This window comes from Agrobacterium sp. H141 (assembly GCF_057158725.1).
In genome coordinates this window covers 1589032-1646462 of the sequence record NZ_CM169893.1, presented here as the reverse complement: position 1 = coordinate 1646462, position 57431 = coordinate 1589032, and the positions used below count along the sequence as shown (strand labels likewise).

Here is a 57431-nt window from a genome sequence, read left to right as displayed (position 1 = left end):
CTCGCGACCGATTTCGTGCAGCATCTGGCGCGATGTGCGGACGATCTTGTTGATCGTCTCGATCATGTGCACCGGAATACGGATCGTGCGAGCCTGGTCGGCGATCGAACGGGTGATCGCCTGACGGATCCACCATGTGGCATAGGTCGAGAACTTGTAACCGCGGCGATACTCGAACTTGTCGACCGCCTTCATCAGGCCGATATTGCCTTCCTGGATGAGGTCGAGGAACTGCAGGCCGCGGTTGGTGTACTTCTTGGCGATCGAGATCACGAGACGAAGGTTGGCCTCAACCATCTCTTTCTTGGCGATACGCGCTTCGCGCTCGCCCTTTTGCACCATGGACACGATACGGCGGAATTCCGTGATGGAAATACCGGTTTCGGTCGCAAGGTTCTGGATCTCGCCACGAAGGTCGCGGATCATCTGGTTTTCTTCCTTGGCGAATTCCTTCCAGCCGCGACCGGCCAGATTGCCAATGGACTTCATCCAGTTGGGATCAAGTTCCGCACCCTGATACTGCTCGAGGAAGGCCTCGCGTTTCACGCCATAGGATTCGGCGAGACGCAGCAGGCGACCCTCGTTCTGCATCAGACGCTTGGAGATGTCGTAAAGCTGCTCGACGAGGGAATCGACTCGGTTCTGGTTCAGCGACAACGACTTCACGGCCGTGATCAACTGATCCTTCAGTTCCTTGTAGCGACGTTCCTGACCGGTCGACAGCGTACCGGCACAGGCAAGACGCGCCTCGACCTGCTGATCCTGCAGCTTGCGCAGCTTCTTGTAGGTGTCGGCAATCGTGTCGAGCGTCTCCATGACCTGCGGGCGAAGCTCTGCTTCCATCGCGGCCAGGGACAGGTTCGATTCGTCGTCGTCTTCGTCTTCCTCTTCCGAAGAGCCACCCTCACCGCCGACATTGGTAATGTCGTCGTCTGCTGAACGGGCCTTGCGGGTCTTTTCCTTTTCTTCGGCCAGCTTGCGGTCGGCCTCGATCTTCTCGGGGCTCTGGAACTGCGGAGCAGCCTTGGCCTCTGGACCGGAATAGGTGGTTTCGAGATCGATGATCTCGCGCAGAAGCGTCGTGCCTTCGTTGAGTTCGTCACGCCAGATGATCAGCGCCTGGAACGTCAGCGGGCTTTCGCACAGACCGGCGATCATGGTTTCGCGGCCAGCCTCGATACGCTTGGCAATCGCGATTTCGCCTTCGCGCGACAAAAGCTCTACCGAACCCATTTCGCGCAGATACATGCGCACCGGGTCGTCGGTACGGTCTGTCGGCTCTTTCTTCTTGGCAGTCGCGACTGCGGTACCGGCACTTGGTGCCAGTTCGCCGCCCTGGCTCTCTGTCTCTTCGGAATCGTCGCTGTCGTCGGAGTTCATCTCCTCGACATCTTCATCCTCTACGACATTGATGCCCATGTCGGACAGCATGGACATGGTGTCTTCGATCTGCTCGGAGGTGACTTCCTCCGATGGCAGAACCGAGTTCAACTCATCCATTGTGACGTAGCCGCGTTTTTTCGCGGCCTTGATCATTTTCTTGACCGCGTCATCCGAAAGATCGAGAAGCGGACCATCTGTAGCGCCTTCGCGCTCGGTTTCAGCTTCTTCGTTTTCCTTGACTTTGGTTACCATTCTATCCTGTCGCTTTCCCTGGCGCGTTTTCTCAAGATCACGATACGAGGCCTTTAGGCCCAAGCGAATTGCCCGCCGTCATGATTCGCTCATGCTCTAAAGGAACGGTATGAATTCCCGATTAACCACAATGGTGCCAGTCAGACGCCGAAACATCCGCTTGATTGAATGACCGGCGATACCCTTGTTGATCCGCGCGACCCGTTTAAACCGTAATGCCTTGATTGGTGATTCCCACAATTTCGTCTGGCGTCAAGGCTTTCCGCTACAAATGCCAACGAATTTCCGTAAAATCGTTGCATCCGGTCGGTTTCGCGAAGATCATACTTCCTCCGCCTATTTAGGACGAATGTACCAGCGGACAAGGGCAACACGGCTTTGACGGGCAGCATAATCCCATTTCCATCAAGTTTTTACGCCTTTCACTTGCGAACAAGGCAAATCTTGGACCGCCTCCACTTTTTCCACGATAAAATTGGGCCGATTCTCAGCCGTGACCGATGGCTGCCCCCTTCACACGACCCGACATGACACCGAACCCGTCGACGATCGCCTCTTGATTTTCAAGCCGTGCGATTTCCATCTGCACCTCCTGAAGTGCGCCGATCAACTGGCTCATCCGTTCGCCGTCTCCCTCTTCCGTGACCTGAACCATTTCGGTTTCCAGCTCGCGTCTTTGACGCGACAGCGCCTTGCCACGCTTGTGCAGCGACAGCGCCTGGCGATAGGCCTCGCGCGCATCTTCGATGGCAGCTTCCGACGTCGCAATCCACAGCCGGGCATTGCGCAATTGCTGATCGAGCATGGCAAGAAGCTCGCCATGGCCTTCTTCGTTCAAACGGGCGGCAAGCTCGTCGCGCGACAACCTTGCGCTGGAATTGACGGCAGCCGTCAGCACCGCTGACCAGAGCACCTGCAACGTCTTGTGTTCAAAATCGATGGCAGCCAGCTCGTCATAATCTTCCTGAAGCAGTTCAGGATGGTTGACGATAGCAAGCGCCAGAACGCTTTCCCGCAAGGCCGGCTGGGTCATATAGCCCTTCACCATGCCAGACCGGGTCAGCCGGTCGGAAATGGCACCGCCAAGACCGGCGCCCCTGGGTCCCTTGGCGGCTGGCGGCTGGCGGCCTCCCTGCCCCTGACGGCCCTTGTTCCCGTAACCCGACTGGCCCTCATTGCGAAAGCCGGAGGACGGACGGAAAAATGCATTCAACCGATCCCGCATATCCTGCTGGTAATGGCGGCGCACGCTTTCGTCACCGATCACCGCAATCACCTGCTTGACCCGTCCCTCAAGCTCTGCCCGTTTTTCCGGCGTATCGAAACCACCTTGGCTGATCTCGCGCTGCCAGATCATCTCGGCCAGGGGTTTGGCATCGGCAATCACCCGGTCAAACGGCGCGCGACCATCGTGGCGCACCAGATCATCCGGATCCTTGCCGTCGGGCAACAATGCAAAGCGGACCGATCGGCCAGGCTTCAAATGCGGAAGTGCCAGTTCAGCTGAACGGCTCGCCGCCCGAATACCCGCGCCATCACCGTCAAAGCACAAGACCGGAAGCGGGGTGATCTTCCACAGAAGATCAAGCTGGTTTTCGGTCAAGGCAGTTCCAAGCGGCGCCACGGCATTTTCGATGCCAGCCTGGTGAAGCGCAATAACGTCCATATAGCCTTCGACGGCAATCAGGGTATCGGCGCCGCCGGCGCCCTGCATCGAGCGTCGTGCGCGGGCAAAATTGTAGAGCACATTGCCCTTGTGAAAGAGCTCGGTCTCATTGGAGTTGAGATATTTGGCCATGGCATCCGGCGACATCGCCCGCCCGCCAAATGCAATGACCTTTTCGCGCGACGACAGGATCGGAAACATGATGCGGTCGCGGAAGCGATCGTAGGAAACCGGAATATCCGGCCCGTGAACCACAAGACCGCAGGCCTCGATCTGCTCCTTGGGAACGTCCTTGGACGACAGATACTCCTTCAGCGCGTTGCGGCTTTCAGGCGCATAGCCCAGACGAAAGGTCTCGATGGTGCGGCCGGTCAGTCCCCGCTCGCGTAGATAAGAACGCGCTTTGGCACCGCTGGCCATCTGCAATTGTTCCTGGAAGAACTGCGTTGCCAGCTCCATCACGTCCTGCAGTGTCGTGCGTTCACGCTCGCGCCGCTCGGCCTGCGCGTCAGGCTTCGGCATGGCGATGCCCGCCATATCGGCGATCCGCTCGACGGCTTCGGGAAAATTCAAGCCTTCCAGATCGGTCAAAAACCGGAAATGGTCGCCCGACACGCCGCAACCGAAGCAGTGATAACGTCCCTTCTGGTCCTCGCAGTGAAAGCTCGGACTTTTTTCGCCGTGGAACGGGCAGCACGCCCAATAGTCGCCACGCGGAACATTCGTCTTCTTCCTGTCCCAGGACACACGCGTACCGATGACGTGCGAAATCGGCACGCGGTCACGGATCTCGTCCAGGAAGGAATTGGAAAAACGCATCATCACCTCTGTCAGCGATCATTTCACACAAACAGCCGCCACCCCAGCGTCATTATCATCACAAACGACAGGAGCCAGATTTGGCCCCCTGTTGTTCCCGATATCCACAACGCGCCGGGGCAAAAACGAGAAAGCGCCGCCCGATCCCGAGCGGCGTCGCACATGTGAATGGCCAATGCGGCCAGATTACTTCAACAGGTCCTTCACCACGCCCGAGGCCTTGGAGAAGTCCATCTTGCCTGGATAGCGTTCTTTGAGCGCGTTCATGCAGCGCCCCATGTCACGCAGACCTTGCGCGCCGGTTTCATCGATGACGGAGGCACACAGTTCACGCACCTTTTCTTCCGGCAGCTGTTCCGGCATGAAGCTTTTGATAACAGCGATTTCCTCACGCTCCTGAGCTGCAAGCTCCGGTCGCGCATTGTCATCGTAAATCTTCGCGGACTCGTCCCGCTGCTTGATCATCTTCATCAGGATCTGCATAATCTCGTCATCGCTGACGGGATCCTTGCCGATGCCTCTATTGGCAATATCGCGATCCTTGACGGCAGTCAGGATCAGCCTGACCGTCGAGGTTCGTCGCACGTCTTTTGCCTTCAACGCTTCCTTGAGAACGTTGGCAAGCTTGTCACGCATCATGATTTTTTCTCCGGGAAAAAGCCGGTTTGGGAGCCTGTCGGAATGTGGCTTTTCCTTGACGTTTCTGTCGCTGTCATATCCATAGCCAGAGCAGCAGGCAAATCAAATTGGCAACCCATTGAATTCAATGAGATTAAAATCCACGCTTTCCACAGTGAATAATTGACCTTGAAAGCCGTTCCGACTATTTTCCGGCACCTGCACGGACATTATATAGTCAGACACACTCGGTGCGAGATTTTCGCGCCGCCCTGATCTGCGACAGATATGGCCCTTCCGCCGTCGGTCTTCAAGACCGGCTGCGCGCGGCCGGAAACGGACACCGAACATGACGTCTTCAGCCCCCTGGACAACCGCAAAACCGACCGCCCTGCTCGTTCTCGCCGATGGCACTGTGATCGAGGGCACCGGCATAGGCGCAACCGGCAAGGTGCAGGCGGAAGTGTGTTTCAACACCGCGCTCACCGGCTATCAGGAAATCCTCACCGATCCGTCCTATCTCGGACAGATCGTCACCTTCACCTTCCCCCATATCGGCAATGTCGGTACCAACGACGACGATATCGAGGATCTGACACCCGCCGCCCGCCACGGCGCTGTCGGTGTGATCTTCAAGGCCGATATCACCGAGCCTTCCAACTATCGCGCGGTCAAGGATCTCGATGCCTGGTTGAAGGCCCGCGGCGTAATCGGCCTTTGTGGCGTCGATACCCGCGCGCTCACCGCATGGATCCGCGAGAACGGCGCTCCCAACGCTGTCATCGCCCATGACCCGAACGGCGTCTTCGACATCGACACATTGAAGGCGGAAGCCAAGGCCTGGAGCGGACTGGAAGGTCTCGACCTCGCAAAGGTTGCCACGTCCGGCCAGTCTTCGCAGTGGACCGAAAAGCCATGGGTCTGGGATGAGGAAAGCGCGGACCTCGAGCCGCAAGATGCAAAATACCATGTTGTCTGCATCGACTACGGTGTGAAGCGCAACATTCTGCGCCTGTTCACCGGCCTCGATTGCAAGGTCACGATCGTTCCGGCATCCACCAGTGCCGAGGACATCATAGCGATGTCTCCGGATGGCGTGTTCCTGTCCAACGGCCCGGGCGATCCGGCCGCGACCGGCGAATATGCGGTCCCGGTCATCAACAAACTGATCGACAGCGGCTTGCCGATCTTCGGCATTTGCCTCGGCCACCAGATGCTGGGTCTCGCGCTTGGTGCAAAAACGGAAAAGATGCATCAGGGCCACCACGGCGCCAACCATCCGGTAAAAGATTTCACCACCGGAAAGGTCGAGATCGTATCCATGAATCATGGATTTGCGGTCGATGCCAAGTCCCTGCCGGACGGCGTCGAGCAGACCCATATCTCGCTGTTTGACGGCACCAATTGCGGACTGCGCCTCGTCGGCAAGCCGGTCTTCTCGGTCCAGCATCACCCGGAAGCCTCGCCCGGCCCGCAGGACAGCCACTATCTGTTCCGCCGCTTCGTCAACATGCTGCGCGAAAACAAGGGCGAGCCGGCTTTGACGGAACGCTGAAGCGGAAAACGATATCAGACTTGAAGTTCAGGCCGGTCGCATGCGTGACCGGCCTTTTTTTGAGGCCAGGCAAGCTGTCCTGCAGACTGGCCATTCGCCGACGGCTTAAACGCCCGCTGCTTTCATTTCCTTTTTGAGCAGAATGACAAAGCGCAGGCACATCATCAGTGCCGCGCTGGCAAGGCCGATCAGGAAGCCGAACCAGATGCCGACGCCTCCAAAGCCCAGGGGGAATGCCAGAGCCCAGCCCGATAACATGCCGATGGGCCAATAGGCGATCAGCGCCATGATCATCGGGATCCGCGCGTCCTTGAGCCCTCTCAGCAACCCGCTGAAAATCGCCTGCAGCCCATCCATCAACTGGAAGAAACCACCGACAATGATGAGCGGAACCGCGATGGTAAGAACATGTGCGGCATTGGGCGTTTCCGGATTGAGAAAGATACCGGCAAGCGGCCCGGGGATCACGGCGAACACAAGTCCGTAGATCAGCGAGAGAATGACGCCGATAGCGATGGCGACGATAGACGCCCGCACAAGTTCGGCATAGTCCCCTCGCCCATGGGCGACGCCGACCCTGACGGTTGCAGCTTGAGAAAGGCCAAGCGGGATCATGAAGGCGATGGACGCGAGCTGAAGCGCAATGCCATGGGCTGCCAGTTCCAGCGTGCCGATCTTGCCCATCAACAAGGAAGACGCACTGAAGAAACCGACCTCGGCAATGATTGTCACGCTGATCGGCAGACCGAGATAGAGCACTTCTCCAAGAGCACGCCAGTCCGGCCGCCAGAAGCGCACGAACAATTCGTATTGGCGGGTTTCCTCGCGCGTCTGCACATAAGCGACGAGCAGAAAGAAACTCGTCCACTGGGAAATGACGGCAACGATTGCCGCGCCCTTCATGCCAAGGGCCGGAAATCCGAAATGACCAAGCACCAGGCAATAGGCCAGAACGCCGTTCAGCGTGAGGGTCGCAAGCGTGACATACAAAACGATGCCGGCCCGCCCGATGGCGCTCACCATGGACCGCAACACATAAAACAGCAGCCCCGCCGGCAGGCCGAAAAATGCAATCCGCAGATATCCGGCCGCAAGCGAGGCCACATCAGGTTGTTGCCCCAGCGCGAGCAGAACCGGTGTGGCATTCATAAACAGCGGCATCACCAGAAGCGAAAATCCGAGCGCCACCCACATGCCCATGCGCAGCGAGCGGCGCACGGATACGCCATCGCCTCGGCCATAGGCCTGCGCCACCATCGGCACGACAGCGATCGAAAAGCCCGATCCGAAGACGAACAGCACGAAGAAGAACTGACCTGCAAGCACCATGGCCGCCAATGGAACGGCACCCAATTGCCCGACGATCACGGTATCGGTTGTGTGGATGCCAACCTGGGCAAGCTGTGCGCCGATCAGCGGAATCCCCAGCGACAGCGTCGCGCGAATATGCGCGCTCCAGCGATTGTCCGCCTTGCCGATATGATGCGCTGAAGCCTCGATAGCCATGACCGTTCACCTGTGACGAAAAAAGCCGCTTCCAGGCAGATCTGGCGAGCGGCGATGATCGAGGGATAGATGATTAAAAAATGAGCGGCAAGCCCGAAAACCGATCAAGCAGAAGAATTGGTCGACCGATCAAAGCAACTGATGTGTAGAGCACACATTGTCGCGCCCGCGCCCATTGAAAAGGGGCCATATGGACCCTTTTGGCGCATCATGACCGAAGTATCAGATGGCACCGGAAAACGTGTCACAGGCATTGTATTTGCCGCTATCGAAACCACGCTTGAACCACTTCATGCGCTGCGCGGCGGTACCATGGGTAAAGCTGTCGGGAACGACATAGCCCTGCCCGCTTTTCTGCAGCACATCGTCGCCAATCTGGTGCGCGGCGTTCAAGGCCTCTTCCAGATCGCCATCCGAAAGCAGCCCCTTCTGCTCGGTATATTTTCCCCAAATGCCAGCCAGACAATCTGCCTGGAGTTCAACCCGCACCGACATCGCATTGGCATCTGCCTCACTCATGGATTGGCGCGCCTGGTTGAACTTCGGCAATACGCCAGTGAGGTTCTGCACATGATGACCGACCTCATGGGCAATCACATAGGCCTGAGCGAAGTCACCGGATGCGCCGAACTGCTGCGCAAGCTGGCGAAAGAAAGCGGTGTCGAGATAGACCTTTTGATCTGATGGGCAATAGAACGGACCGCTCGCCGAGGAGGCCGTTCCGCAAGCCGAATTCGTGCGACCGGCAAAAAGAACGAGCGTCGGCTCTTGATAGCGCTCGCCCGATGCCTGGAAAATGCCGTTCCAGACGTCCTCGGTTTCCGCCAGCACTGTCCGCACAAATGCCGTGGTGTCGTCATTGGCCGGAGATGAGGGCTGAGCGCCGGTGGTCTGTTCGTAGCCGCTGCCTTGGGTCGAGCCGCCGTCCAGCATCTGCATCACGTCGATCCCCATCATCTTCAAAACGAAGATCGCAATCATGATGAAAATGATGGCACCGATACTCAGACCGCCTCCGCGCCGGCCTCCACTCGGAATGCGAACACCCCTGCCTCCGAACGGATTACGACCGAAGCCACCGCCCCGCGATGCGCCGCGACGATCCTCGATATTGTCCGACTGCCGCCGACCCTTCCATTCCATTCCAATTCCCCCGAAAAGTGATCAAGATCACACTGAAATGCTTTATAGGTCAAAGCGTTCCCACGCACCATTGGAAAGACGTGGGGTCGGCTGCGACGATGGGCGCTTTCAGGTCTGGGAATAGCGGTACTCGCCCCGCTCCAGCGCCTTTTGATAGGCTGGTCGGGCGCGGATGGAATCGAGATAGGCCCGCATGGCGCTCATATCCCCATCGAAGCGCACGCGGCTGGCGGCTGCCTCCACCGGAAAACTCATGATGATGTCAGCGGCTGAAAAGCTGCCGCCGGCAAACCAGCCTCCCCGCTTCAACTCGCTGTTCCAGAAGCCCAGGTGGTCGTGCAGTTGCGGATCGACGAATTTGGCAAGCGCACCCTTGGCGATGAGGGCGGCAACTGGACGAATGAAGAAGGGCACCTGCTCCGGCAGTCGACCGAACAGGAGCTTCAACAATAAAAGCGGCATGGCCGATCCCTCGGCATAATGCATCCAATAGGTATACCGCAGACGCTCCTCAGTGCCGGCCTCGGGCCGTAACGCCTCTCCTCCATAAGTGTCGATGAGATATTCGACGATCGCCCCGCTTTCAGCGATGATCCGGCCATTATCATCGATCACCGGGGACTTGCCGAGCGGATGGACCGCTTTCAGCGCAACGGGTGCGCGCATATCGGAACCGCGACGATAGAGTTTGATCGCATAGGGAAGCCCTAGCTCCTCCAGCAGCCACAAAATGCGATGGGCGCGGGAATCGTCGAGATAATGGACAGTGATCATGATGGGGCTCCAATGCGCGGCAAACGATAGAATACGGCTCATCGAGACATATTCACTGATCACTACGCATCAGAACGCCGTCCGGTTTCCCGCGGCTATCGCTTTTCGACGCCAGGCGTCACTTGCCGCATGCCAACACCACCAATTCCTCAAAATGGTTCATGTCTTCAAATGAGCAGAAGGCGGGCGGCCGCAGCTCGACATGATCGAGGCGCTCACGGATATCGGCGACGACCCGCTCCAGCATCGTCTGCCAGGACGTCAAGGCGTCGTCATCGAAGCGCTGGATCACATAGGCAAAGGTGATGTGAAAACGATAACTGTCGTGATCCGGGTGACGGTAGCCAAAAATATCGGCCAGCGCGTCGCGCCAGTCGCGCAACGCCTTGCGGTCCGCAGCGGTTATTCCGTCCAGAGTGAGCCCGGTTGGCAGCGCCTCGACGACGTGCACCTTGAACGGCGGTCCACCGGTAAATTCTTTCAAGCGCTCTCTCAGTCTTACGGTGGTCTCGTCAATCGGCATGTCCAGCGCCAGATCTGGCGGCCAGAAACCGGATTTGCGGCGATACTCGATTACCCCTTGAAAAATCGTCATATGCAGGCTGGAGACCGGCGTGAAAGCAAGCTGGGCAGCCTCAGTCATATCCAGATAACGCTGACGCGCTTCGACCAAAACCTTCTGGGTCTCGGAGCCATCCACCACATGCGAGACAACCGTGTTGCCAGGCTCGCGCAGGAAACTTCCGCTGCGGTCATAGCGCGTTCCCAAATGCGGCGGCGGCTCCGGATGGCGACGTTTTGAGAAGGGAGAAAGGTCAATCGCAGGAAGGTCGGTCATAGATGGCTCCTCGAAACACAAAACGTGCTCATAAGACAGGATTGAAACAGTCCGATGACATCTATGCGGTCCGAGGAGCCAAGGTCGATCGGAACCTCACGGTCGAACGAGAACTTTACCGGGTCGACCGCTCTCACGGCTGGCGGCTGCAGCCTTTGACATATCGTCCAGATCGAAGATTCCACCAACCTGAAGCTTCACGTCGCCAGACGCTACCAGCTTCATCATCGTGGAGACACCCTTGAACTTTTCCTCCTGAGGCATTGTCTCCATCATCTTGCCAAGCCAAAATCCCTTCACCAGAGCCTGCTTGAAGATCAGGTCGCTGGCAGACAGGGACAAAGGCTTGCCGGACATGGCACCAAAGGACACAAAGACCCCGTTCTCGCCGAGCAGCGACATCAATACGGCGGCATCCGGGCCGGCAACGCCGTCAACCGCAGCCTTGATACTGCTGTCGCCAGTCATTGTCTTTACCGCATCCTGCCAACCATCGTCATCCGTCGCCAGAACATTGGTGATGCCGAGCTCTTCCAGCTCGGCAATGGCCGAGGAGCGGCGCACAAGGTTGATGACATTGATACCGCGCGTCTTGGCGATCATCGCCAAAACCTTGGCAACGGCCCCATTGGCTGCGTTCTGGATGACCCAGTCACCGGACTGAACACCGACGAAATCAAGCAGGAAGTAAGCACTGAGCGGCATGCCGAGCAGCTGCGCGCCGGCCTCATCGGAGATCGCATCGGGAAGCGGGGCGACGGCCTTGGCTTTTGCGACAAAATACTCAGCCCATGTGCCATGCACACCGACAACTGCGACCCGCTGCCCAACGGAGACACCGGAAACGCCCTCTCCCAACTGCTCGATCACCCCGACAGCTTCGCTGCCACCGATTGCCGGAAGCGCTGGTTTGTAGCCGTAATTTCCCTCGACGGTGATCAGGTCGTGATTGTGAATGGCAGACAGGGTGGTCTTGATGAGGACCTCGCCGGGACCTGGCTTTGGCGCCTCCACCTCTTCCGCCTTCAGTTCTTCGGCGGGGTTACCAAACGCATGATGAACAGCTGCTCGCATGATCTAATTCCTTTCGTCCAATTGGCCTTCGGACAACGGCGCCACATCAACGACTTGCCGAGTAAGCAAGATTGGCTGCCCGGAATGGATAGATAAGAAGTGAATTGTGATCGGCAACCCGGGCGACGAAAAGGCCGGTGACACCGCTTTATCTGCACGACTTGCACTCTCGCGTTTCATTCGTCCCCAAAAATCCATCTGACAGGCCATTTTCGGGGTTCCGTTCCCCCCATCCTTTCCCTATAAGGCCCACCTAGCCTACAGACAGACACGCCCGCACCCGGCCCGGTTTCCAACCGTCGCCGGCTTTTCACGCAGGCTGCATTAGAGACGGATGAAAGCCCATGCCAAAGCGCCAAGATATCAAGTCCATCCTCATCATCGGCGCGGGGCCCATCGTCATCGGGCAAGCATGTGAATTCGACTATTCCGGCACCCAGGCCTGCAAGGCGCTGAAGGAAGAGGGCTACCGGGTGATCCTGGTGAACTCCAACCCCGCCACCATCATGACAGATCCGGGCCTCGCCGACGCCACTTATGTCGAGCCGATTACCCCGGAGGTCGTCGCCAAGATCATTGCCAAGGAACGCCCCGACGCGCTGCTGCCGACCATGGGCGGCCAGACGGCCCTGAATACTGCGCTGTCCTTGAAGCGCATGGGCGTCCTCGACCGCTACAATGTCGAGATGATCGGCGCCAAGCCGGAAGCCATCGACAAGGCGGAAGATCGCGCACTGTTCCGCGAGGCCATGGCCAAGATCGGCCTGGAAACGCCAAAGTCGATGCTGGCCAACGCCACCGACATCAAGGATGCCGATCGCAAGACCCATGAGATTGCCCGCGCCGAACTGCGCGCCAAGCTTGCCGGCGACGAACTCGACAAGGCTCTGGACGATCTGGAAAACCATTGGAACCTCGGCGAGACCGATCGCAAGCAGCGCTATATGAGCCACGCCATGGCGATTGCAGCCCAGGCGCTGGACGTGGTTGGACTGCCAGCCATCATTCGCCCGTCCTTCACCATGGGCGGCACAGGCGGCGGCATTGCCTATAACCGCTCGGAATTCTTCGAGATCATCGGGTCTGGCCTCGACGCGTCGCCAACCACCGAAGTGCTGATCGAGGAATCGGTTCTCGGCTGGAAGGAGTATGAAATGGAAGTGGTCCGCGACAAGGCGGACAACTGCATCATCATCTGCTCCATCGAAAACATCGATCCGATGGGCGTCCATACCGGCGACTCGATCACCGTTGCGCCAGCCCTGACGCTGACCGACAAGGAATACCAGATCATGCGCAACGCCTCGGTGGCGGTTCTGCGCGAGATCGGTGTGGAGACCGGCGGCTCGAATGTGCAGTTCGCCGTCAATCCGAAAGACGGCCGGCTTGTCGTCATCGAAATGAATCCGCGCGTGTCGCGCTCGTCGGCACTCGCCTCCAAGGCAACCGGCTTTCCGATTGCCAAGGTCGCCGCAAAGCTTGCCGTCGGCTACACGCTCGACGAACTCGACAACGACATCACCGGTGGCGCAACGCCGGCCTCGTTCGAACCGTCCATCGACTATGTCGTGACCAAGATCCCGCGTTTTGCCTTCGAGAAATTCCCGGGCGCCTCGCCAGTACTGACCACAGCCATGAAGTCGGTCGGCGAAGTCATGGCCATTGGCCGTACATTTGCCGAATCCCTGCAAAAGGCACTGCGCGGTCTTGAGACAGGCCTCACCGGCCTCGACGAAATCGAAATTCCGGGCTTTGGTGCCAATGGCGAAAGCAACGACGACACCAATGCCATCCGCGCCGCCATCGGCACCCCGACACCCGACCGCCTTCGCATGGTTGCTCAGGCGCTTCGCCTCGGCATGTCCGAGGCCGATGTCCATGACGGCTGCAAGATCGATCCTTGGTTCATAGCCCAGTTCAAGGCGATCATCGACATGGAAGCCCGCGTTCGCGAGCATGGTCTGCCGGAAGATGCGATCAACCTGCGCAAGCTGAAGTCGATGGGCTTCTCCGATGCGCGACTGGCAAGCCTGTCGGGCAAGCGTCCCAAGGAAGTGGCGGAAATCCGCAACGCCCTCAATGTACGCCCGGTTTTCAAGCGCATCGATACCTGCGCGGCCGAATTCGCGTCACCGACCGCCTATATGTACTCGACCTACGAGACCCCGTTCGTGGGCCAGCTCCGGTCCGAAGCAGAGGTTTCCGACCGCAAAAAGGTGGTGATCCTTGGCGGCGGCCCCAACCGCATCGGCCAGGGCATCGAGTTCGACTATTGCTGCTGCCATGCCGCCTTCGCATTGAAAGATGCAGGCTTTGAAGCGATCATGATCAACTGCAACCCGGAAACGGTGTCGACCGACTACGACACCTCCGACCGTCTCTATTTCGAGCCGCTGACGGCCGAAGACGTGATCGAGATCCTGCGCGCGGAACAGGAAAAGGGCGAACTCGTCGGCGTCATCGTCCAGTTTGGCGGCCAGACTCCGTTGAAACTTGCCGAAGCGCTTGAGAAGAACGGTATCCCGATCCTCGGCACAGCGCCCGACATGATCGACCTTGCCGAAGATCGCGACCGCTTCCAGAAGCTTCTGATGAAGCTCGATCTCAACCAGCCGAACAACGGCATTGCCTATTCGGTCGAGCAGGCCCGCCTCGTCGCGACCGAAATCGGCTTCCCGCTGGTCGTGCGCCCGTCCTACGTACTCGGCGGCCGCGCCATGCAGATCATCCATTCGGAATCGATGCTTCAGAGCTACCTGCTCGACACGGTGCCGGGCCTGGTGCCGGAGGATATCAAGCAGCGCTATCCGAACGACAAGACCGGCCAGATCAACACCCTGCTCGGCAAGAACCCGCTTCTGTTCGACAGCTACCTGACCAATGCCATCGAAGTCGACGTCGACGCGCTCTGCGACGGTGAAAACGTCTTCGTGTCCGGCATCATGGAGCATATCGAAGAGGCCGGTATCCATTCAGGTGACAGTGCCTGCTCGCTGCCGTCGCGGTCGCTCTCCAAGGACATGCTCGACGAACTGGAACGCCAGACCGCTGCCATGGCCAAGGCACTCAACGTTGGCGGCCTGATGAACGTGCAATACGCCATCAAGGACGGCACGATCTATGTGCTGGAAGTCAACCCGCGTGCCTCGCGTACCGTACCCTTTGTCGCCAAGACCATTGGCGCGCCGATCGCCAAGATCGCAGCTCGCATCATGACCGGGGAAAAACTCGACGACGCGATTGCCGCCTATGGCAAGAAGCCCGATCCGCGCAACCTCAAGCACATCGCCGTCAAGGAAGCCGTCTTCCCCTTCGCCCGCTTCCCCGGCGTCGACACGCTGCTCGGTCCGGAAATGCGCTCGACCGGCGAAGTCATCGGTCTCGACACCGACTTTGCGCTCGCCTTCGCCAAGAGCCAACTCGGCGCATCCGTCGAACTGCCACGCGACGGCACGGTCTTCGTCTCCGTCCGCGATGAGGACAAGGCCCGCGTGCTGCCAGCGATCCTGATCCTGACCGAAATCGGCTTCAAGGTCATGGCAACCGGCGGCACTCAGCGCTTCCTTGCCGAACAGGGCATCGACGCAATCAAGATCAACAAGGTTCAGGAAGGCCGTCCGCATATCGAGGATGCCATCCGCAACCGCCAGGTCCAGCTCGTCATCAACACGACCGACGGCACCAAGGCGATCTCCGATAGCAAGTCGCTGCGCCGCGCTGCGCTGATGCAAAAGGTACCTTACTACACCACGATGGCAGGCTCCCTTGCCGCAGCCGAAGCGATCCGTGGCCTGAAGCAGGGTCAGCTCGAAGTACGGCCACTGCAGAGCTACTTCTGAAATCCATAAAGGCAAACCGGCTTCATCAAAGGCCGGTTTGCCGTTTCAGGCCTGTCGCGAGGCCTGAAGCTTTACAACAGCTGCAAGATCATCGCGAAACCGTTGTTTCTCCCTAAGCTGCCGATCGACCTCCGGTATCCGCAAAATGAATGCGGGATGGACCGTCACGAACAGCATGCGCGCCTCGTCAATCGGTATGGGCATGCCCCGGATCTCGTCCATCACGCATGTCTTGCCTGTTAACGCCTGATAGGCCGTCGCCCCCAGAGCGACCACGATCTGCGGCTTCACCAGCTGAAACTCCTTCTCCAGCCACCAGCGGCAATGTTCGACCTCTCCGACATTCGGACGCTGATGGATACGCCGCTTGCCCCTCGGCTCATATTTGAAATGCTTGACGGCATTGGTGATATAAAGTCGTCCGCGATCCAGTCCCGCACTTTCAAGCGCGCCATCCAGTATGCTGCCAGCCGGACCGACGAACGGCCGCCCCGCCAGGTCTTCGCGATCCCCCGGTTGCTCGCCGATCATCATGATCTCGGCATCGAGTGGCCCTTCCCCACACACCGCCTGCGTTGCCGTTCTATGAAGCGGACAGCGGTCGCAGCCATTGATCTCGCGTGACAAGGCCTCCAGCGGATCGTCGGGGACAATCGCGCTTCGCGCTCGGCCGTCCTCCCATTCCGCCTGCAGCCTGTCGTGGAAAGCCGGCGCAGTCTTCGGTTGGGCCTCTGCCATTGTCCGTATTCGCGCTTCGGCACTGGCGATCAGCTCCGGAATCAACTGCGCCTCAGGCAGGTTTTTCCAGTATTTCTTCGGCATTTCCGACTGCATTGCCTTCACCTTCAAACGCGCCGGGTTGAAGATATTGGCGTAATAAATGCGCCACAGCGCATCGGCCTCATCCTCATCATGCAGCTTTCCCGCTGGCAACGGATCGATCGTAAGCCTTTCTCCGTCCCATGCCGCTGACCCTTTCGGCGTGGCGATCAGCCAGTCCATATCGGCAAAGCGACGTGCGAAAAAAGTTGAGGTTCGACCGACGATGAAGTGGTCAGGCTCGAACCATGCCGCAAACCGGCGCCGTCCACCCGTTCCGTCGCCGACATCCTTGAAGCGCACGAAAGCTTTCATCTTGTGGCTGTCGCGGCGTACCGACTTGACCAGCTTGCGCAACAGCGCGACATCGCCGTCCGCACGGTCATCCAGGAGCGCACGATTGTCCTGCAAACGCCAAAGCAGCCGATAGAGCAGCGAAAATCTGGAAGAATCGCAATGACAGACAGCGGCTTCAGCAGCCTCGATGAAAGCACGCGGAACATTGATCGGGGCAGTTCGGGCAATAGCCCCAGGGTCTACTCTCCCTCCGAACGCCTCCCCTTTGAACGAATGGTCAATGCCCCCAAACAGTCCTGAATCGTCAGAACCAAGCATTTGCCAGGCAACGTCTTCCGGCCGAACACCGGCAGAGAGCAACCGACGAGCGGCTGCGCGCCATTCCTCGAAATCGCCGCGCCCGTCCAGCGTGACGGTCTGCATCAAAACAGCGCCAGTTGCTGCGGCTGCGGAGCAAACAGGCTTCGAAGATCACTGCGATCCGCCAGCCGGATCGGAGACCATCCTTGTGCCACGACGAAGGGCCGGATCTTTTTAGGCGACGCACCGAGCCGCTTCAAATCGTCAAGCGTGAGGCTCCGCTGGCGTCGGGCCGAGAGAATGGATTTCACCACCTTCTGTCCAAGGCCGGGCACTCTCAAAAGGGCTTCCCGGTCTGCCCGGTTGACGTCAACCGGAAACCGGTCGCGATGGCCGAGCGCCCAGGCGAGTTTGGGATCGAGATCGAGATCCAGCATTCCGCCTTCTCGCCCCGAGGTAATCTCCTCGACCGAAAAGCCATAGAAGCGATAGAGCCAGTCGGCCTGATAGAGCCGGTGTTCACGGATCAAAGGTGGCTTGACCAAAGGAAGCGACTTGGACGCATCGGGGATCGGGCTGAAGGCTGAGTAGTAGACGCGCTTCAGGCCATAGCTGCTGTAAAGTCGCGCGCTCGAGCCCAGTATCGTCGCATCGTCCGCACCGTCGGCGCCGACAATCATCTGCGTGCTCTGCCCGGCGGGTACGAACTTGCGGCGTCTGCCTGTCTGAAGCGTTGGCTCGCTCGCCTCCTCGATCTTCAACCGCAAATCCCCCATGGCGCGGCGTATGCCCAGCGGTTTCTTTTCCGGTGCATAACGGGAGAGCCCCTGGTCTGTGGGCAGTTCGACATTGATCGACAGGCGATCGGCATAAAGCCCCGCCTCCTCGATGAGGTGCGCTGACGCTTCCGGGATGGTCTTCAGATGAATGTATCCGCGGAAATTATGCTTAAGTCGCAAATCCCGGGCGATTTTCACCATTTCGCCCATCGTATCGTCCGACGAGCGGATGATACCGGAGGACAGGAACAAGCCTTCAATATAGTTGCGGCGATAGAATTCGATTGTCAGCCAGACCACTTCGTCCGGCGTGAAGCGCGCCCGCTCAACATTGCTGGACGATCGATTGATGCAGTAGGCACAATCATAAATGCAGAAATTGGTGAGCAGGATTTTCAAAAGCGAGATGCAGCGCCCGTCCGGCGCATAGGCATGACAAATGCCAGCACCTTCTGTCGAGCCAAGTCCGCCGCCGGGACCCGAATGCCGTTTCTCGGTGCCCGACGAGGCGCAAGACGCATCATATTTCGCGGCATCGGACAGAACTGCCAATCGGTGAGAGAACGACTTCTTCATAGGCTTGTTCACTATATGTTCACTCAATCTCCGTCAACCTGCCGCAATCGCTTTACCGTTATCTTGACGGAAACAGGGGCATATTGTATTTAGCCAATCAGCTATTTAACCAAGCGGGCAAATATGGCGACCGATGCGCTTTCCGAAACCCTCTTCGCGCTGGCCGATCCAACGCGCAGGGCAATCCTCTCTCGCCTCTCCAGGGGCGAAGCGACGGTCAGTGAATTGGCCGAGCCCTTCGATATGAGCCTGCCGTCGATTTCCAAACACCTGAAAGTTCTTGAACGGGCACGCCTGATTTCGCGCAGCAGGACGGCACAATGGCGACCCTGCCGCCTGGAGACAGCACCCCTTCAAGACATTGATAGCTGGATGACCGACTACAGGAAATTGTGGGATCAGCGTCTCGACCGGCTGGAATCCTACCTCACCCACCTTCAGACAAATGACGCCACCAAAGACGAAGGCCAATCATGACCGACACGATCGAAATCCTCAACGAGCGCCACTATCCCTTCGACAGACAAACTGTGTTTGCCGCTTTTGCCGATCCCGCACGGCTTGCTCAATGGTGGGGGCCGCATGGTTTCACCAATAGGATCTCTGCCTTTGACCTCAAAGCGGGCGGCACCTGGCGTGTGACCATGACGGCTTCCAATGGAGCCGACTTTCACAACCGCTGGACCTTTGAAGACGTGATCGAGGGCGAACGCATTGTGGCCCGTCACCACGAACCGGTCCACGTGTTCACGCTTGAAATGACCTACAGCGACACGCCGGACGGCACATCGCTTGTCTGGCGCATGCTGTTTGACCGCACAGAGGAGAACGAGCAGTTGCAAAAATTCCTTCACGCCGCCAACGAGCAGAACCTGGACCGGCTGGAGGCCCTGCTGACCAGTGGAAAGTGCCAGTGAGATGAGCGCCGAACTCGATCCCGCCCGTGTCATCCGCGTCGAACGCACCATCGCCGCACCGCGCGAAAAAGTCTTCGAAGCCTTTTCCGACCCCAAACATCTGGATGCCTGGTGGGGACCTGATGGCTTCACCAACGAAACGCATGACATGACCTTCTCCGTCGGCGGATTGTGGCGTTACACCATGCATGGACCGGACGGAAAAGACTGGCCAAACTGGATCCGCTACACCGAAATATCCCCACCTTCCCGTATCGCTTATGAGCACGGCGGCGACATGGGCGAGCCGGCACACTTCAACGGCGTCATAACATTCGAGGATGTGAGCGGCAAAACGCACATATCGCTGGTTCTGGTTCTGCCGACAAAAGAAGACCGCGCTGCGAAGGTCGAGTTCGGCGCTGTCGAGGGCGGAAAACAGACGTTGGCGAAATTGGAACGTTACGTCCTTTCGCGGTAAACCACGCGCGTTCCACCATTGCTGTCGGAAAGTGTCAGCATCGATATCGTATAAGTCGTCGGTGGCCCAACACCCATCAATACTTTAGATTTGTCTATTCATCCGCACCAACCCATTTTGGCGCCTTTGCCTCTGGAAACCCGATAATGCAGCCGATCACGGACACCGCCCCCATACCCGCTGGCCGCAAGGAATGGATCGGCGCAATTGTGCTGTCGGTCGCGTGCCTCATCTACTCCATGGATTTGTCGGTGCTCTTTCTGGCCATTCCCGCCATTACCCGCGATCTGCATCCGAGCGCCTCCGAACTTCTCTGGATCAACGACATCTATGGCTTCATGGTTGCCGGTTTTCTCATCACCATGGGCACACTGGGCGATCGCATCGGGCGACGAAAAATCCTGATGATCGGCGCTGGCGCCTTTGGCCTGGCGTCGCTGATGGCGGCATTTTCGCCAACACCGTCCATGCTGATCGTCGCCCGCGCGCTGCTCGGCATCGCCGGTGCCACCATTGCCCCCTCCACCCTGTCACTGATCGTCAACATGTTCTCGGTGGAAGCCGAGCGTAACCGCGCCATCGGCATCTGGGGTACGGCCTTTGCGCTGGGCGGCCTGATCGGGCCACTAATCGGCGGCGTGCTCTTGCAGTTCTTCGACTGGGGTTCTGTTTTCCTGATCAACCTGCCCGTGATGGCAGCGCTGATCGTGTCTGCACCTTTTCTGTTGCCGGAATTTCGCAACGAGCAATCCGGCAGGCTCGATCTCCTCAGTGTGGGCCTCTCGCTGGCAACCGTGCTGCCGGTCATCTACGGCCTCAAGCATATGGCTGTGGACGGCTTTCGCATCCACCATCTGGTGCCGATCGCCATTGGACTTTGCCTCGGCACGACCTTCCTGCGCCGGCAGTTGCGCCTCGCCGATCCGCTGATCGACCTCAAGCTTTTTAAAGTGCCCGCCTTCACAGCCTCGCTGATGGTCAACCTGTTCGGCGTCTGCTTCGTCTTTGCCGTCTTTCTCTATCAGAATCAGTTTTTGCAATTGGTGCTGGGGCAAAGTCCGCTTGAGGCAGCCCTGTGGTCGATACTGCCCTCCACGGCCTTCACCGTCATGTCCCTTCAGGCGTGGCGGGTGACGCAGCGGCTGGGTGCCGTGCCCACGGTTCTGTCAGGCTTGCTGATCAACGCCGTCGGCGTGGCAGTCATGGCTGTCGCCGTCTATCACGAGAACCTCTACGGACTGCTATTTGCCAGCACGCTGATCGGCATCGGCTTTGTTCCGGTGGTCCTGACCACGACCGGACTGGTAGTCGGATCAGTGGCACCGGCCAAGGCCGGCGCCGCCTCCGCCATATCGGAAACCGCAGCAGAATTCGGCGGCGCCCTCGGTGTCGCAGTTCTCGGCAGTCTGGGCTCTCTGGTCTACCGGCTGCAAATGCAAGGCGCCGACACCAGCGACCTGACGCCGCAGCATGCCAATGCCGTACGCGAAACCCTGGCAGGGGCTGTTGAAAGCGCTGCCACATTGAACGCAATGGATGCAGCATGGCTGGCGCTTGCCCGTTTCAGCTTTTCTCTGGGCTTTGCCGTTATCTGCGCAGTGGCTGCAATTACCCTTCTGGCCCTTGCCGCTCTGGCAAGCCGGGTCTATGCCACAAGCCCTCCGGCCGTCCTGCCCGATCCGGCTCACCACAGCTGATGGAACGGCCTTCATAAAACTCTGGAAATTGCCTCCGACGATCTGCTATAGTGAATACAACGTTGACTTGAGACATGGTTCCGAAGCTTCGCTTCGGGGCCTGTTTTCTTTTGTGTCTGCGGCAAGCAGATGGAAGTGCAAAGGAAGTAAATATGGTTGAAAAGGTACCGATGACGCAGAGTGGCTTTACCAAGCTGCAAGAGGAACTGCGTTGGCGCCAGCAGGAAGAGCGGCCCCGTATCATCGAGGCGATCTCTGAAGCGCGCGCCCATGGCGACCTTTCCGAAAATGCCGAATATCACGCCGCCAAGGAAGCGCAGAGCCACAATGAGGGCCGCATCGGCGAAGTGGAAGATCTGGTCGCCCGCGCAGAGGTCATAGACCTGTCGAAAATGTCCGGCTCCAAGATCAAATTTGGCGCGACCGTCAAGCTGGTCGACGAGGACACGGACGAGGAAAAGACCTATCAGATCGTTGGCGACCAGGAAGCCGATGTAAAGCAGGGCCGCATTTCCATCTCGTCCCCGATCGCCCGCGCCATGATCGGCAAGGAAGTCGGCGATTCCATCGAAGTCGTCGCCCCCGGCGGTTCCAAGGCCTACGAGATCCTTGCGGTCAACTGGGGTTGATGGGAATGCTAGGCGGCGCATGTAAATGCGCCGTCTGAGCCTACAGGCCGTTTACATCGGATGAACCAACCTCCTCTTTCCATTGCAATAGTTCACGCTTCCGCCAATGTCAGAACAGGCGGCATCGTCAAAGCGGGTCTCTCCTATGTTGAGGGCTTGATCGCAGCGGGCCATAATGTCTGCGTGTGGACGGCTTCTCCCATATTTGCAGAGGCCGCGCAGGCCCTTGGCGCCACTGTGTATCAGGATCGAAACATACGATCCTTTCTGTCGGTTCTTCTGCACCCCGGCCTTCTTTGGCACATGATCCAAGTCTTTCTGCAATGCGACGGCGTCATCCACAACAATGGCCGCCTCTGGCCACTCGCTTGGCTTTCAGGACGCGGAAAGCACTTTGCAGTTTTTCACAATTATAGCGTAGGCAGCCGTGGCACATACGCCCACTGGCTGTCGATCTCCAATGCCCAGCATCGCTATCTTGAAGAAGAAGCACGTCAGCGTCGCTGGGTTCGAAGCGTGCATCGCATCCGCAACGGATTGTCACCTGCCTGTTTCGAACCATTACCGACAAACCGCTGCAAGAACCCGGTGCCGGTCATTGGCTTCCTCGCAGAAATCCGTCCGAAGAAGGGACTCGATTGCCTTATCGCTGCCGCGTCCAACCTGAAAGCGCAAGGCAGCGCCTTCAAGCTTGTGATCGGGGGCGATGGAAGCGACGCGGACAAACACAAGGCTGAGGCTGAAAGACTTGGAGTATCAGACCATATCGAATGGCGCGGTTGGATCAGCGAACCGCGTTCGTTTTTCGACGAGATCGATATCTTTTGCCTGCCCTCTCGCAGTGAGCCCTTTGGTCTCGTAATGATCGAGGCCATGGCCCGTCGCGTGCCGGTGGTCGCCTCTCGAACCGACGGACCGCTGGACCTGATCGAGCAGTCCGGCGGTGGCCTTTTGGTGGAGATCGACGACGCCGAGGGATTGGCAAATGCGTTGCAGGAATTGCTGGAAGACCCTCAGTTGCGCCAAAGCCTCTCCTTGAAAGGATGGTCCTACATCCAGGAAAATTTCAAACCGCTGCAGATCGGACACATGATCGAAACTGCGGTCTTGAACGTGAAAAGATAAAGACAAAACTGGCGAAAGAAGCATGTGGTCGCAACCGATGGTCAACTGCAAGGATTATAGTCGGCCAAGTGTACATGGTCAGATAGATCAAACCTGACGACAAGTTTTTTCTCGGTCAGCTTTACGTCAACCCAAAGTAGACCGTTAGAAGCTACCGATCTCGAAAATGCTATGAACCCCACAGGAGCCGGGAAATGGCGCAGAGCCCACCGGCTCGAATTCAATGTCCGGCACTCATCCCTATTCTGCCATCACTTAGATGTGCAACTAAAAGACAATAAGACGATCACAAGCGACTACAGCCCGAAAAAGCGCGAGAACGTTACCTTTTCAGAACGACAAAGTGAGGCAACCGACAATGAGCCCAATCACCATCAAGGTCATGAGCCGCGCAGCTGGTGATGACGGAGCACGCGTGCTCGGACGCCAGCTAATGGGTGGCTGGGCCGAAAAACGGGATTTGTCTTTCACCTTCGAAGCCGATGCAAAGGATTATGACTGGCTGGTTGTCTACGAAAACATGCCGGCAAGCGCCGGCGAACGCCGCCCGATGCGGATCGAGAAGCTCGCCTGCCCACCTCAAAACACCATTCTGCTGACAACCGAGCCGAGCGCTGTGAAAATCTACAGCCGCGCATACACCCGTCAGTTCGGCCACGTCGTCACCAGCCAGGAGCCCTTTGCGCTCCGTCATCCCGGTCGACTGTGGAGCCAGGCTGGTTTGCGCTGGTTTTACGGTGCCGGAGAACATCGCGTCATGACAGCAGATGAAATTGCTGCAAATGATCCGATCAAGACGAAAACCGTATCGACTGTATGCTCGACCAAGCGTCAGGGCCACACGCTGCACCGGCTGCGTTATGATTTTACTCTCTACGCCGCCGACAAGATTACTGAGATGGAAGTATTCGGGCGCGGTCACCGCCCGCTTGATGACAAGGCTGAGGCGATCGACGACTATCGCTATCACCTCGCAGTAGAGAACCACATCGCACCTCATCATTTTACTGAAAAACTGGCCGACACTTTTCTGGGGTTGGCGCTACCGTTCTATTTCGGTGCGCCGAATGCCGCAGACTACTTCCCCGAAGAGAGCTTCATCGCCATCGACATCCGCAAACCGGATGAGGCAATTGCAGTCATGAAGGAAGCAATCGCGACCAATCAATACGAAAAGCGATTGCCCGCCATCCGCGAGGCGCGCCGTCGCGTACTGGAGGAACATAGCTTGTTCCCGCTGGTCGCCCGGGTCATTGCCTCCACTACTGCAAGTGACTACAGACCAGACACTGACGTGTTGAGAAGCCAACGGGCCGCGCAAAAGTCAGCGCCGCTCACTGCCTTGGGCGACCTCACCTTTCGAGAGGCACTTCACTTCAGAAACCGGATTGCAAACGCCTTCACAAAATCGCCACTCTGAGGCAATTCTGGCTCAGCGCCAGTTCTCCGTGATCCAAGGCGTCGGCCGCACATGTTTGTAGAGCTTCTTATACCACGCCCGGACAGGCCAGACGCCGATCTCCGCCTCATCCGGATCCGGCTTGCCGGTGAAGGCGACGACGCGGGTTGCCTCCGGCAGCGGCGCAACCTTGAAGAAATTCATTGGCCATTTCGGCAAAAGCGTGTGCTTGAAGCTCACGCACCACTCAGCGGGCCAATAGGTCATGTTGTCAACTGAGCCCGATACATAGCGCTGCGAGATTCCATATCTCTTTAGAGGCACCTCAGGGTCCTTGATGAAGTCGCTAAAGATGTGCGTGTTTGTGCCGACGCGCCAGCGGTACACCGACGTATTGCCGATCCCCTCACCCGGCTGCGTCCAGTTCTCGGCAATACAAAATTTGCCCGGCTCATAGTCGAAGAAGTCGTCGAGCGGCCCGGTAATCACCACATCGAGATCCATGAACAGTACATCGCCCTCAAGGTCGGCCAACGGGGTCTGCCAGAGGGAGATCTTGCGCCAGGGCTTCCAGGCCACACGCTCAGGAATGGTGATCGGTGGCAGCGGAAATACGTTGACGGCCGGATCGATATCCGAGGCATCGTCGGTCAGGCAAACAAGCCGTGTTGGACGCTTGGTATTGCGCTGTATCATGGACCAGAGACGGTTCACGTAATCGCCCGGATACCGGGTGCCCCACTTCATACACACGATAGTTTGTACCACGTTCTTGCTCCTGCAATGCGTGCCCTAAAGGCAAAATCCCGAATGCAGGAGCCGCGCTCAAGAAGAAGTGGCAAAACTCGACTGCAACAATTTCGGCGTTCTCTTAGACCATTTGAACCGATCCGGATAGCTGTAGCATTCATTGCGTCCTCAGCGCTTCTGCTTGCAACGCGGGCGACCTCTTGCTACCGCAGACCCAGTCAATGCCAGCAACTTTGGACCAGCCCATGAACACACCCCGCATCCTCCAGCTTCTGCCAGCCCTCGGCGATGGTGGGGTCGAGCGCAGCGCTGTCGAAATGGCGGAGTTTCTGGGCAAGCGTGGCGCCACGAACTGGGTTGCAAGCAGCGGCGGACCGCTGGTCGCCGATCTGGAATCTGCCGGGGCTGACCATATTGTGATCCCCGTTGGGGCCAAGTCACCGATCACGATGATCGGATCCGCTTTCAAAGTAGCACAACTGATCGACCGCGAAAAAATCGACATCGTCCATGCGCGCAGCAGAGCGCCGGCATGGGTTGCCCTGCTGGCTATCCGACTATCCAAACGCAAGCCCCGCTATCTGACCACATTTCATGGCCTTTATGGCCACAAGAGCGGGCTCAAGCGCGTCTATAACGGCGCCATGTTGCGCTGCCCGGTGGTGATCGCCAATTCGAACTTCATCCGCGACCATATCGTCAGTGTTTACGGCTACCCCGCCGATCAGATCATCGTCGCGCCGCGCGGCATTGATCCGGTGGTCTTTGACCCCGCAGCCATCACATCAGAACAACGACTTTCTGTCAGACGGGAACTCGGTGCTGCCGACAACCAGCGACTGATAGTCATGGTCGGGCGCATCACCGGCTGGAAAGGCCATGCCATCCTGCTCGATGCCTTTGCCAAGCTTGCCGATCCCAAGACCCGCCTCGCTTTGATCGGCAGCGGCGATGAAACGACCATCACAAACGCGAAGGCGCAGGCAGAACGACTGGGGATCAAAGACCGCGTGAGATTTGCCGGCAGCCGCCGCGACATCGCGACGGTTCTGAGCGCCGCCGACCTTGCCGTCTCCGCGTCCACGCGCCCCGAAGCCTTTGGTCGCGCCGCAATCGAGGCGCAGGCCATGGAGACACCGGTGATCGCCACCAGTCACGGCGGCAGTTGCGAGACTGTATTGCATGGTGAAACCGGCTGGCTGGTGGCGCCAGGCGATTCCGACGCCATGGCCTCGGCTCTCAGGCAAGCCCTTTCAGATCCAGCGCGGCTTGCAAGCATGGGACACGCAGCGCGCGCCCATGTTCTTGCTCACTTCACCACGCAGTCGATGCTCGAAAAGGAATATTCAGCCTATGAGCGCGTCATGAGCGAGCCACTGAAGGGATGAGATGACCTCTAATCGCAAGCCGACAGTCTGGATCCTCACCGATGGCAAGGCCGGCGATGAACAGCCGCTGATTGGTATCGCCGAGGCGTTGGGCGTCGAGCCACAATTGCGTCGCGTCAGGCCCCGCAAGGCCTTCACCTGGCTGATGCCCTGGGGACCGATCGATCCCCGCGATGCACCAAAGCGGCCGGGATCACCCATTGAGCCGCCCTTCCCTGACATCTGCCTTGCAACCGGCCGTCGTGCGGTTGCCTATCTCAGAACGTTGAAATCCGCATCGCCGAAAACGCTGACAGTCTTCTTCAAGGACCCGCGAACGAAAAGTCACGGCGCAGACCTGATCATCGTCCAGCGCCACGATGAGATGCTGGGCGACGACGCTCTGCAGGTGACGACCGCCCCCAATCGCTTGCCCGCCTCCAGACTGGAAGCCATCCGACAATCGCCACCGCATGACCTTGCCGCGTTGCCGCATCCGCGCATTGCCGTGCTTGTAGGGGGCAATAGCCGCCATCACGAGTTCACGGCATCCGACATTGACAGGCTGATAGATGGTTTGTCTTTACGATTGAGCGCTGGCTTCTCGCTCATGATCACCGCATCGAGACGGACACCGGATACGTTGAAGACGCGTCTTGACATGCTCGCAGACAAAGACGCCGTACAGTACTGGACGGGTGAAGGTGAAAATCCGCTCGCCGCCTATCTGGCACTGGCCGACGAGGTCATTGTCACGGCCGATTCCACCAATATGGTCGGCGACGCAGCAACCACAGGAAAGCCGATCCAGGTGTTCCATCCAACGGGCGGCCATCCAAAGATCAACCGCTTCATCGAGGCCCTCAAAGGCGAAGTGACTATCGGAACCTTTCCAGACAGTCCCGCGTCCGGAGACTACCCGCCCGTCAATTCGACGGCACTGATCGCCAAGACCATACTAGAGCGGCGGAACAATCTGACCAACTGAACCAACGCACCCCTTATTGCGATGGTGCGAAGATATAGAATTCAGCAAACGACGTTTGCGGTTTCTTCTTCTTTTGGCGAGGATACCGGTTCGGAATCTTCTCGACGAGATGCCATTGTGAGCGGTTTTTCTCGATCCAATCGGTGAAAGTCCTGTGCCGCACATGAGCAGCACCCACAGAGTCATAGTTTGACGAATACACAATCACGTATCGGCGGGCGACATCGAAAAGACGAGACATATAGGCATGGAATACCTGATCCTCGACAAGGTGATATACCACGTCGAGAGACAGGGCGAGTTCGGCACCCTCATCATCATATTCTTCGAGCGTGACGAAACGTTTGGTATCATCCTCCGCAAATATAGACCGGCAGAGCTCAACGGCGGTCGGACTGACATCGACACCAAGATAAGCAGGGTAATCTGCAAGACTGAGCTGATTGCCGTCGCCGCTGCCAAATTCGATTACGGACTTAATCTCGTGCTTGGCAACGAAATCATTCAAGATGTCAGCTTTGAACTCAGCGAGACGGTCATAAGACCCCCCGCCTGAGCTGCCGCCGGCTCGATAGCGCTCTTCCCAATAATTTCCTGATCCTTCGAACATCACTCCATCCGTGCGCCCGAAAACCAATTTCCTCAATTCTCGCAACAACCCCATAGCATCTGCCCCCGCTCAGATATCGACCAACCCCAATCTCTTGACCGGTCGGATCGTCAACATTGTCTTGACTGTATCCACGGTTTCATTAGCTGTCAGCACTTCAATCACGAAATCTTGAAACTGCGTCAGGTTCTCCGCGACGCAATGCAGCAGAAAGTCGCTTTCACCGGAGACCATCCAGGCCTGACGCACAAGCGGCCATCCTTCGGTTGCTGCAGCAAAGGATTTCAGCTGGGCTTCAGACTGGTGCTTCAGCCCCACCGCACAGAATGCGACCAGGTCATAGCCAAGCCTTCGGGCATTCAATGCTGCGTGATAGCCCTCGATTATGCCCGCTTCTTCCAGCTTTCGCACGCGTCTGAGACATGGCGGCGCCGAGATGCCTACACGTTCAGACAACTCGACATTGGTCATGCGCCCGTCGTGTTGAAGTTCTTTGAGAATTTTCAGATCGATTGCATCCAGCTCGGCGCGCAACAATGGGGAGGCCTTTCTCACGAACTGCGTTTGGAACCCAATACCCTAAGGCGTGATTTCCGCAACAATATGACTCACTTGCGTACAATTATTACGACGCAGGCGGTTTGTCTTGTGGCTTATGCACGGCTGGCCTTGAATATTTGCAGAGATCAACCGTAAATGGCGCAACCGTTGCGCCAAGACCATGGCCGCCCCATCTCTGGACAATCCTCAGCCAGAGTTGCGCAGATTGAAAGGACAAACGTCATGACTGCCCGTCACACGAAGGTGCTGATCATCGGATCCGGCCCGGCAGGTTATACCGCGGCCATTTACGCAGCCCGTGCCATGCTAAAGCCCGTGCTCATTGCCGGCATGGAGCAGGGTGGGCAGCTCATGATTACTGCCGACGTCGAAAACTATCCAGGCTATGCCGACCCGATCCAGGGACCGTTCCTGATGGAGCAGATGCTCAACCAGGCAATCCACGTTGGTGCCGAGATCGTCAGTGATCTGGTCACCGAAGTCGATATGGCCCGCCGCCCCTTCACGGCAAAGACCGATAGCGGTGCGGTGTGGACGGCCGACACGCTTATCATTGCAACCGGTGCCAAGGCCAAATGGCTCGGCATCGAGAGCGAGCAACATTTTCAGGGCTTTGGGGTCTCGGCCTGCGCCACCTGCGATGGCTTTTTCTATCGCAACAAGGATGTGATCGTGGTCGGCGGCGGCAATTCCGCTGTCGAAGAAGCACTCTATCTGTCCAACATCTGCAAATCTGTCACGGTCGTACATCGCCGTGACAGCTTCCGTTCGGAGAAAATCCTGCAGGAGCGCCTGTTTGCCAAGGAAAACATCAAGGTGATGTGGAACACCGAAGTGGCCGAAATCACCGGCGAACCGGCCAAGGCGCCGATGCCGCCATCTGTCTCGGGCGTTCGGCTCAAGGACACGGTGAGCGGCACCATCACCGACATGCCGATCGACGGTGTGTTCGTGGCGATCGGCCATGCTCCTGCGGTTGAACTGTTCAAAGACAAGCTCAAACTGAAGCCGAATGGCTATTTGTGGACGGCCCCGGACTCCACCGCAACGGATGTCGAGGGCGTTTTTGCCGCCGGCGATGTCACCGATGACATCTACCGCCAGGCCGTAACAGCCGCCGGCATGGGCTGCATGGCAGCGCTTGAAGTCGAACGTTATCTGACGGCTGTGGAAACCGTTAAAGAAGCGGCAGAGTGACATCATGAGAGGTGTAGGCATGCCACTCGACTGGGACAAGCTGCGGATCTTCCACGCCGCCGCTGAAGCAGGTTCGTTCACGCATGCCGCTGACAAGCTGCATCTGTCGCAATCAGCCATCAGCCGCCAGGTCAGCGCGCTGGAGATGGATATCGGCGTCAAGCTGTTCCATCGCCACGCGCGCGGTCTCATTCTCACCGAACAGGGTGAGCTTCTCTACCGAACGGCGCATGACGTCCTGCTGAAGCTCGAAACCGTCAAGATGCAGTTGACGGAGACAACAGACAAGCCCAGTGGCAAGCTGAGAGTGACAACCACCGTTGGTCTCGGACAGGGCTGGCTCACGGACAAGGTACAGGAGTTCCTGCAGCTCTATCCGGACATGTCGATCCAACTGATCCTCGACAACGAAGAGCTGGACGTGAATATGCGACATGCCGACTGCGCGATCCGCCTCAGGCAGCCGCAGCAGTCGGATCTGATCCAGCGCAAGCTGTTTACCGTGCACATGCATGTGTATGCAGCGCCCTCCTACATCAATCGCTACGGCGAACCGCAGTCGATCGAGGATCTGGACAACCACCGCATCATTACCTTCGGTGAGCCGGCCCCCAACTACCTTCTCGACGTCAATTGGCTGGAAATTGCAGGCCGCACTTCGGATAATCCCCGAGCGCCCCACCTGCAGATCAACAGCCAGACATCGATCAAGCGCGCCTGCCTGCTCGGCATCGGCGTCGCAATGATGCCCGATTACATCGTCGGACGCGATCCCGGCCTCATCCAGCTGGCAATTCCCGCTGACATTCCCTCCTTTGACACCTATTTCTGCTATCCGGACGAGATGAAGAATGCGGCCAAACTCAAGGCTTTCCGCGATTTCATCGTGTCCAAGGCCCGAAACTGGAGCTTCTAGGAAGCATGCGTACAAACGAGCAAAACGTCGAAACGCATCCCTAGGGTTGTAATTCTGGAGCATTTCTACAGGTCTGCGTTGAGCGCATGACAGACATGCACAAAAAAGCATTGTTCACTGCACAAAAAACCACCATATCGCACTCAGCTGATGCACATGGTGGCTTACCTCCCAGTTCCACCGCAGCAGCTGTTCCCCTCTGGAGGTTTTTAACCTTCAAACTTATAAGGGCCCTGGATTTATCCGGTGGCCCTCTTTTTTTGCCTTGAGCCCGGCAGACGCTCGGTCGCCGACAGGTGCTTTCCAATCGCGACGCTCACATCATAGTGTATTGACCTATCCCTTGGTGGATAGTGTTGACTAGCGTGCCTGTCGCAACTGGTAAGAGGCGCATGCACGATATTCTGAAAGCACTGGCGCATCCCGTCCGCATGGACATCTTGCAGTGGCTGAAAACACCGGAGCAATTCTTTGGTGAACAGGCGCGACCATTTAGCGACGGCGTCTGCGCCAGACAGTTCGAACGTTGCGGATTGTCGCAATCAACCGTGTCTGCCCACCTCACAATCCTGTTGCGCGCCAATCTTCTGACATCGACAAAATTCGGTCAGTGGGTCTTCTACAAGCGCAACGAAGACACTATCTGCAGTTTCCTGCAGGACATGCAGAACAGTCTCTGACCCCAGCTGCCCCCTCCGCGGGCAAGCGTTACCCCAAAGCCCGACAGTCTGCGCCGGACGAGCAAAGGATTTACTATGCCCAGCCTCTACGACCCGATCACCCTTGGCGACATTTCACTGAAGAACCGCGTGGCAATGGCCCCCCTCACCCGCAATCGTTCTCCGGGCGCTGTCCCCAACGACCTCAACATGGCCTATTATGAGCAGCGCGCATCAGCAGGCCTCATCATCACGGAAGGCACGCCGATTTCCCAGCAGGGTCAGGGCTACTCGGATGTACCCGGCCTTTACACACCGGAAGCCATTGAAGGCTGGAAACGCGTCACGGACGCGGTCCACACGGCAGGCGGAAAGATCGTCACGCAGATGTGGCATGTCGGACGCGTCTCGCACACGGCACTTCAGCCGAACAATGCAGCACCGGTCGCCCCGTCGGCGCTGAATGCAAATTCGAAGACCTTTATCGTCAATCCGGACGGCACAGGCTCATTTGAAGCGACATCCGATCCCCGTGCACTGGAGCTGTCGGACATTACCGACATCATCGAGGACTATCGCAAGGCCACACGCGCCACCAAGGAAGCCGGCTTCGACGGCATCGAGATCCATGGGGCCAACGGCTATCTGATCGACGAGTTCCTGCGCTCCGGCAGCAATCACCGCACCGACCAATATGGCGGCTCGATCGAAAATCGAGTCCGCTTCGCGCTCGAAGTCGTCGATGCGGTCGCTGGCGAAATTGGCGCGGGCCGCACCGGTATCCGCATTTCTCCGGTAACCCCCGCCAATGGCGCTGCCGACCCCGACCCGCAGCCGCTGTTCAACCACCTCGTGTCCGAACTGGCCAAGCGCAACCTCGCTTTCATTCACGTGATTGAAGGGGCGACTGGCGGTCCCCGTGACTACCAGCAGGGCGAGACACCGTTCAATTGGGACGAACTGCGCGAAACCTACCGCAAGGCCGGTGGCACCGGTGCCTGGATGGTCAATAACGGCTACGACAAGGATTTGGCAGAAGAGGCTGTGTCATCCGGCAAGGCTGATATCGTTGCCTTTGGCAAACTCTTCATCGCCAACCCGGATCTCGTTGAACGCTTCAAGAAGAATGCGCCTTTGAACGAGCCTGTGAAGGAAACCTTCTACGGCGGTGGTGCACCGGGTTACACCGACTATCCTTCGCTATCTCGATAATCACGACCGAGTGGCTCCCGGCGTCAGTTTTACCGGGAGCCGCACGTCCTTTGTTCCGCCGATGAAAGAGCAGAGTTCGCCAGTGAAGCAGGCTACGGCCTCGTTTCCAGACAATTGAAATCCGCAAGCGTTCGACGCACGGCATCGTCTAGCGGCGTTCGCGGTTCCTCGCCCAGAACGGCAATGAGTTTGTCGTTGGGCATGCGCAATTTTCGCTGCCACAGATAGCGCATTTCCCATAGTTCGCGGAAAATCCCGACGAACGGTCGCGCCAGGCGCACCAGCCACCATGGAAAGCGCTTCACTTTCAAGGCAGGCTTTCCTGTGACCCGCCGGATCGCTTCGGCCAGTTGCAGTCCGTCGTGGTCCCAAAATCCCTCGAAATGATACCGCGCGAAATCGGGTAAAACGCTGTTGGCTTCCAATAAGCGCACCATGGTTTCGGCAAGATCCGGAAGATAGGCCCATTGGTGACCAATTCCCTTTGTGCCCGGCACGGTGATGGAGTCGACCGGCTCTCCCGATTTGACCATCTGGGCAAACCAGTTGTTTCCGGCAGAAGGCCCAAAGAAATCACCGGCCCGTACGATCAGGACTTTGACACCCTGCTTTGAAGCAGCTTCCAGCCGCGCCTCCATCTCGACCCGAATGCCGCCCTTTACGGTCGTCGGATGCTGCGGGCTGTCTTCTCTGATCATCGGCCACGCATCCGGACCGAAGTTATAGACCGTTCCCGGAAGAACAATCCGGGCCCCGACAGCCTTGGCAGCCGCGATTGTATTGTCGATCATCGGCAACACCAGTGCCCCCCAATTGCGGTATCCGGGCGGATTGACTGCATGAACGATGATTTGCGCGCCATTGGCGGCGGCAATCACATCGTCGCGGTTCATGGCATCGCCCTTCACCCATTCATATTCGGGCTTTCGGTCAGCCATGACGGGTCCGTTCCGGTGCATCGCCCGCACTTGATAGCCTCTGGACGCGAAGGCCTCAGCAACCGCGCCGCCAATACCGCCCGTCGCCCCGAGCACAAGCACCGTGTCCTGCGGTTCACTCCGGATCGGCTGTGTGGAGGAATTTTCAACTGTGTGGGACATGACGCCCTCCTCTCGTGGATATGGCGTGATTGTCCTCGATCCGGTCGCTAAACAAAATTGCGGAAATAATTATACCTGATATACAAAAATACATGAGCGATACGACCGGCGACTGGGACCTCTACAGAAGCTTTCTGGCCGTCCATAAGGAAGGCTCCTTATCGGCTGCCGCGCGCTCTCTTGGTCTCACCCAACCGACCGTCGGGCGCCATATCGACCAACTCGAACGGTCTGCAGGAACGCCCCTGTTCATCCGTTCGTCGCAAGGGCTTCTGGCAACGGAAACCGCGCGGTCCATGTTACCTTATGCCGAAAGCATGCGATCGGCCGCCGCCGCCCTGTTGCGCACGGCAAGTTCCAGCAACAGTTCACCGGAAGGTCGTGTCCGTATCAGTTGCAGTGAAGTCATGGCGGTCGAGGTCTTGCCCTCGATCCTCGCCAACTTGCAGGCACGCTATCCAAAGCTGGTCGTGGAACTGTCGTCCTCGGACGCGCTGGAAGATCTTGGCCGACAGGAAGCCGATATCGCCGTGCGCCTGGTGAAGCCAGTTCAGGCAGCACTTGTCAGTAAAAAGATCGGCGCAATCCCCTTGGGCTTTTTTGCCCATCGCCGTTATCTCGACGCCTGCCCTGCCCCGCGAAATCTGGCCGAACTGCAAGACCATCGCCTGATCGGCTTTGATCGTTTTCTAACTTACGTTCGAACTGCCTTGAAAGACGTCCCCTCACTCGACAGCATCGACTTCGCATTTCGATCGGACAGCAATCTTGCCCAACTGGCGATGATCCGGGCCGCAGGCGGCATAGGCATTTGTCAGGTTCCGATCGGCCTGCGCGCACCTGATCTTTTAGAGGTATTGCCGGACCAGTTTCCTCTGGCTCTGGAGACCTACGTGGTGATGCACGAGAACCTGAAGACAAGTCCGCGCTGCCGTGTCACTTTCGACGCACTGGTGGAAGGACTGAATGCTTACAGGGCCATCGCCTTGGACCGCTAGCTGTCCGGGCTATCCACAATCTCGACTTCGGGACGGTCACCGCCATCGGAATGTTCCTGGTGCCACCGGCCATTGGCATCCTGATAACTGATCTCGACAGCCTCGTCGCCAACCTGCTGTTCCAGACTGACAATCCGTGCGGCAGCCAAGGCATCGTCATGACTTGGAAATGTCTCCGAATAGACGCCGTCCAGCCGGTAGGCCCAGCCTCCATCGTGTTGCACGATCTGGTAAGTGACCTTGGTCATGATGCGCCTCCCGTGGCCGAACCTGTTGTTTTGAACACTCTAAAACTATCTCATCAATCGCCTTCGACTGCAATTAGGACGGAACAGCTTGAAGGGCTAAAGGCTTTACATACAATGCCCGCCAGACACGCCGTGAGTCCACGCCCAGCAAAAGGAACAGAAGAACCGTGCAGATCCTGAAGCAGGAACGTCTCATCGGATTGGCTATTCTCGCCGCCATCATCGGATTTTTCTTCGAACATCACGTTCTCGAAGCTGGCCAGTTAGCCTCACTTCTGGGGGCCGCCTTTCTGATCGGCGCCATCATGCTGGCCTCGATGCGCGTTGCACATCATGCCGAAGTCCTGGCGGCCAAGGTTGGCGATCCCTATGGCACCATGATCCTGACCACTTCGGCCGTCGCCGTGGAAGTCCTCATTCTGGCAATCATGATGCGCAATGACGGCTCGCCGACACTGGTGCGCGATACGATCTATTCAGCCGTCATGCTCGATATCAACGGCATCCTGGGCCTCGCGGCACTTCTGGGCGGTCTCAAACACGGAGAACAACCGTATAATGACGATTCCGGCAAGACCTATGGCGTGATGATTTTGACCGCGATGGGGATTTCCATGATCGTGCCGGAATTCGTGCCCGATGCGAAATGGCAATACTATTCCGTCTTCACCATCATCGCGATGATTGCCCTTTACGGACTGTTCCTGCGCATGCAGGTCGGAACCCACAGTTATTTTTTCAGCTACCGGTACCCTACCCGCTCGCGGGAAGAAAAAGAGGCAGAACACGGTACAGAAAGTGATGAATCGGCAACCGTAGCGATTGTCGTCATCATCGTCGGCGTTCTTGTGATCGGTGCACTGGCCGAGATGATGTCGGTCTTCCTCAACACCGGCCTTGAGGGCACGGGCGCGCCTCCGGCCTTGGCTGCCATCATGGTGGCCGCCATATCAGCAGGCCCGGAAATCCTGGCCGCTCTGCGCGCTGCCCTGCGTGACCGCATGCAGGCAACCGTCAATATTGCCATGGGTGCATCGCTTTCCACTGTCATCCTGACAGTGCCTGTCATGGAAGCGATAGCACTTTATACGGGCCAGCCTTTCATCATGGCGATGACCCCTGCTCAGACTGTCATGGTGGCGATTACACTTGTGGTTGCCGCAATCAACCTCAATGACGGGGAAACCAATGCGATTGAGGGCATGACCCACTTCGTGCTGTTTGCAACGTTCATAATGCTGTCGTTTTTGGGTTTATAGATCCTGGATCGGATGGCGAATCCATCCGGAACCTTTCCCGCTCCCAGCCGTTTTTTCATCGGCGGATCTGTAACGGTATCTGGGTTCGCTGTTCTCATGAAATTGAGTGGCACATCTGCAAAGGCAGGTTGCCCGATCCAAATCGGGAGCGGATATCTTGAAAAGGTTGGACGTCATCGACGGTATGCGAGGATATTTCCTCGTCTTCATGTTGATCAATCATCTGGTCTTTACCGGTGGCCTCTGGCTTGTCCAGATCAACCACCGAAATTTGGCATTTGTCGAAGACGCACAAGGGTTCGTTTTCCTGTCTGGTCTGCTGACCGGCATGGTCTATTCGCGCAAGATGATGAAGAGCGGATATGCGGAAGGTCGCGATCGGCTCTGGTCGCGCGTGCTGGAACTCTATCGCTATGCGATGGGCATCATTCTGTTTGTACTCGCGGTTCAACTGGTGCTGCCGGGCGCTGCTGAATACTGGCATAACTGGACGGGCGGCAGCCAGTTGAACGACCCATTGCGTCTGGCAACCATCGCCGCCTTCCTGTTCCAGCCCACCTTCATGGACATCCTGCCGCAATACATCATCTACATGGCGTTTGCGCCCTTCGTGATTGCGCTTTGCCTCGAAGGCAAATGGAAGTCGGTCGCTATCGGCTCGCTGCTATTGTGGGTCACCGCCCAGCTCGGCCTGCACAGGGTGCTCACATATCCGATCAACGACTGGCTGGCCGCCACACCGGAAGAAGAAGGCATCCGTGCCAGCTTCAACCTGTTCGGCTGGCAGGTGGTCTTCTTCTCCGGCATCGTGGCTGGAACGCTCGCCTCCATGAAGACCGTCGAATGGGGCAAGGTGTTTTCGCCCGACAACACCTTCCTTGCGAAGATGTCGCTTGCCGTCGTGCTATTTTTCATGCCGCTTCGCATCATGACCGCCCATGGCCTGATGCCCGGTTTTGTGCTGGAAAAATTCGGCCTGATGGAAGTGCGCGCTGACTTCGGCCCGGTCTATCTGTTGAACTTTGCCGCAGTCGCATACGGTTTCGCCTGGCTGCTGATCGCCGGACCACGCCATCAGAGCCCGGTCATTCAAAAGATTGCCGCCGGAATGACGACGGTCTTCTCCTTCAGCTATCTTCGCCTGCTTGGTCGCCACTCCCTGCAGATCTATGTCTGGCACGTGCTGCTGGTCTATGGCGTGCGCTACCTGGATGGCCGTGTCGGCGAAATGTCGGAACTGACCAAGACCGCGATCACGCTGTTCTGCCTGGCCCTTCTCAGCCTTCCCGCCATCTGGCGCGAGCGCGAAAAGTTCTTCGGCAACAAGGAAGACAAGGCCAACATGGTTCCCTTCGGGCCGCCCAGACGCCCGATGCAGGGACCGGTGCAAAGAATGCCCGGCTGATAACATTACGGGCGGGAGGCCAAGGGCCGATTGGCCTGATCATCTTCCACAATCGAAAAGGGCGGGATGACATCCAAGTCACCCCGCCCTATTCAGTTTAATGGCGATAACGCCCAGATCTTACTTCAGCGACGCGCAGAACCGCTGGATGCGATTGCAGGCCTCTTCCAGATTTTCCGTGGATGTCGCGTAAGAAACACGGAAGTTCGGGCCAAGGCCGAAGGAGGAACCGTGGACGGTCGCGACACCTTCGGCAGCCAGCAGTTCCATGACGAAGTCTTCGTCCGTTTCAATTGTCTTGCCCGATGGCGCGGTCTTGCCGATCAGGGCTGCGCAAGACGGATAGACATAGAACGCGCCTTCAGGCTTGGGGCACACAATGCCGGATGCCTGATTCAGCATCGACACCACCAGGTCGCGACGCTCTTCAAAGGCCTTGCGCGATTCCTTGATGAAATCCTGCGGTCCGTTGAGCGCTTCGACAGCCGCCCACTGGGCAATCGAGCACGCACCTGATGTCTGCTGCCCCTGGATCATGTCCATGGCCTTGATCAGCTGTTCAGGTCCCGCTGCATAGCCGATGCGCCAGCCGGTCATGGCATAGGCCTTGGATACACCGTTCATGGTCAGCGTGCGGTCGTAGAGACCGGGCTCGACCTGAGCCGGCGTGTAGTAGACGAAATCGCCAAACACCAGATGCTCATACATGTCATCGGTCAGAACCCAAACGTGAGGATGCTTCATCAGCACGTCGGTCAGGGCTTTCAACTCATCCTTGGAATAAGCCGCGCCAGACGGGTTCGATGGCGAGTTGAACATGAACCACTTGGTCTTTGGCGTAATCGCCTTGTCCAGCTCTTCTGCCGTCAGCTTGAAATTGTTCTCAAGCTTGGTCTCGATATAGACAGGTGTGCCACCGCAAAGCGCGATCATTTCCGGATAGGACACCCAGAACGGAGCCGGAATGACAACTTCATCGCCAGGATTGATTGTCGCCATGAAGGCGTTGAAAAGAATCTGCTTTCCGCCAGTTCCGACGATCACCTGGCTCGGCTTGTAGTCTAGTCCGTTTTCACGCTTGAACTTGGCCGCGATCGCCTCGCGCAAAGGCGCAATGCCGGCAACCGGCGTATATTTGGTCTCGCCGCGCTCGATGGCCGCAATGGCTGCGTCCTTGATGTTTTGAGGCGTGTCGAAGTCAGGCTCGCCAACGGAGAGCGAAATGACGTCTTTTCCCTTAGCTTTGAGGTCGCGGGCCATCTGCGTCACAGCGATGGTCGCGGAAGGCTTGATACGGGAAAGTGCGTCGGCAAGAAAAGCCATGATCAATCAGTCCTGAAGCTTGTTGAACGGTGTGGAACCATAAGAGGCTACAGGTTCAAGCTCTATGGCCAATTCGCCCCGCTCTTTCAAGCATAAATGCGTCATCGGGACATATCCCGGCCGATAGATTTTTTAAGGTTCCGTTAATATTCGGGTAAAACCTTGAGATTACCGTAAGCATGGCGGAATTCACTGCGGCATAGAGCGGAGTGCGAAAAATGACGGAAAGTCTTTACGCAAATCTCGTGCGCGATCCTGATGGTGCGTGGTCGACAGCTTATGGCCCTTTCATCTTGCGCAGCGCCCTGCAGCCGATCTTCCGTAGAACATCGGCTGGAATGCTGGCCATCGACGGTTTTCAAGGGCTGGTCCGCGCCGAAAAGAACGGTGAACCGCATTCACCCTCGCAATTTCTTCCGCTCGTCGAAGAGCAAGACCATCCCAGGGTCGACAGCTTGCTGCGCGCCATCCATATCCTGAATACTGGCCTGCTGGCACGTTCACCCAACCGTGTCTTTGTCAGCTTTACGCCGGACCATTATCCCGATGCAGACAGTTTACGCATCGAGACAGAACATCTGCGCCTGGCGGCCCACGAAGCTGGTCTTCCGACGGAAAGCATCATATGTGACATTTCCTTCACGCTCGGCAGATCCGCAGACATGCGCAAGACGACAATCGACGCCTTGCGCAATGCAGGTTTTTCCATATCGCTCTCCGATTACGGTTCCGGTGACGAAGACATTGAACGGGCCGTAGCGCTCAATCCGACTTGCGTGAAATTCGACGGCTACTGGGTCCGCAACTACATGCACAATCCGGCGGGCCTGGCACTTTTGAGGGTCGCAGTCCGCCAGTTCGTCAAACAGGGGATCGAGCCTCTGTTCGAGAGACTTGAGGAAATGTGGCAGGTTGAACTCTGCGAGGAAATCGGTGTGCCCTTGATGCAGGGCTATGCCCTTGCCCGCCCCCAACTTGTCCCCACAAATTTCAACGCCCAGTTCCCGGAACACCCGCAACCGTTTCCAAGAGCCATTGGCGACACAAACACCGGCAACTCCGCGCCAGATCAGCATCGCCCGCATCCGGTTTTCGGCAAACGTCAGGCCTGACCGTTTCAACGGCTGGCGCGCGGCCAGCGCTTGCACGCGCTGCGGTGTCGCGCCTGTGACGCGCGTCAACTTTAAGCCACAATAAAAATCCTATCCTGCCTCCGTTCTGTCCCTCTGCAGTCTCTTTGAGAGGGTTGAATTTCGCGACATGTTCGCGGACTGGAGGGGTAAGATATGTTTATCGACGACGAGGAAGACAAAGCGCGTAGCGCGAGGCGTCAGATGTTTCACTGGATGCGTCGTGCGACCTTGGCGGTTGCCGCGATCACGCTGATGTTCGCAGGTCTCTCCGCTGCCGCCCACGCCGAGACACAGCCCGCACAACAGGCCTCGACGGAAATTGCTGCACTTGTGCGACCCAATGACATGAGCTCGGGCGCGCTGCTGTTCCCTTCCAGAGAACCCGGATTCTTCGTCGAAGCACCGCGCCTGAAAACCGATGTATCAATCGATGTCACCGGCCCCGTTGCCAGGGTCAAGGTTACCCAGCGTTTCGAAAATCCGAGCAAGGGGTGGGTCGAGGGAACCTATGTCTTTCCCCTTCCCGACGATTCGGCCGTAGACCAGTTGAAGATGCAGATCGGCGACCGCTTCATCGAAGGCAAGATCAAGCCGCGTGAAGAGGCACGACAGATCTACGAAAAGGCAAAGCAGGAAGGCAAGAAGGCAGCGCTCCTCGAACAGCAGCGCCCCAACATCTTCACCAACCAGGTCGCCAATATCGGCCCGGGCGAGACCGTGGTCGTTCAAATCGAATACCAGCAGACGGTCCACCAGTCGGGCGGCCAGTTCTCACTGCGTTTCCCCATGGTCGTAGCACCCCGCTACAATCCACAGCCGATCGTCCAGCAGGTCGAGTTCAACAATGGCAGCGGATTTGCAGTCCCTCAGGATCCGGTCCCGAACCGCAAGAAAATCGAAGCACCCGTCCTGGATCCAAGCGAGAATGCCAAGATCAATCCTGTTTCCCTCACCGTCGACCTGAAGGCAGGATTTCCGCTTGGCGACGTGAAGTCCCCCTTTCATGAGATCACCGTCACTGAGGACGGAGCCGACAATCGCAAGATTACGCTGAAGAATGACAGCGTGCCTGCTGACCGCGACTTCGAACTGACATGGAAAGCCGCGCCCGGAAGCACACCCGGCGCGGGCCTCTTCAAGGAAATGAAGGACGGCAAGACCTATCTTCTGGCCTTCGTCACCCCACCGGCAACGCAGGATGCGTCAGCCCCGAAGCCCGCTCGCGAAGTCGTCTTCGTTATCGACAACTCAGGCTCCATGTCCGGTCCGTCGATCGAGCAGGCCCGCCAGTCACTGGCGCTTGCCATTTCGCCGCTCGGCAATGAAGACCGCTTCAATGTCATCCGCTTCGACGACACCATGACCGACTTCTTCGGCGGTCTGGTGCCCGCAACCGGCGACAATCGTGAAAAAGCCATCGCCTATGTGAACGGCCTTGAAGCCCAGGGCGGTACGGAAATGCTGCCCGCACTACAGGATGCTCTGCGCAATCAGGGCGCAAAGGACCCGGATGCATTGCGTCAGGTCGTGTTCCTGACAGACGGTGCCATCGGCAACGAAGCGCAGCTCTTCAGCGAAATTTCCGGCAACAGGGGTGATGCCCGGGTCTTTACCGTCGGCATCGGCTCCGCACCCAACAGCTATTTCATGACCAAAGCCGCAGAAATCGGCCGCGGCACCTTCACCCATGTCGGTTCCGAACAGCAGGTCGCCGAGCGCATGGGCGAATTGTTCAAGAAGCTCGAAAACCCGGTCATGACCGATATGCGCGCCGACTTCGAAAATGCCACGGCGAAGGACATCACCCCAGACCCGATTCCCGATCTCTATGCCGGTGAACCTGTCATACTGACGGCTGAGATCGATGGCACGGCGACCGGAAAGCTCCTGATCGTCGGCAAGACAGGCGCCCAGCCTTGGCGCGTGGAAATGGACATCGCCAATGCCGCCGATGGCCAAGGCATTTCCAAACTCTGGGCGCGCCGCAAGATCGACGATATCGAGGCCCGCGCCTATGAGGCCGAAGATCCTCAAGCGACCGACAAGGCCATCGAGACCGTCGCCATGGCCCATCATCTGGTCTCGCGCATGACAAGCCTCGTTGCAGTCGACGTCACTCCATCGCGGCCCACGGATCAGCCATTGGCCTCGACAGAGGTTCCTCTGAACCTTCCTGCAGGTTGGGACTTCGACAAGGTGTTCGGCGAAAGCATTCCGGCAGTCCTCCCCGCCCCCGGCGATGACAAGGCCATGCTTGCGCCGCCATCGGCGCAATACCGGATGATGGCACAGGCCGCAGCCAACAACATGGCAGCGGCCCCCACCCCCGCAGCCGCGAGCCTGATTGCCAGGGGCGCAGCAGGCATTGCCTTGCCTCAGACGGCGACTATGGCAGACCAACGCATCATGCTCGGCATCTTGATGATGGTCTTTGCCTTGATGGCAGCAGCCGGCATGGCTTTGTGGCGCCGCAGCTGGAAGGACTTCGTCGGGGCGGAGGCGCGTCGCCGTGGCGTCTGAAAGAACCAAAAGCAATTCACCGCACCTCTGGCAAAGGCTGAGCCCTACAGAGCGGCTAGTCGCGGCGCTGATTGCCGCTGTCGCTCTGGGGGGGCTCCTGCTCATCGCAGACGGCCTCTACATGAAGGCCAAGGCATCGCTGTCGCAGGTTTTGTTGAACCGCAGCTTCAACGCAGAACTGGCCGGCAATGCCGGTGCCAAGCCCTGGAGTTGGGCTGATTTTTCCACAGATGCGCGGATCGTCGCCCCCAGACTGGGAAAGTCAGCCATTGTCCTTTCCGGCGCAACTGGCGAAGCACTCGCCTTTGGTCCCGCGCACCTCAACGGAACGCCAGAGCCTGGGGACGAAGGAACCGCCGTGATTGCCGCCCACCGCGATACGCATTTCAGCTGGCTGAAAGACGTCGAGCCTGGAGACTTGCTTGAAGTCGAACGCGGCGATGGAACGATCCTGACCTTCCGCACCTCAGGAAGCCGGATCGCCCGCTGGGATGAAAGCGGCATAGATCCCCAAGCCTTCGGGCACAACCTGGCCCTCACCACGTGCTGGCCCTTTGGTGCCACCGAGCGCGGCCCCTTGCGCTACATCGTCGAAGCCAGCCTGATCGAAACCACGACACGGAAAACGAGCGAATTATCAGCGAATGCGACACGGTACCGGTGAGATTTTCCGCACAAGCAGCATACGTCGCAGCAGCCATTGATTGCACAAGCAGCGGATATAGGCGCACCGAAACGGACAAAACGGCATTGAAAATGCGCGAAAAGCGCAAAAAAATGAGCCTCCCACGAAAAAGCGATTCTGTCTCTCGGACTGCCCGATGCCCGTTTATGGTGCAAACTAGATCGCCAACGATATGGTTTTGGGCAATGATATGCCTCAGATACAGGCAAATCGGATAAATTCTTTTATTTCAACATTATCGAATATAATAAGGGGTCTTTTGGCAATAAAACTTTTGCTTGCCAAGTTGGAATAAACCTATCAATCTTTCCATGTTCGGGCAGATAACGAGCATGGGAAGACCTATAATTAATGCGCTCCGGATACGCGAAAAATGTTCCGGGCAGCCGGCTGAAGAAAGGACGAATAGTCCTTCAAGTAATGGCCACTGCGGTAACAAGGATCCTTTCCTCAAAATCCGAATATGCCTGTCACAACCCGAATAGGGTGAACGAAGTAATGCTGTCCATATATCGGACGGAGATAAAAGGACCTGACGCATGGCCGAAACTGGCACTGTAAAATTCTTTAATACCGACAAAGGCTTCGGCTTCATTAAGCCGGACAATGGCGGCGCTGACATCTTTGTACATATTTCCGCTGTACAGGCTTCCGGACTGACCGGTCTTTCTGAAAATCAGAAAGTAAGCTTCGACACGGAACCGGACCGGCGCGGCAAGGGCCCGAAGGCTGTCAATCTGCAGGTTGCAGACTGAACCTTCTCCCTTACATTGAATACTCGCGTTTCGGCCCGGCATCATTGCCGGGTTTTTTTATTCAGACTGCATTCAGGTTGGCGCCTCTATTTTGCTCTCATCGCCTTTCACAATGGAAGTCGAACGTGAAAGGTCAGAGGAAGGCTAAGCCATGATCAAATTCGCAAAATTCGCCCTCGTTTCGGCAGCCCTCGTCACCGCTGCTGTATCGACAGCAAGCCCGGTCCTCGCCGGCGGTCGTCACCATGACCGTTACGAGCGTCCCCGCCATCACCGCTCCAACAATGATGCAGCTGTCCTCGGTCTCTTCGGCCTCGCAGCCGGCGCAGTCGTCGGCGCGGCCATTGCCAGCCAGCCGCGCTATGTGGAACCGGGCCCGATCTATGTCGAGCCGGACTATCCGCCACCGCCACCCCGTGCCTATCGTCCGGCACCCGTTTATGCCAACGAATATCCATCCGCATCTTATGGCGGCGATCTCGAGCCGTGGAGCCCGGAATGGTATCGTTACTGCTCGGATCGTTACCGCAGCTTCAATCCACGCAGCGGCACCTTTATTGGCTATGACGGCCGCAGCCATTTTTGCTCAGCCGGCTGATACTGAAGAAAGGCGCTGGAATTTCCGGCGCCTTTTCGCTTTGAGAGACTTACAGGCCAACCAGAAACGGGTTGTTTCTCCGCTCATCCCCGATCCGCCCACCGGGGCCATGACCACAGATGAAGCCGACCTCGTCGCCAAGCGGAAGCACCTTGTCACGGATGGAATCCAGCAATTGCTGATGATTGCCGCCCGGTAGATCCGTTCGGCCGATCGAGCCACTGAACAGCACATCGCCAAGATGGGCAAAATTCTGCGCTTCGTTGAAGAAAATGACATGACCAGGCGCATGTCCCGGGCAATGGCGGACCTTGAATTCATGGGCTCCGAAAGACACGGTATCCCCGTCTTCCAGCCAGCGATCCGGCGTCACATTGCGCAATTTCATCGGCACGCCAAAGCGGTTGGCCTGATCTTCCAGCCCTTGCAGGAGGGGTAAATCATCCTTGTGCGGGCCAATGATATCGACACCGAGCGCATCTCTGAGATCCGCGGCACCGCCGGCGTGATCGAGATGGCCGTGGGTCAGCCATATCGCAGCGATCTTGATGCCGTTTTCGGCGATAGTCTGGGTGATCACATCCACATCACCGCCCGGATCGACAACGACGCCTTCCTTGGTGTCACTGTCAAAGAGAATTGTGCAATTCTGCTGGAAGGGAGTGACGGGAATGATACCCGCCTGCAATTGGCTCATAAACGCCTCTGTTCCGCTGGAGTATAGTGTCGGGCACTCAGTGGCCCATTCCCAACATAGGCGGTTTCGCCAGCGTTTAAAGCCTTGGCTCTATTGAGCGGCCATGACCGTGGTATCGGTCCAGGCATGCGGCAAGAGGTTCAGATTGGCGATCAGCAGACCGGCGATCAGCAACTTGGCTGTCACAACAGCAATGAAGAGAGGCTTCAATCGCGCCTCGACCATGTTTTCCGACGTATTTTCGACAGCGTCCAATCGCATCATTTTTCCCTCTGCGAACTTGATTAGCCTCTCAACGCAGGCTTGCACCAACCTGTTCCCTCTCCCCGCAAACAAAAACCGTATTTCCGCCTTGATCGTTAACGTTGAAATGCGGGATAAGCGCCTTTTTGGGTGGCGTTTTGCCCGTTGTGTGCTTAGGTCATATGATGCGGATTTGTGCTCGCAAACACCAAAGCGCGACAATTCTGCGGTGATGATCGAGAAGGAATATCAGTGGAACGGCAGGCAGCGCTACGAACGGCGAAGAAGGATATTCCGGAGCTCCCGGTCGTCGACGACAAGTCGATTGATTTCGACACGATCGAAAAACTGTTCTTTGCCTATCGCGACTTCGTATCGGATCCCGATGCCATCCTGGCGAAGATCGGTTACGGCCGCGCCCACCACCGTGTTGTCTATTTCGTCAGCCGTCGGCCGGGCATGACGGTGGCAGATCTTCTGGGCATCCTGCAAATCACCAAACAGAGCCTCGCGCGCGTGCTCAAGGAACTGATCGATTCCGGCTATATCCGACAGATGGCCGGCCCTGCCGATCGCCGCCAACGCAGGCTTTACGCAACACTTGCAGGCCGGGAACTGGCGCTGGCACTGTCACAGCCGCAATCCCGCCGGATAGAGGGTGCATTGCAAGAATTGACCCCCGAAATGCGCGAGGGCGTCAAACGCTTTCTCGACGGCATGAGCACGTCGACGGCGCTGCGGGACATAAGCAAGGACGTCTGAGATGACCAAATCCACCGCCATTGCAGATGATGCCGCCCATCTTCTCGTGGTGGACGACGATACCCGCATCCGTGACCTCCTCCACCGCTTCCTCACCGAAAAGGGCTTCCGCGTCACCACGGCGGCCGATGCAGCCGAAGCACGGCGCAAGCTCGAAGGGCTGAACTTCGATCTGCTGATACTGGACGTGATGATGCCGGGTGAATCCGGCATTTCGTTGACACAGAGCCTGTCGGGTGGAGAGACCCCGGTCATTCTGCTGACAGCCCGCGCCGAAGCCGAATCCCGCGTCGCCGGCCTCGAAGCCGGTGCCGATGACTACCTCGCCAAGCCCTTCGATCCCCGCGAACTGGTCTTGCGCATCAACAACATCCTCAAGCGCAATATCAATGCCGACGCGCCCAAAATCGAACAGGTCATGTTCGGCCCCTATACGTTCTCCATTCTACGCCGTGAGTTGAAGAAGGCATCCGACGTCATCCGTCTGACCGATCGCGAGCAGGAGATATTGTGGATATTCGCCACCAAGGCCGGCGAAACGATCCCGAGGCACGAATTGATCGGCAACGACGCAGATGTTGGCGAGCGCACCATCGATGTGCAGATCAACCGTCTGAGACGCAAGATCGAGGATGATCCGGCCAATCCGGTCTGGCTCCAGACGGTGCGCGGCATCGGCTATCGCCTGAGCATGGATTGATGCCACTCTTCGGCAAGCGCGAGCGACAACCAGGGAGCACTTTTGGGGGCTACCGCAATGCCCCTCCAGGCAGTAGCCAGCGAAAAGCCCGATAGTCTGCGCAACGAAAAGACGGTTCGGCAAAGTCGGAAACGAAGGAACGGATGGCCAGTTACGACCCGACACGACGCGACGAGCAAAGACCTCCAGCGAGAGGCCTGAAACGCGTCAACAAATGGATAAGGCGGCAATTGCCGACCGGCCTGTTTGCGCGCTCGCTTCTCATCATCATCCTGCCGATCCTGATCCTCCAGACCGTTCTGACCTTCGTCTTCATGGAACGTCACTGGCAGATGGTCACGCAACGGCTGTCTGCAGCTGTCACGCGCGACATCGCCGCCGTCATCGACATCATCGAGACCTACCCCGCTGACGACGGCTACAAGAACGTCATCCGCATCGCCCGCGACGATCTCGGCATGCAGATTTCAATTGAAGACGGGGGCACGCTGCCGCCGCCGCGGCCCAAACCCTTCTTTTCCATTCTGGACGAAATCCTGTCCGAACAGATCACCCAGCAGATCAAACGGCCCTACTGGATCAATACTGTCGGCGATTCCCGCCTGGTGGAGATCCGCATCCTTCTCGATGACAAGGTTCTTCGGGTCTTCGCTGTCCGCAATCAGGCTTATGCCTCCAACAGCCACATATTCCTGGTCTGGATGATGAGTACGTCGCTGGTGCTGATTGTCATCTCCACACTGTTCCTGCGCGGCCAGATCCGTCCGATCCTTGCCCTGGCAAGGGCTGCCGAAAACTTCGGCAAGGGACAGAAGGCGGAAAATTTCAGTCCGCGCGGAGCAGTCGAAATCCGTCGTGCCGGACTGGCCTTCATTCTCATGCGCGAACGCATCGAACGCCAGATGGAACAGCGGACCGCGATGCTGAGCGGTGTGAGCCACGACCTACGCACCATTCTGACCCGCTTCAAGCTGACATTGGCACTGGCCGGTGACAGCCCGGAGCTGGAAAATCTCAACCAGGATGTCGACGACATGCGCACCATGCTGGAGGGCTACTTGTCTTTCGCGCGCGGCGAGGCCGAGGAAGATGTTGGTGAAGTATCGCTGGCCGAGACACTTGAACGTCTGCGACCCGAATTCGATCTGCATGGCAAGACCTATTCCTACACCATGGAAGGGGACGACAAGCTGCAGGTCAGGCCACAGGCCTTTGCTCGCCTCGTCGGAAATCTCGCCTCCAACGCGCGGCGCTACGCCGACACGTTGCAGGTCGACGCGCGCCATGGCGCCAAATGGCTGACCATCACCTTCGATGACAATGGTCCCGGAATAGCCAGGGAAAGCCGCGAAGAAGTCTTCAAGCCGTTCTTCCGTCTGGATGAGGCGCGCAATCTCGATGCCTCCGGAACCGGCCTCGGCCTCGCCATCGCCCGGGATATTGCCCGAAGCCATGGCGGCAACGTCACACTGTCCGACAGTCCTCTCGGCGGGCTGAGGGCAATCATTAGAATTCCGGCCTAAACCATACATGGAAAGAGAACCGCATGAACTGGCAGGAAATGCAGTGGCTCAACTCCCCACCTCGCCATGACGTGAAAGAGGGCACGCTAGCGCTGGAGACGGGACACGAGACCGATTTCTGGCAGAAGACCTATTATGGCTTCCAGCGCGACAATGGTCATTTTCTCCACGTCAGCCAGCAAGGCGAGTTCACCGCCGAGACCGCATTCACCGGCTGCTATGAAGCGCTCTATGATCAGGCAGGACTCATGATCCGCAAAGACGCCATGAACTGGATGAAATGCGGAATCGAATATACCGACGGTGTTTGCCATTTCAGCACGGTCGTCACCACATCTGGCCAGTCGGACTGGTCTGCCTTTGAAATCGGCCACCAAAAGGGACCGCTCGGCGTCAAGGTCAGCCGGCTAGGTGACAGCCTGTTTGTGCAATATCGAATGGACCCGGATAGTCAGTGGAAGATGGCGCGTCTCGCCTTTTTCCCGGCAGATATGGATCCAGTTGATGTCGGCATATTCGCCTGTTCACCGCAACGCGCAGGCTTCAAAGCCGGTTTTCACCACTTCTCGCTCAGAGAGCCGGACAGTCGCGATATCCACTGACGCCTAGATCAGACGCTGCCCGTTCGGCACGGTCTTGTCAGTCGCCGCCAACACGATTGCGCCGTGTTCATCGGCAAAGCCGAGTGTCAGCACCTCTGAGCGAAACGGACCAATCTGGCGCGGCGGAAAATTGACCACTGCCAGCACCTGACGCCCCACAAGGGTGTCGAGCGAATAATGCACCGTAATCTGGGCGGAGGACTTCTTGATGCCGAGTTCCGGGCCAAAGTCGATCTTCAGCTTGAAAGCCGGCTTTCGTGCTTCCGGAAAGGGCAAGGCCTCGACAATGGTGCCGCTACGGATATCGACCTTCTCAAAATCATCGAAGGTGATCTGGGCGCCACTCTCGTTACCACCGCTCACTTGGCAAGCTCCTCGGCACGCTGCCTCGCCGCCTCGATCGCCTGATCGAACACCGGCTGCAGGCCCGATTGCGGATCCATCAAGACAGAAAGTGCCGCAGCGGTTGTGCCACCGGGCGAGGTCACGTTTTGACGCAGACGCGAAGCGTCATCGCGGGACTGGTGAAGAAGTTCACCAGCCCCAGCGACAGTTTCTCGTGCGAGGCGCATGGCGAGGTCCGCCTGCAGACCGGCTTTGCGGCCTGCTTCCGCCATGCACTCGACGAGATAAAAAACATAGGCCGGCCCACTGCCCGAAACGGCAGTGACGGCGTTAATATCAGCTTCGGAATTGACCCATTCGACTGGCCCGGACACCTTGAGCAGACGATCGACCAGATCACGCTGGTCGTCACTCACCCGGTCGTTGGCATAGGCGCCGGTGATCCCGCGGCCAACCATTGCTGGAGTATTCGGCATGGCACGCACCATACCCGCGTCGCCCAGATGCTCGCGCATCACAGCCAGTGTCGTACCCGCAGCAACCGACACCACAACGGTTGAAGGTCCGACAAGCGATTTCAGACCGGGAAGGACATCGGCCATCATCTGCGGTTTGATGGCAAGAAAGAGAACATCGGCAACAAGCCCGGCGGGCGGAACAGGCACGGAGACAGACCCCGCCTCGGCAATCATGGTCTGCATGGCGTCAGAAGGGCCAGGATCGATTACGGTGACAGATGCGCCTGGTACGCCATTTTTCAGCCATCCGGAGAGCATCGCGCCGCCCATATTGCCGGCACCGACGAGGACGACCTGGCCGATAGTGATCCCCCTCATGTCTCAGGCCTGTCCAACGGTCTCGAATAACACCGCATCCATGGCGCTTTTGGCGTCCATGCCGGACCAGACAACGAACTGATACGCCTGGTAATAGGCCTCGCACGCTTCGACCGCACTGGACAGAAGAACTTCAACCTGTCGGTTGGTCGGTTCGGCACCGCCTGCAAGCAGCAGCGACTGGCGGAAGATGACGACATCTTCCTGCCGCCACAGGTCGAAATGCCCCATCAACACCTGACCATTGATCAAAGACAGAAGCTGGATCACTTCGTTGACCCGATTTTCGGGAACGCGAAGATCGAAGGCCGAAGCCAGATGGATCGCCTCGAACTCTTCCATCCAGGAGAAGGAGACGTGATAGTCCGCCCAATGCCCCTCGACAGTCATGGCGATTTCGTCTTCGCCGGAACGTTCGAACGACCAGTCATTTGTCGCGGCGACAAATTCAATCATGTCGACCGGATTGGATTGGCGTTCGATATCTATGTCGATCAGGTTCATGCGGCACCTTTTTGACCGGAACGGAATGCGACGAAATGTGGTCCCACATATAACGCGCACAAACACAGCAACCGGAGAACTTCATTATAGACGATTGCCGATGGAGCTTCAGGATAAACTATAGACCCTGTCTGAAACTTACGACGCCCCGTTTCGAATCATCATTTAAAATCAGTCTATAATGGACACTCACCTGTGCCAGCCCTGTTTCGTTGAATAACCGAACAGCGCTGTGGAAAGCTTTTCTCGCGATGCACTACCAAGCGACGGTAACTGACTCTGTGCGCTTGTTTTTTCGACTCTGACCGGCATGTGGACAACCATCGAAATTAGTTGATGAAAACGATCGCAGTGCGGACGGGCGCGGAGATCTCATTTTCAGGTTTCCGGTGCCGCAAGTTCTACCTGATCCAGGTCCGATTTCAGCGGATCGGCAACGAAAAACCCCGCGCTTTGGGCAAGCGCGGGGCGATAGGATACGTCAGCAGATCAAGGCGGCCATCACTTTGTCGACCGCTTTGCCTCAAGCGCCTCGATTCGAGCTTTCAACGCTTCGTTTTCGTCCCGCGCCATGATCGCCATGTCCCGGACGGCCTCGAATTCTTCCCGCTTGACCAGATCCATGGAGTTGAGCCAGCGCTCTGCCTGAGCCTGAAAGGCGGTCTCAACCTCCTTGCGAACACCCTGTGCGGCGCCGGCGGCGTCAGTCATCAGCTTTGCGAATTCATCCATGATGCGGTTCGGTCCGGTTGACATCGGCTCGGCTCCCTTTTCCAAGATCGGCCCTTAAGGCTTCGATGATCGATGATACTCGATTTGAGGTAGGGTTTCATGACATTGGATGCAAGTATTTTTCGCTCATCCCCCCTCTTTGCCGCAGCGGGAGAATGTCACCCAGGGTGGCCCATTCTCCTGCCTTCAAGATTCCATCTTGACCGGTAATTGTCCCGCCGTCATGTTCCGCCCGATCAACCGAAAGCAAAAACTTGCCGACAGCCGCTGAACTCCTCGCCATCTTGCCCTATCCCGATATCGATCCGATTGCCGTATCGATCGGCCCGCTCGCCATCCACTGGTATGGCATAGCCTATGTCGTTGGCATCATGCTCGCATGGTGGCTCTCACGGCGAATGATTGAGAATCGCGGCCTGTGGAAGGATGGAATAGCGCCGGTCAATGCCAGCCATCTGGACGACTTCATTCTGTGGGCCGCAGCCGGCGTCGTTCTGGGCGGACGCATCGGCTATATCCTGTTCTACGATAGCGCAGCAGTCATGGAAGACCCTATGCGGGCCTTGCGCATCTGGAACGGTGGCATGTCCTTCCATGGAGGTTTTATAGGCGCGACCCTCGCAATGATCATTTTTGCCCGGCGTAACGGCATTGCCGTCTGGAGCATGTTCGATCTGATCGCAAGCGTGGTTCCGATCGGTCTCTTCCTCGGTCGCATTGCCAATTTCATCAATGGCGAGCTGTGGGGACGTCCGACAGATGTCCCGTGGGCCTTTGTTTTTCCGACGGGCGGACCATTCGCCCGCCACCCGAGCCAGCTCTATGAAGCACTGCTGGAAGGCGTCCTTGTCTTCATTGTGTTGCAATTGGCCGCGCGACGTTTCGGTGCATTAAAGAAGCCCGGTCTTGTCACAGCCATTTTTGCACTGCTTTATGCAGGTTCGAGAATGTTTGTAGAGTTTTTCCGAGAGCCGGATCCGCAACTTGGCTATCTGGCGGGAGGCTGGCTGACAATGGGAATGATACTGTCCCTGCCGATGGCGATCATCGGCCTGCTGGTTCTCCTCCGTGCCTTGCGCTCCGGTGACCGATAATCAGGAATGACGAGGCGCCCACATTGACCACAGCGCTCGCCACGAGAATCAAGTCGATGATCCGGACCGGCGGTCCGATCAGCGTCACGGACTATTTTTCGCTATGCCTGGCCGATCCGGAGAACGGCTATTACAAGACCCGCAATCCCTTCGGCATAGAAGGCGATTTCATCACAGCGCCTGAAGTGAGCCAGTTGTTCGGTGAAATGATCGGCGTCTTCATCATCCACGCATGGCAGACCCATGATTCGCCAGAGGCGGTTCGTCTTGTGGAGATCGGTCCCGGGCGCGGCACGATGATGTCGGACATCTTGCGGGTCATCGCGCGCCTTGCACCGTCGCTGTATGACAGCATGTCCGCCCATCTGGTTGAGACCAGCGAACGGCTGCAGGCGATCCAGAAGCAGACATTGGCGCCTTACTCCGCCAAGACCGATTGGCATGTCGCCTTCGACGAGGTGCCTGAGGGCTTCACCCTCATCGTCGCCAACGAACTCTTCGACGCCATTCCAATCCGCCAATGGGTCAAGACGCCGCGCGGATTCCGCGAGCGTATGGTCGGCCTCGATCCGGACGATAATCTGGTTTTCGTCGCAGGTGTTGCAACCATCGACCCGGAACTTTTGCCCGACGACAGCGACGGCATGCCGGAAGGCACGATCTTCGAGACGTCGCCTGCAAGGATCGCCGTACTCGATGTGATCTGCCAACGGCTGCTCACAGAAGGCGGAACCGCACTGATCGTGGATTATGGTCACATGGTCACCGGCTTCGGCGACACGTTGCAGGCGGTGCTTGCCCATCAGTTTGATCCACCGCTTGCCCATCCCGGCATGGCCGACCTCACCAGTCATGTCGACTTCGAACAACTGGCGCTGGCTGCCCGTGCCCTCGGCGTTGCCATAACAGGCTGCATGTTCCAGGGCGATTTCCTGCGGGGCCTTGGCATCGAACAACGCGCAATGACCTTGTCCAAGGACAAGCCTCCGGAAGTGCAGGCCGACGTTCGAGTGGCGCTGGATCGGTTGATCAGCGGAGGCGAAGGTCGCATGGGTGAACTGTTTAAGGTGCTCGCAATTTCAAGCCCGCCAAGGCGGCTCGCCCCGTTCAAGGCCATGGATTGACAGAGCCCCTCGCGCTTGACACCATCCGCGCGCTGATGACGACGCAGCCCTGAAGGAACCGCGACCGCCCCGGAAAACAACGGCGGCGCGCAACAGAATCACCTCCGAAAAGCCCAGAAACGGACACCCATGCAGGATCAAGCTTTGCCAGAGCCGATCGAAAGCCCTTTCCTCGCCGATAGCGCAGGTCCGATACGCCACGGCTTTTTTACGCGTGCAGGCGGTGTTTCCGAAGGCATCTACAAAGGTTTGAATGTTGGCCTTGGTTCGAATGACGACCAGTCCAGAGTGATGGAGAATCGCGCCCGCGTGGCCAACTGGTTTTCGGCCCCCGCGGCAAAACTCGCCACGGTTAACCAGGTCCATTCGGCAGATGCGATCACGGTGGGCCGTGACTACGATGGCGCGCGGCCCAGCGCAGATGCCCTGGTCACCAATGAACCGGGCGTCGTGCTTGGGGTGCTGGCGGCGGACTGCGGGCCTGTGCTGTTTACCGACAGTGAGGCCGGCGTCATTGGTGCCGCCCATGCCGGATGGAAGGGCGCGCTCAACGGCGTGCTCGAAAACACCATTGATGCCATGGTCGCCCTTGGTGCCAGACGCAACGCCATCCGGGCTACGCTTGGCCCATCGATCAGTGTTAAAAATTATGAAGTCGGCCCGGAATTCGTCGAGCGCTTTCGAGCTTACGACCCTTCCTATGACCGATTTTTCACCCCCTCCGCACGGCCAGGCCACATGATGTTTGACTTGCCGGCCCTGACTGTCGCCCGCCTTGAAGAGGCCGGTGTCCAGGCAGGCAGCCTAGGCCTTTGCACCTATGCCGATGCGGATCGTTTCTATTCCTATCGCCGCATGACCCATGCAGGAGAGCCCGACTACGGTCGGCAGATCTCGGCGATCGCCATTATGGAGGAGTAACATGGCCCCGCTTTTCACACCGACAGAATACAGCGCCCGGGTCGACCGCCTGACGCAGCAGATGCGCGAGGAAAAGCTCGACGCCATGCTGCTGTTTGCTCAGGAAAGCATGTACTGGCTGACCGGCTACGACACCTTTGGCTTCTGCTTTTTCCAGTCACTCGTCGTCAAGGCTGACGGCTCGATGTCTCTCCTCACCCGCTCGCCAGACCTGCGTCAGGCACGGCACACCTCGACAATTGAAAACGTCGTTGTGTGGATGGACCGCGTCAACGCCGATCCAACGGTGGACTTGAAGAACCTGCTGAGCGATCTCGACCTGCTCGGTGCCCGCATCGGTATCGAATACGACACGCACGGCCTGACCGGCGCGATGACCCGCAAGCTCGACAACCAGCTCATGAGCTTCGCCGAGACGAGCGACGCGTCCTACCTCGTGAGCCGTCTGCGGTTGATCAAGAGCCCTGCCGAAATCGCCCATGTCCGGCGCGCAGCCGAACTGGCAGATGATGCGCTCGATGCAGCGCTGCCCTTTATCGGAGCAGGTGCAAACGAATCCGAAATTCTGGCGGCCATGCAGGGCGCCGTCCTTGCCGGCGGAGGTGACTACCCTGCCAATGAATTCGTCATCGGTTCGGGTGAAGACGCCCTTCTTTGCCGCTACAAGTCGGGACGTCGCGTTCTCGACGAAAAAGATCAGCTCACGCTCGAATGGGCAGGAGTGTCGGCGCATTATCATGCCGCCATGATGCGCACCCTGACCATCGGCGAACCATCCGCACGCCATAAGGAACTCTTCAACGCCTGCCTGGAAGGCCTGAAGGCGATCGAACCCATCCTCATTCCGGGCAACACTTTCGGCGATGTTTTCGACGCTCATGCACGGGTCATGGACGAACGCGGCCTGACACGGCATCGGCTGAACGCCTGCGGCTACTCGCTCGGCGCAAGGTTCTCTCCGTCCTGGATGGAGCATCAGATGTTCCATATGGGCAATCCGCAGCCCATCCTCCCGGACATGACGCTCTTCGTACACATCATCGTGGCCGATTCGGAACGCTCCACGGCCATGACGCTCGGTCACACCTATCTGACCACAGAAGGGGCACCGGAAGCGCTGTCACGTCATCCCCTGGAGCTTATCACCCGCTAATCGCACCCTTCAGACTTTGCGGAATTGACAGGCTTTGCGCTCAAACGACATAAAATACCAGGACGGTGCGGCACAGGCGGAAGGAAAGCAGGCGTGAGAAAACTGAGGTTCCTCATCCCAATTCTGTTGCCGGCAGCATTGCTTGCCGGCTGTAATACGCCAGAAGCCCTGATCCCCCGTGCCGATGTCGGCAACGCAGACAGTCAGACGACAGCCGCGGCACCGGAATACGGCGATGGCGGCGCGCAGGCGTCAAACGTCTATACGCAGCCGGCAGCGCAACAGAGCTATTCTCAGCCGCCACAAAACACGCTGGAAGCGCAGGCACAGGCTCTGGCTGCCGGACAGACCACCGGAACACCGCCGGCCGGCACGCCACGGCGGACTACACCTTCCGCGCAACAGCCCTTGCCGCCTCCGGTGACAAGCCAGCCGCCCGCTCAGCAGCAGCAGGTTGCCGCTGCAAGCCCGGCAACAGTTGCAGACACAATCCGTTTCTTGCCGATCATCGGCGCCCCAGTCGAAGCCGTCACACCGCTTTCGCGCCAGCTGGGATCGGAGGCACGTGCCCATGGATTATCGATCAAGGGCTCATCGGATCCCTCGACCCGCCATATCCTGAAGGGGTATTTCTCGGCCTTTGCCGATGGCGGCAATGTCAATGTGGTCTATGTCTGGGATGTCCTCGATGGTAGCGGCGCGCGCCTTCACCGTATTCAGGGTCAGCAAAGCGTCCGCTCCAGCGCCACCGATCCATGGGCTGGCGTGCCCGCATCTGTCATGCAGCAGATTGGCACCAATACCATCGCGGAATATCTCGCCTGGAAGCAGTCTACCAACGGCTGAGACAGACCGGATAAGCCGCACATGAGCGGACTTGGCACAGCTTTCAGTCCGCCTCTCTGCCGAATGCACGTTAATCTAGTCACAGACTTTTCACGAAAAACTACCTCAACGTGATCATGGCGCTTGCATTCGAAGTCAAGGTAGCTAAAAAGCGCCCATCAGCACGGAAACAGGCGGACCAAAATGAAGGTTTTCGCAGGAAACTCAAGTCGACAACTCGCCGAGTCCATCTGCAATTATCTCAACGTTCCACTCGGCAAGGCCACAGTCAGGCGCTTTGCAGACCAGGAAATATTCGTTGAAATTCAGGAAAACGTACGCGGTCAGGATATCTTCGTCATCCAGTCCACGTCCTATCCGGCAAACGATCACCTGATGGAACTTCTCATCATGATCGACGCCTTCCGCCGCTCCTCGGCACGCCGCATCACTGCCGTGCTTCCCTATTTCGGTTATGCCCGCCAGGATCGCCGCGCCTCCGGCCGCACGCCCATCTCGGCAAAACTGGTATCCAACCTGATCACAGAAGCCGGTGCAGACCGCGTATTGACGCTCGACCTGCATGCCGGCCAGATTCAGGGCTTCTTCGACATCCCGACA

At 57.9% G+C, this 57431-nt stretch carries 55 protein-coding genes (2 of these 55 only partly in view); 33 read left to right on the top strand and 22 right to left on the bottom strand.

Going from position 1 to position 57431, the window contains the following annotated elements; all coding sequences use genetic code 11:
- The 3 genes from rpoD to ACWPM9_RS07515 all read right to left on the bottom strand — a co-directional run.
- A protein-coding gene (gene rpoD, locus ACWPM9_RS07525) for an RNA polymerase sigma factor RpoD (RefSeq protein ID WP_428187251.1) crosses the window boundary here: on the bottom strand, positions 1 to 1635 show its 5' portion. Its footprint begins 411 nt before the window's first position; 1635 of the gene's 2046 nt are visible here — the first part of the coding sequence; the start codon lies at positions 1633 to 1635; its stop codon lies off the left edge, out of view.
- A gap of 487 nt (positions 1636 to 2122) precedes the next feature.
- The gene (dnaG, locus tag ACWPM9_RS07520; protein WP_484757619.1) at positions 2123 to 4120 is read right to left on the bottom strand and encodes a DNA primase; all 1998 of its coding nucleotides are present in this window, start codon (positions 4118 to 4120) and stop codon (positions 2123 to 2125) included.
- A gap of 186 nt (positions 4121 to 4306) precedes the next feature.
- A complete protein-coding gene (locus ACWPM9_RS07515; RefSeq protein ID WP_484757618.1) occupies positions 4307 to 4756 on the bottom strand; it encodes a GatB/YqeY domain-containing protein in 450 nt (149 codons plus the stop codon).
- Between the two features lie 331 nt (positions 4757 to 5087).
- Here ACWPM9_RS07515 and carA point away from each other — a divergent pair, with 331 nt between their 5' ends.
- Entirely contained in the window at positions 5088 to 6293 is a 1206-nt protein-coding gene (gene carA, locus ACWPM9_RS07510; protein WP_484757273.1) for a glutamine-hydrolyzing carbamoyl-phosphate synthase small subunit, read from the top strand.
- 105 nt (positions 6294 to 6398) lie between these two features.
- Here the strand turns inward: carA and ACWPM9_RS07505 are convergent, their stop codons facing one another.
- The 5 genes from ACWPM9_RS07505 to ACWPM9_RS07485 all read right to left on the bottom strand — a co-directional run bounded on the left by ACWPM9_RS07505 (position 6399) and on the right by ACWPM9_RS07485 (position 11628).
- Positions 6399 to 7799 (bottom strand): MATE family efflux transporter, encoded by a 1401-nt coding sequence (locus tag ACWPM9_RS07505; RefSeq protein ID WP_484757272.1) that lies wholly within the window; start codon positions 7797 to 7799, stop codon positions 6399 to 6401.
- 222 nt (positions 7800 to 8021) lie between these two features.
- Entirely contained in the window at positions 8022 to 8942 is a 921-nt protein-coding gene (gene ypfJ, locus ACWPM9_RS07500) for a KPN_02809 family neutral zinc metallopeptidase (protein WP_484757271.1), read from the bottom strand.
- A 108-nt stretch (positions 8943 to 9050) separates the two neighbouring features.
- The gene (locus ACWPM9_RS07495) at positions 9051 to 9716 is read right to left on the bottom strand and encodes a glutathione S-transferase family protein (protein ID WP_484757617.1); all 666 of its coding nucleotides are present in this window, start codon (positions 9714 to 9716) and stop codon (positions 9051 to 9053) included.
- A gap of 118 nt (positions 9717 to 9834) precedes the next feature.
- Positions 9835 to 10554: a DUF1868 domain-containing protein gene (locus tag ACWPM9_RS07490; protein WP_484757270.1), complete on the bottom strand. Its 720-nt coding sequence runs from the start codon at positions 10552 to 10554 to the stop codon at positions 9835 to 9837.
- A 96-nt stretch (positions 10555 to 10650) separates the two neighbouring features.
- Positions 10651 to 11628, bottom strand: a complete 978-nt coding sequence (locus ACWPM9_RS07485; protein ID WP_484757269.1) for a zinc-binding dehydrogenase — start codon at positions 11626 to 11628, stop codon at positions 10651 to 10653.
- Positions 11629 to 11972: 344 nt separating this feature from the next.
- Here ACWPM9_RS07485 and carB point away from each other — a divergent pair, with 344 nt between their 5' ends.
- A complete protein-coding gene (gene carB / locus ACWPM9_RS07480) occupies positions 11973 to 15467 on the top strand; it encodes a carbamoyl-phosphate synthase large subunit (RefSeq protein ID WP_484757268.1) in 3495 nt (1164 codons plus the stop codon).
- 45 nt (positions 15468 to 15512) lie between these two features.
- Here the strand turns inward: carB and ACWPM9_RS07475 are convergent, their stop codons facing one another.
- Both ACWPM9_RS07475 and ACWPM9_RS07470 read right to left on the bottom strand, forming a co-directional pair.
- Positions 15513 to 17006 carry a UdgX family uracil-DNA binding protein gene (locus tag ACWPM9_RS07475; protein WP_484757267.1) on the bottom strand — a complete coding sequence of 498 codons (1494 nt, stop codon included), beginning with the start codon at positions 17004 to 17006 and terminating at the stop codon, positions 15513 to 15515.
- Positions 17006 to 18238, bottom strand: coding sequence for a putative DNA modification/repair radical SAM protein (locus ACWPM9_RS07470; protein WP_484757266.1), 1233 nt, complete (start codon positions 18236 to 18238; stop codon positions 17006 to 17008). Before ACWPM9_RS07470 ends, ACWPM9_RS07475 begins: the two co-directional genes overlap by 1 nt.
- Positions 18239 to 18361: 123 nt before the next feature.
- Here ACWPM9_RS07470 and ACWPM9_RS07465 point away from each other — a divergent pair, with 123 nt between their 5' ends.
- From ACWPM9_RS07465 to ACWPM9_RS07435, 7 genes are all read left to right on the top strand, one after another.
- Positions 18362 to 18715, top strand: a complete 354-nt coding sequence (locus ACWPM9_RS07465) for an ArsR/SmtB family transcription factor (RefSeq protein WP_428187261.1) — start codon at positions 18362 to 18364, stop codon at positions 18713 to 18715.
- Positions 18712 to 19155 (top strand): SRPBCC domain-containing protein, encoded by a 444-nt coding sequence (locus ACWPM9_RS07460; protein WP_428187262.1) that lies wholly within the window; start codon positions 18712 to 18714, stop codon positions 19153 to 19155. The genes ACWPM9_RS07465 and ACWPM9_RS07460 overlap by 4 nt, the downstream gene beginning before the upstream one ends.
- A gap of 1 nt (position 19156) precedes the next feature.
- Complete coding sequence (locus ACWPM9_RS07455) at positions 19157 to 19615, top strand: SRPBCC family protein (RefSeq protein WP_484757265.1); 459 nt, start codon at positions 19157 to 19159, stop codon at positions 19613 to 19615.
- 146 nt (positions 19616 to 19761) lie between these two features.
- On the top strand, positions 19762 to 21312 hold the full coding sequence (locus ACWPM9_RS07450; protein ID WP_484757264.1) for an MFS transporter: 1551 nt from the start codon (positions 19762 to 19764) through the stop codon (positions 21310 to 21312).
- 152 nt (positions 21313 to 21464) lie between these two features.
- A complete protein-coding gene (gene greA, locus ACWPM9_RS07445) occupies positions 21465 to 21941 on the top strand; it encodes a transcription elongation factor GreA (RefSeq protein WP_428187265.1) in 477 nt (158 codons plus the stop codon).
- 60 nt (positions 21942 to 22001) lie between these two features.
- A complete protein-coding gene (locus tag ACWPM9_RS07440) occupies positions 22002 to 23066 on the top strand; it encodes a glycosyltransferase family 4 protein (protein ID WP_484757263.1) in 1065 nt (354 codons plus the stop codon).
- 358 nt (positions 23067 to 23424) lie between these two features.
- A complete protein-coding gene (locus ACWPM9_RS07435; protein WP_484757262.1) occupies positions 23425 to 24486 on the top strand; it encodes a glycosyltransferase family 10 domain-containing protein in 1062 nt (353 codons plus the stop codon).
- A 12-nt stretch (positions 24487 to 24498) separates the two neighbouring features.
- Here ACWPM9_RS07435 and ACWPM9_RS07430 read toward each other — a convergent pair whose 3' ends face one another.
- A complete protein-coding gene (locus tag ACWPM9_RS07430; protein WP_484757261.1) occupies positions 24499 to 25233 on the bottom strand; it encodes a hypothetical protein in 735 nt (244 codons plus the stop codon).
- Between the two features lie 227 nt (positions 25234 to 25460).
- Here ACWPM9_RS07430 and ACWPM9_RS07425 point away from each other — a divergent pair, with 227 nt between their 5' ends.
- A complete protein-coding gene (locus ACWPM9_RS07425; RefSeq protein ID WP_484757260.1) occupies positions 25461 to 26603 on the top strand; it encodes a glycosyltransferase family 4 protein in 1143 nt (380 codons plus the stop codon).
- Position 26604: 1 nt separating this feature from the next.
- Positions 26605 to 27570, top strand: coding sequence for a mitochondrial fission ELM1 family protein (locus ACWPM9_RS07420; protein ID WP_484757259.1), 966 nt, complete (start codon positions 26605 to 26607; stop codon positions 27568 to 27570).
- A 13-nt stretch (positions 27571 to 27583) separates the two neighbouring features.
- Here ACWPM9_RS07420 and ACWPM9_RS07415 read toward each other — a convergent pair whose 3' ends face one another.
- Both ACWPM9_RS07415 and ACWPM9_RS07410 read right to left on the bottom strand, forming a co-directional pair.
- Positions 27584 to 28180: a class I SAM-dependent methyltransferase gene (locus ACWPM9_RS07415; RefSeq protein WP_484757258.1), complete on the bottom strand. Its 597-nt coding sequence runs from the start codon at positions 28178 to 28180 to the stop codon at positions 27584 to 27586.
- A 69-nt stretch (positions 28181 to 28249) separates the two neighbouring features.
- On the bottom strand, positions 28250 to 28717 hold the full coding sequence (locus ACWPM9_RS07410) for an Lrp/AsnC family transcriptional regulator (protein ID WP_428187505.1): 468 nt from the start codon (positions 28715 to 28717) through the stop codon (positions 28250 to 28252).
- Positions 28718 to 28963: 246 nt separating this feature from the next.
- Between ACWPM9_RS07410 and trxB the strand changes: the two genes are divergently transcribed.
- The 4 genes from trxB to ACWPM9_RS07390 all read left to right on the top strand — a co-directional run bounded on the left by trxB (position 28964) and on the right by ACWPM9_RS07390 (position 32725).
- On the top strand, positions 28964 to 29938 hold the full coding sequence (gene trxB, locus ACWPM9_RS07405) for a thioredoxin-disulfide reductase (RefSeq protein ID WP_428187272.1): 975 nt from the start codon (positions 28964 to 28966) through the stop codon (positions 29936 to 29938).
- Between the two features lie 19 nt (positions 29939 to 29957).
- On the top strand, positions 29958 to 30854 hold the full coding sequence (locus tag ACWPM9_RS07400; protein WP_428187506.1) for a LysR family transcriptional regulator VtlR: 897 nt from the start codon (positions 29958 to 29960) through the stop codon (positions 30852 to 30854).
- Between the two features lie 392 nt (positions 30855 to 31246).
- Entirely contained in the window at positions 31247 to 31534 is a 288-nt protein-coding gene (locus ACWPM9_RS07395; protein ID WP_428187273.1) for an ArsR/SmtB family transcription factor, read from the top strand.
- A 75-nt stretch (positions 31535 to 31609) separates the two neighbouring features.
- Entirely contained in the window at positions 31610 to 32725 is a 1116-nt protein-coding gene (locus ACWPM9_RS07390) for an alkene reductase (RefSeq protein WP_484757257.1), read from the top strand.
- A gap of 92 nt (positions 32726 to 32817) precedes the next feature.
- Here the strand turns inward: ACWPM9_RS07390 and ACWPM9_RS07385 are convergent, their stop codons facing one another.
- Positions 32818 to 33825 carry an NAD-dependent epimerase/dehydratase family protein gene (locus ACWPM9_RS07385; RefSeq protein WP_484757256.1) on the bottom strand — a complete coding sequence of 336 codons (1008 nt, stop codon included), beginning with the start codon at positions 33823 to 33825 and terminating at the stop codon, positions 32818 to 32820.
- A gap of 92 nt (positions 33826 to 33917) precedes the next feature.
- Here ACWPM9_RS07385 and ACWPM9_RS07380 point away from each other — a divergent pair, with 92 nt between their 5' ends.
- The gene (locus ACWPM9_RS07380; RefSeq protein ID WP_484757255.1) at positions 33918 to 34823 is read left to right on the top strand and encodes a LysR family transcriptional regulator; all 906 of its coding nucleotides are present in this window, start codon (positions 33918 to 33920) and stop codon (positions 34821 to 34823) included.
- Here ACWPM9_RS07380 and ACWPM9_RS07375 read toward each other — a convergent pair.
- Positions 34820 to 35071, bottom strand: a complete 252-nt coding sequence (locus tag ACWPM9_RS07375) for a DUF2188 domain-containing protein (protein ID WP_428187277.1) — start codon at positions 35069 to 35071, stop codon at positions 34820 to 34822. The two genes, ACWPM9_RS07380 and ACWPM9_RS07375, sit on opposite strands and share 4 nt — an antisense overlap.
- Before the next feature lie 176 nt (positions 35072 to 35247).
- On the opposite strand from ACWPM9_RS07375, the gene ACWPM9_RS07370 reads away from it, so the two are divergent.
- Positions 35248 to 36330, top strand: a complete 1083-nt coding sequence (locus ACWPM9_RS07370) for a calcium:cation antiporter (RefSeq protein ID WP_484757616.1) — start codon at positions 35248 to 35250, stop codon at positions 36328 to 36330.
- A 157-nt stretch (positions 36331 to 36487) separates the two neighbouring features.
- Complete coding sequence (locus tag ACWPM9_RS07365) at positions 36488 to 37735, top strand: OpgC family protein (protein WP_484757254.1); 1248 nt, start codon at positions 36488 to 36490, stop codon at positions 37733 to 37735.
- Between the two features lie 120 nt (positions 37736 to 37855).
- Here the strand turns inward: ACWPM9_RS07365 and ACWPM9_RS07360 are convergent, their stop codons facing one another.
- A complete protein-coding gene (locus tag ACWPM9_RS07360) occupies positions 37856 to 39058 on the bottom strand; it encodes a pyridoxal phosphate-dependent aminotransferase (RefSeq protein WP_484757253.1) in 1203 nt (400 codons plus the stop codon).
- 218 nt (positions 39059 to 39276) lie between these two features.
- Between ACWPM9_RS07360 and ACWPM9_RS07355 the strand changes: the two genes are divergently transcribed.
- From ACWPM9_RS07355 to ACWPM9_RS07335, 5 genes are all read left to right on the top strand, one after another.
- Positions 39277 to 40170, top strand: a complete 894-nt coding sequence (locus ACWPM9_RS07355) for an EAL domain-containing protein (RefSeq protein WP_484757252.1) — start codon at positions 39277 to 39279, stop codon at positions 40168 to 40170.
- A gap of 174 nt (positions 40171 to 40344) precedes the next feature.
- Complete coding sequence (locus ACWPM9_RS07350; protein ID WP_484757251.1) at positions 40345 to 42711, top strand: marine proteobacterial sortase target protein; 2367 nt, start codon at positions 40345 to 40347, stop codon at positions 42709 to 42711.
- The gene (locus ACWPM9_RS07345; RefSeq protein WP_484757250.1) at positions 42701 to 43375 is read left to right on the top strand and encodes a class GN sortase; all 675 of its coding nucleotides are present in this window, start codon (positions 42701 to 42703) and stop codon (positions 43373 to 43375) included. The genes ACWPM9_RS07350 and ACWPM9_RS07345 overlap by 11 nt, the downstream gene beginning before the upstream one ends.
- Before the next feature lie 560 nt (positions 43376 to 43935).
- Positions 43936 to 44151 carry a cold-shock protein gene (locus ACWPM9_RS07340; protein WP_428187283.1) on the top strand — a complete coding sequence of 72 codons (216 nt, stop codon included), beginning with the start codon at positions 43936 to 43938 and terminating at the stop codon, positions 44149 to 44151.
- A 151-nt stretch (positions 44152 to 44302) separates the two neighbouring features.
- The gene (locus tag ACWPM9_RS07335) at positions 44303 to 44749 is read left to right on the top strand and encodes a BA14K family protein (protein WP_484757249.1); all 447 of its coding nucleotides are present in this window, start codon (positions 44303 to 44305) and stop codon (positions 44747 to 44749) included.
- A 49-nt stretch (positions 44750 to 44798) separates the two neighbouring features.
- On the opposite strand, the gene ACWPM9_RS07330 is transcribed toward ACWPM9_RS07335, so the two are convergent.
- A complete protein-coding gene (locus tag ACWPM9_RS07330) occupies positions 44799 to 45446 on the bottom strand; it encodes an MBL fold metallo-hydrolase (RefSeq protein WP_484757248.1) in 648 nt (215 codons plus the stop codon).
- Positions 45447 to 45536: 90 nt separating this feature from the next.
- The gene (locus ACWPM9_RS07325; RefSeq protein ID WP_428187286.1) at positions 45537 to 45710 is read right to left on the bottom strand and encodes a hypothetical protein; all 174 of its coding nucleotides are present in this window, start codon (positions 45708 to 45710) and stop codon (positions 45537 to 45539) included.
- A gap of 231 nt (positions 45711 to 45941) precedes the next feature.
- Between ACWPM9_RS07325 and ACWPM9_RS07320 the strand changes: the two genes are divergently transcribed.
- The 4 genes from ACWPM9_RS07320 (at position 45942) to ACWPM9_RS07305 (ending at position 49276) form a co-directional block, all read left to right on the top strand.
- On the top strand, positions 45942 to 46451 hold the full coding sequence (locus tag ACWPM9_RS07320) for a MarR family winged helix-turn-helix transcriptional regulator (RefSeq protein WP_428187287.1): 510 nt from the start codon (positions 45942 to 45944) through the stop codon (positions 46449 to 46451).
- Position 46452: 1 nt separating this feature from the next.
- A complete protein-coding gene (locus ACWPM9_RS07315) occupies positions 46453 to 47151 on the top strand; it encodes a response regulator (RefSeq protein WP_428187288.1) in 699 nt (232 codons plus the stop codon).
- A 143-nt stretch (positions 47152 to 47294) separates the two neighbouring features.
- A complete protein-coding gene (locus tag ACWPM9_RS07310) occupies positions 47295 to 48674 on the top strand; it encodes an ATP-binding protein (protein WP_484757247.1) in 1380 nt (459 codons plus the stop codon).
- Between the two features lie 23 nt (positions 48675 to 48697).
- Positions 48698 to 49276 (top strand): DUF1349 domain-containing protein, encoded by a 579-nt coding sequence (locus ACWPM9_RS07305; protein WP_484757246.1) that lies wholly within the window; start codon positions 48698 to 48700, stop codon positions 49274 to 49276.
- A gap of 3 nt (positions 49277 to 49279) precedes the next feature.
- On the opposite strand, the gene ACWPM9_RS07300 is transcribed toward ACWPM9_RS07305, so the two are convergent.
- The 4 genes from ACWPM9_RS07300 to ACWPM9_RS07285 all read right to left on the bottom strand — a co-directional run bounded on the left by ACWPM9_RS07300 (position 49280) and on the right by ACWPM9_RS07285 (position 51717).
- Positions 49280 to 49639, bottom strand: a complete 360-nt coding sequence (locus tag ACWPM9_RS07300) for a tRNA-binding protein (protein WP_428187291.1) — start codon at positions 49637 to 49639, stop codon at positions 49280 to 49282.
- Positions 49636 to 50457, bottom strand: coding sequence for a pyrroline-5-carboxylate reductase (proC, locus tag ACWPM9_RS07295; RefSeq protein WP_484757245.1), 822 nt, complete (start codon positions 50455 to 50457; stop codon positions 49636 to 49638). The genes ACWPM9_RS07300 and proC overlap by 4 nt, the downstream gene beginning before the upstream one ends.
- 3 nt (positions 50458 to 50460) lie before the next feature.
- Complete coding sequence (locus ACWPM9_RS07290; protein WP_428187293.1) at positions 50461 to 50961, bottom strand: type III secretion system chaperone family protein; 501 nt, start codon at positions 50959 to 50961, stop codon at positions 50461 to 50463.
- A 501-nt stretch (positions 50962 to 51462) separates the two neighbouring features.
- A complete protein-coding gene (locus ACWPM9_RS07285; protein WP_428187294.1) occupies positions 51463 to 51717 on the bottom strand; it encodes an accessory factor UbiK family protein in 255 nt (84 codons plus the stop codon).
- Positions 51718 to 51947: 230 nt separating this feature from the next.
- On the opposite strand from ACWPM9_RS07285, the gene lgt reads away from it, so the two are divergent.
- The 6 genes from lgt to ACWPM9_RS07255 form a co-directional block, all read left to right on the top strand.
- Positions 51948 to 52787, top strand: a complete 840-nt coding sequence (gene lgt / locus ACWPM9_RS07280; protein WP_428187295.1) for a prolipoprotein diacylglyceryl transferase — start codon at positions 51948 to 51950, stop codon at positions 52785 to 52787.
- A 23-nt stretch (positions 52788 to 52810) separates the two neighbouring features.
- Positions 52811 to 53911 carry a class I SAM-dependent methyltransferase gene (locus ACWPM9_RS07275; protein ID WP_428187296.1) on the top strand — a complete coding sequence of 367 codons (1101 nt, stop codon included), beginning with the start codon at positions 52811 to 52813 and terminating at the stop codon, positions 53909 to 53911.
- Between the two features lie 129 nt (positions 53912 to 54040).
- On the top strand, positions 54041 to 54832 hold the full coding sequence (gene pgeF / locus ACWPM9_RS07270) for a peptidoglycan editing factor PgeF (RefSeq protein WP_484757244.1): 792 nt from the start codon (positions 54041 to 54043) through the stop codon (positions 54830 to 54832).
- 1 nt (position 54833) lies between these two features.
- The gene (locus tag ACWPM9_RS07265; RefSeq protein WP_428187298.1) at positions 54834 to 55985 is read left to right on the top strand and encodes a M24 family metallopeptidase; all 1152 of its coding nucleotides are present in this window, start codon (positions 54834 to 54836) and stop codon (positions 55983 to 55985) included.
- Between the two features lie 93 nt (positions 55986 to 56078).
- Complete coding sequence (locus ACWPM9_RS07260; RefSeq protein ID WP_484757243.1) at positions 56079 to 56831, top strand: hypothetical protein; 753 nt, start codon at positions 56079 to 56081, stop codon at positions 56829 to 56831.
- 183 nt (positions 56832 to 57014) lie between these two features.
- Positions 57015 to 57431 carry the beginning of a ribose-phosphate pyrophosphokinase gene (locus ACWPM9_RS07255; RefSeq protein ID WP_428187300.1) on the top strand. 516 nt of this gene lie beyond the right edge of the window, so the window shows 417 of its 933 coding nt (coding positions 1-417); the start codon lies at positions 57015 to 57017; its stop codon lies beyond the right edge, outside the window.

Bases quoted from the DNA above. Each gene is read 5' to 3' on its own strand.
- dnaG (WP_484757619.1), bottom strand. From the start codon at position 4,120: ATGCGTTTTTCCAATTCCTTCCTGGACGAGATCCGTGACCGCGTGCCG.
- ACWPM9_RS07515 (WP_484757618.1), bottom strand. From the start codon at position 4,756: ATGCGTGACAAGCTTGCCAACGTTCTCAAGGAAGCGTTGAAGGCAAAA.
- carA (WP_484757273.1), top strand. From the start codon at position 5,088: ATGACGTCTTCAGCCCCCTGGACAACCGCAAAACCGACCGCCCTGCTC.
- ACWPM9_RS07505 (WP_484757272.1), bottom strand. From the start codon at position 7,799: ATGGCTATCGAGGCTTCAGCGCATCATATCGGCAAGGCGGACAATCGC.
- ypfJ (WP_484757271.1), bottom strand. From the start codon at position 8,942: ATGGAATGGAAGGGTCGGCGGCAGTCGGACAATATCGAGGATCGTCGC.
- ACWPM9_RS07495 (WP_484757617.1), bottom strand. From the start codon at position 9,716: ATGATCACTGTCCATTATCTCGACGATTCCCGCGCCCATCGCATTTTG.
- ACWPM9_RS07490 (WP_484757270.1), bottom strand. From the start codon at position 10,554: ATGACCGACCTTCCTGCGATTGACCTTTCTCCCTTCTCAAAACGTCGC.
- ACWPM9_RS07485 (WP_484757269.1), bottom strand. From the start codon at position 11,628: ATGCGAGCAGCTGTTCATCATGCGTTTGGTAACCCCGCCGAAGAACTG.
- carB (WP_484757268.1), top strand. From the start codon at position 11,973: ATGCCAAAGCGCCAAGATATCAAGTCCATCCTCATCATCGGCGCGGGG.
- ACWPM9_RS07475 (WP_484757267.1), bottom strand. From the start codon at position 17,006: ATGCAGACCGTCACGCTGGACGGGCGCGGCGATTTCGAGGAATGGCGC.
- ACWPM9_RS07470 (WP_484757266.1), bottom strand. From the start codon at position 18,238: ATGAAGAAGTCGTTCTCTCACCGATTGGCAGTTCTGTCCGATGCCGCG.
- ACWPM9_RS07465 (WP_428187261.1), top strand. From the start codon at position 18,362: ATGGCGACCGATGCGCTTTCCGAAACCCTCTTCGCGCTGGCCGATCCA.
- ACWPM9_RS07460 (WP_428187262.1), top strand. From the start codon at position 18,712: ATGACCGACACGATCGAAATCCTCAACGAGCGCCACTATCCCTTCGAC.
- ACWPM9_RS07455 (WP_484757265.1), top strand. From the start codon at position 19,157: ATGAGCGCCGAACTCGATCCCGCCCGTGTCATCCGCGTCGAACGCACC.
- ACWPM9_RS07450 (WP_484757264.1), top strand. From the start codon at position 19,762: ATGCAGCCGATCACGGACACCGCCCCCATACCCGCTGGCCGCAAGGAA.
- greA (WP_428187265.1), top strand. From the start codon at position 21,465: ATGGTTGAAAAGGTACCGATGACGCAGAGTGGCTTTACCAAGCTGCAA.
- ACWPM9_RS07440 (WP_484757263.1), top strand. From the start codon at position 22,002: ATGAACCAACCTCCTCTTTCCATTGCAATAGTTCACGCTTCCGCCAAT.
- ACWPM9_RS07435 (WP_484757262.1), top strand. From the start codon at position 23,425: ATGAGCCCAATCACCATCAAGGTCATGAGCCGCGCAGCTGGTGATGAC.
- ACWPM9_RS07425 (WP_484757260.1), top strand. From the start codon at position 25,461: ATGAACACACCCCGCATCCTCCAGCTTCTGCCAGCCCTCGGCGATGGT.
- ACWPM9_RS07420 (WP_484757259.1), top strand. From the start codon at position 26,605: ATGACCTCTAATCGCAAGCCGACAGTCTGGATCCTCACCGATGGCAAG.
- ACWPM9_RS07415 (WP_484757258.1), bottom strand. From the start codon at position 28,180: ATGTTCGAAGGATCAGGAAATTATTGGGAAGAGCGCTATCGAGCCGGC.
- trxB (WP_428187272.1), top strand. From the start codon at position 28,964: ATGACTGCCCGTCACACGAAGGTGCTGATCATCGGATCCGGCCCGGCA.
- ACWPM9_RS07400 (WP_428187506.1), top strand. From the start codon at position 29,958: ATGCCACTCGACTGGGACAAGCTGCGGATCTTCCACGCCGCCGCTGAA.
- ACWPM9_RS07395 (WP_428187273.1), top strand. From the start codon at position 31,247: ATGCACGATATTCTGAAAGCACTGGCGCATCCCGTCCGCATGGACATC.
- ACWPM9_RS07390 (WP_484757257.1), top strand. From the start codon at position 31,610: ATGCCCAGCCTCTACGACCCGATCACCCTTGGCGACATTTCACTGAAG.
- ACWPM9_RS07385 (WP_484757256.1), bottom strand. From the start codon at position 33,825: ATGTCCCACACAGTTGAAAATTCCTCCACACAGCCGATCCGGAGTGAA.
- ACWPM9_RS07380 (WP_484757255.1), top strand. From the start codon at position 33,918: ATGAGCGATACGACCGGCGACTGGGACCTCTACAGAAGCTTTCTGGCC.
- ACWPM9_RS07375 (WP_428187277.1), bottom strand. From the start codon at position 35,071: ATGACCAAGGTCACTTACCAGATCGTGCAACACGATGGAGGCTGGGCC.
- ACWPM9_RS07360 (WP_484757253.1), bottom strand. From the start codon at position 39,058: ATGGCTTTTCTTGCCGACGCACTTTCCCGTATCAAGCCTTCCGCGACC.
- ACWPM9_RS07355 (WP_484757252.1), top strand. From the start codon at position 39,277: ATGACGGAAAGTCTTTACGCAAATCTCGTGCGCGATCCTGATGGTGCG.
- ACWPM9_RS07350 (WP_484757251.1), top strand. From the start codon at position 40,345: ATGTTTATCGACGACGAGGAAGACAAAGCGCGTAGCGCGAGGCGTCAG.
- ACWPM9_RS07340 (WP_428187283.1), top strand. From the start codon at position 43,936: ATGGCCGAAACTGGCACTGTAAAATTCTTTAATACCGACAAAGGCTTC.
- ACWPM9_RS07335 (WP_484757249.1), top strand. From the start codon at position 44,303: ATGATCAAATTCGCAAAATTCGCCCTCGTTTCGGCAGCCCTCGTCACC.
- ACWPM9_RS07330 (WP_484757248.1), bottom strand. From the start codon at position 45,446: ATGAGCCAATTGCAGGCGGGTATCATTCCCGTCACTCCCTTCCAGCAG.
- ACWPM9_RS07325 (WP_428187286.1), bottom strand. From the start codon at position 45,710: ATGATGCGATTGGACGCTGTCGAAAATACGTCGGAAAACATGGTCGAG.
- ACWPM9_RS07315 (WP_428187288.1), top strand. From the start codon at position 46,453: ATGACCAAATCCACCGCCATTGCAGATGATGCCGCCCATCTTCTCGTG.
- ACWPM9_RS07310 (WP_484757247.1), top strand. From the start codon at position 47,295: ATGGCCAGTTACGACCCGACACGACGCGACGAGCAAAGACCTCCAGCG.
- ACWPM9_RS07305 (WP_484757246.1), top strand. From the start codon at position 48,698: ATGAACTGGCAGGAAATGCAGTGGCTCAACTCCCCACCTCGCCATGAC.
- proC (WP_484757245.1), bottom strand. From the start codon at position 50,457: ATGAGGGGGATCACTATCGGCCAGGTCGTCCTCGTCGGTGCCGGCAAT.
- ACWPM9_RS07290 (WP_428187293.1), bottom strand. From the start codon at position 50,961: ATGAACCTGATCGACATAGATATCGAACGCCAATCCAATCCGGTCGAC.
- ACWPM9_RS07285 (WP_428187294.1), bottom strand. From the start codon at position 51,717: ATGTCAACCGGACCGAACCGCATCATGGATGAATTCGCAAAGCTGATG.
- pgeF (WP_484757244.1), top strand. From the start codon at position 54,041: ATGCAGGATCAAGCTTTGCCAGAGCCGATCGAAAGCCCTTTCCTCGCC.
- ACWPM9_RS07265 (WP_428187298.1), top strand. From the start codon at position 54,834: ATGGCCCCGCTTTTCACACCGACAGAATACAGCGCCCGGGTCGACCGC.